Origin of the sequence: Buchnera aphidicola (Brachycaudus tragopogonis), assembly GCF_964059175.1 — a bacterium.
Classification (GTDB): Bacteria; Pseudomonadota; Gammaproteobacteria; order Enterobacterales; family Enterobacteriaceae; genus Buchnera; species Buchnera aphidicola_BM.
The window spans coordinates 230,687-288,357 of record NZ_OZ060418.1; the positions used below are offsets into that span (position 1 = coordinate 230,687).

Below are 57,671 nucleotides of genomic sequence, written 5' to 3' on the forward strand. Positions count from 1 at the left end.
TAAGATTGTTCCTCTCGTTTTAAATCATCTATGCAGATATTAAATAAATAATTTTTTAAATTAAATTCTTTTAATAGCATACGAGTATGAAAAATATTTTCTTGATGTACATTTACATCCACCATGTCATACATTGACTTAATATTATCAGACATAAAATTTTGAATAGAACTTATCTTATGATCAATGAAATGTTTAATACCATGAATGTCTCGAGTAAAACCCCTAACACGATATTCAATAGTGACGATATCAGATTCTAATTGATGTATAAGATAATTTAAGGCATTCAAAGGTGATATAATCCCGCATGTTGATACTTCAATATCAGCTCTAAAAGTACAAATGCCACTTTGAGGATGACTTTCTGGATATGTGTGTACGCATATATGACTTTTATCTAAATGAGCAAGAACGGAAGATGATACAATATTATTGTTTAAAACATTAATTTTATCTAAATTTATAGGTTCTTCACATACTAAAATAGTTACACTTGCTCCTTGAGGTTCATAGTCTTGATGAAATATGTTTAAAACATTAGCACCAATAATTGAACAAGTTTTTTTTAAAATTTTAGTTAATCGAATAGCATTATATTGTTCATCAATATAAGAAATATAACTATTGCGTGAATCATTAGTATTCGCATAGCAAATATCATAGATACAAAAACTTAGGCTCTTAGTTAAATTATTAAAGCCATATAATTTTAGTTTTTGCAATTTAATTACTCTCCTATAAAAGGATTTTAACTTTCATTTAATGCATTAAGAATATATTGAGGTAAATAAAAACTACTTATATGAATTTTAGCATTATAGTAATTAAAATCTAGTTTTGTAGATTTTATCCGTGATTGTAAATTAATCAAATTTCTTTTTTTATTTAATTCTATATTGTTAGTACCCCATGCAAAGATCATAATTCCACCATAATAAGTAGGAATGGCTGCATGGTAAAGTTTTGTATCATAAAAATATTTTTTTAATTTTTTATAAGTTGTAATAGTTTCATTTTTTTGGAGAAAAAAAACGCCATTTTGTGCTACAAAAATACCATTTTTATCAAGACAATTTTTACAATTGTAATAAAACTCTGAACGAAATAAATTTTTTCCACAACCTAAAGGATCTGTAGAATCCGATATTATAAGATCGAATTTTTCTTTCGTTTTTTTTGTAAAATTCAAACCATCATCAATAATTAATTTTAAACGAGAATCTTCATAAGCATTTTTATTATGATTTGGAAAATATTTTTTGCATAAATTAATAATATTAATATCAATTTCTACCATAGTAATATTTTTAATATCTTTATGTTTACATATTTCACGTAGGATACCTCCATCTCCTCCTCCTATGATTAGTACGTTTTTGATTGATCCATGAGAAAATATAGGAATATGAGTCATCATTTCATGGTATATAAATTCATCTTTTTCGGTTGTTTGAACAATATCGTCTATTGCCATAATTTTCCCGAAATTAGAATTTTCAAAAATAATTACTTTATGATATTCAGTTTTTGTTTCATATAATAATTTGTCAATTAAAAAATATTGTCCAAGATGGCAATACAGTTTTTCATGCCATATTTTTTTATTAGCCATGATTGTATTTATGTATCCTATAAAAATATAACGTTATAGAGTATTTTGGGATTAATAAAAAATTACGAGTATAGTGAAAAATAGATTTTTAGGTTTTTTTTTGCAAGAAGGAAAATGATTTTTATAGAAAAAAATTATTTTTTTAAAGTTAATTTAATATGTTCAATAATAAATTTATAATACATGTTCCAAAATATTATTACTTAAATACATTTTTTATTAGAAATACTATGAGTAAAATATTATTTATTGAATTATTTCCATAAAATTCTCTAAAATAATTTTCACAAATTCAGCAGATCGTAATGATGCAATTGAAAGATTTTTTTTAAAATTTATAGTAGCATTATTGTCAGATAAATCAGATATAGATTTTACAACAATAAGAGGAATTGTAAATTTATGACAAACTTGAGCTATTGCAGTTGATTCCATATCAACAGCTATTGCAGAAGGAAAATTATTTTTTATTAACATATTTTTTCTAATAAATGAATCTCCACTAACAATAAGTCCCATCATAATATTTAAGTGATCTATAGTAGTGTTTTGTTTTTTAAAAGAATTAAACATTATTTTATTAATTAAAAATTTTTTTGGATATTGAGGTATCTGTCCTATTTTATAACCAAAGTTTGTTAAATCTACATCGTAATAACATGTTTCTTTAGGAATAATTATGTCTCCTATTTTTAGTGATGAAGTTAAACTTCCAGCAGAACCACTATTAATTATAACGTCAGGATTACATAAATGAATAAGATTCATAGTAGATATACTAGCACAAACTTTTCCAATACCTGATTGTATTAAAAAAATTTTATTGTTTGTTGATGTTCCTTCGTAAATAGTATAATTTTTAACGTTTTTTGGTGTAAATGAATGTATTATTTTTTTTAGCATTTCAACTTCTTTTTTTACTGCACCTATTATTCCAATTTTCATTTTATACAATTTATATTTAATTTTAATAAAGTTATAGAATATTATTAATATATCTAATTATTTTTTTAAATGCTAAATGATGAACCGCATCCACATGTATTTTTTGCATTTGGATTAGAAATTATAAACTTAGAGCCTTCTAAATTTTCTAAATAGTCTATTTTTCCTCCATATAAATATTGTAAGCTAATAGGATCAACAATCAATGAAATATCTGATTTATTGATTATAATATCATCTTTATTTATTTTTTCATCAAAAATAAATTGATATTGAAAACCGCTGCATCCACCACCATTGATATAAATTCTTAGTTTTAAATTATTATTTTTTTTAATTGTTATTAAATCTTTTATTCTTTGAGCTGCTTTGTCAGTAAAATCGAGATAATTATTATATTTTTTTTTCATTATTTATATTCTCAAAATTTTTTTTTAAGCATAAATTTTTTCATTTTAATATTATCATAAATAAATATTTTTTAAATATTTTATGTATTTTTTTATTTTTTATAAAAAAACAGTTCCATGCGCCGATAGATAATCTAGTCTTTATTGGCGCAGGTTATTAAAACAATGACATTATCAACTAATATTTAATATAATATTTTTTAATCTATTATTCATTTTAAAAAATTAATCTGATTTTTTACGAAGAAAAGATGGAATGTCTAAATATTCTGTTTCTTGGTTTTTTTTATTTTCTGTATTTATTATTTCTTTTTTTGTGATTTTTTTTTCTATTTTTGTTGGAGATATATTTAAATATTGATAGCGATAGTCCATTAATACTTCTCTAGATGATTTATTTTTTATTTGATTAATATCTCCTAACTGTTTTTCGATGCCAATACCTGTAGCTACGACTGTTACTCGTAAAGTATCATTCATATCAGGATCTAAAGAGGTTCCTATTACAACTGTAGCATTGTCAGAAGAAAAAGATCTAATAGTATTTCCAACTGTTTCAAATTCATCTAATTTTAAGTCAAAACCAGCTGTAATATTAACTAGTACACCACGTGCACCAGATAAATCTATATCTTCTAATAAAGGGCTAGATATAGCTATTTCCGAGGCTTCTTCTGCACGATTTTCTCCAGAAGCTATTCCAGTCCCCATCATAGCATATCCCATTTCTACCATTACAGTACGTACATCAGCGAAGTCTACGTTCATTAAACCAGGCCGTGTAATTAATTCAGCAATACCTTGTACTGCTCCTTTTAAAACATTGTTAGCAGCACTAAAAGCATCAAGTAAAGATATTCCCCGACTAAGAACTTTTAATAATTTATCATTTGGAATAGTAATTAAAGAATCTACATATTTTGATAATTCAATAATTCCTTGCTCAGCAACAATCATTCTTTTTTTACCTTCAAAATTAAAAGGTTTTGTTACTACTGCTACAGTTAAAATACCTAATTCTTTTGCGATTTCTGCCACTACAGGAGCTGCTCCAGTTCCTGTTCCTCCGCCCATTCCAGCTGCTATAAAAACCATATCGGAACCATCTAGTGCAGATTTTAAAAGTTCTTTATCTTCTTCTGCAGAAGTCCGTCCGATTTCTGGATTTGCCCCAGCACCCAATCCTTTAGTGATATTATTACCTATTTGTATAGTTTGTTCTACTTCTACTTTTCTTAAAGCTTGTGCATCAGTGTTAATAGCAAAAAACTCCACACCTTCAATATGCTCCTTAATCATATGTTCTACTGCATTTCCACCGCCACCTCCAACACCAATTACTTTTATTATTGCGTTATTACTTAATTCTGCAGGTTCAAACATAATTTATTTCCATTATCTATCTTTGTTTTATAAAATTTTAAGCATAGTTTTTTTAAAATTCTTTTTGAAACCAGTTATTAATTTTTTGAAACCATGTCTCAATGAAAGAAATTTCTTTTTTTTTCTTGTCAATATTAATATAAAATTCTTTACTATAATGCAATAAACCAATTACTGTTGAATAATTTGGTTCCGTGATATTTTCTATTAATCCTGAAATATTTAAAGGTGTAGCAATTCGTACTTTTTTTTGGAATACTTTTTGTGCGCAGTCAGTTAAAAATGAAATTTTTGATCCTCCTCCTGTGAGCACTATACCACTCAATAATTCATATTTTTCTCCATTTTTATAAAGTTTTTTTTGTACATGTAAAATTTTATTTTTTACTAAAGATAACAATTCAACATATCTTGATTCAATTACTTCTATTAATGCATCTTGTTGTAAATTGTTTTGAAAGTTTCCATTTATATTAGAACAATCAATGTTTTTTGATGAACCTAACGGTGGTTTTATTACAGAACCATATTGAATTTTCATGTTTTCTGCATCAGAATAAGAAGTACTAAAAGCATATGAAATATCGCTAGTTACAATGTTACCTGCATATGGGATGACTTGACTATGTTCTATAGCGTCGTTAATATAAATAGTAAAATCTATTGTACCTCCTCCTATATCAATCATACATACGCCGAGCTGACGTTCATCTTTAGTTAAGACAGCTTTACTAGAAGCGAGACCTGAAAAAATCACTTGATCAACTTTTACATCACATTTTTCTACAGCTTTAACTATATTTTTAGCCATATTTTTATGGCAAGTAATCAGATGAGCCTTTACTTGCATACGTACTCCAGATAAACCTATAGGATTTTTTATTCCAGATTGTTGATCAATTGAATATTCTTTTGGAATGACATGTAATATATGATGTTCATTAAGAATTTTAACAGATTTTGCAATGTGTATTACATTTTCTAAATCTTCTTTTGTAACTTCATCTTCAGAGATTGGAACTATTCCTATTTCGTTTTGACAGTGAATATATTTATTAGATAAAGATAAATATACAGAAGTAATTTGACAATCTGCCATAGTTTCAGCTTTATGTATAGATTCTTGTATACAAGTAACTACTGTATCTAAATTATTTATACGTCCTTTATTTATTCCTTTAGAAGAGCAAGTGCCAAATCCGATAATTTTAATTGTATTATCTATCAATATTTCTCCTACTACAGTTACTACTTTAGTAGTACCAATTTCTAATCCCACTACTAATTTTCTATCCTGTGATATAATCATTATTCTTTAGCCTGTACTGTATTACTTTAGTTATTACTTTTTAATAAAATATCATTTTTTATTTTTTTTTATTTATGATCTGATAATAAAATTTTATAAAAAATATATTTTTCTTGTTTTTATATACAATAGGGTAAAAAATATTATGTAAAATAAATTAAATACTTGTTTCTAAAATTAATAATACTAATTCATCAAATGATATCCCAACTTCTTGCGCAGATATAGGTAATAAACTACGTTTAGTCATACCAGGTATAGTATTTACCTCTAACAGCCAAAATTTATTTTCTTGATCTAATATTACATCAATTCTTCCACATCCAGTACATCCTAGTATTTTCCATGCAGATATTACTATTTTTTTTAATTCTTTTTCTTGTGTTATGTTTAATCCACTTGGACAAAAATATTGAGTTGAAGAAGATTTATATTTAGCATTATAATCATAAAAATAATGTTTTGTTGATATACGAATAGACGGTAGTACCTGATTATTAAGAATAGAAACAGTATATTCTTTTCCCTCTATAAATTTTTCAATTAAAATATTATCGTCGTATTTGAATGCTTTTTGAATAGCAGAATCTATTTCTTCAATAGATGAGACTAATGTAATACCTATACTAGATCCTTGACTGTTTGGTTTTACTAAAATAGGTAAACCTAATTCTAATATTTTTTGTCTTTCAGAAAAGTATAAAGATGCTTTATTTTTTTTTGTTATATAAATATCAGGTACGGTTAAAAGATCAATAGACTTCCATAATAATTTAGTTCTAAATTTATCTATAGAGATAGATGAAGCCATAATTCCACTTCCTGTGTAAGGTATTTTTAAATATTCAAGAACTCCTTGAATGCTACCATCTTCACCACCTTTTCCGTGTAGCGCAATGTATGCTTTATCAAATGTTTCTTTTTTTAGTTGAATAATAGAGTAAGATTGTAAATCAATAGGATATGCCTGAAATCCAGATTTTAGTAAACTTTTAAGCACAGCTCGTCCTGATTTAATAGATATTTCTCTTTCAGAAGATGTTCCTCCTAACAAAACTGCTATTTTTTTATTCATTTTATCACTTTATATTATTTTTTTTTGAATCAATATTTTATGTATTATTTGATCTATATTTCCTGCTCCTTGTATCAAAATAATATCATTTCCATTTAATCTAGAAATCAAGACATCTAATATTAAGTTATTATCAGAAATTAAAGTAGCATGAATGTTTCCTTTTTTTTGTACATCCTGACATAGTGAAAAACTATCTGCTCCAGGAATGCATGTTTCATTTACAGAATATACATTTAATATTAAAAGAGTATCAACTTGAGATAAAACATTAACAAAATCATAATATAAATTATATGTTCGTGTGTATCGGTGGGGTTGAAATATCATTATTAAATTTTTATTTGGCCAACTGAGCCTAATTGTTTTAATAGTTTCATATAATTCTGTAGGATGATGTCCATAATCATTTATCAACATAGCATTAACATTTTGTTTAATATTGTTTTTAACAGAAAATAAACCCAAATATTCAAATCTTCTGCAAGTACCTTGAAAATTTTTTAATGATAAAATTATATCAGATTTTTTTATACCTTCAGAAATGGCAAGAGCGACAGCAGCGGCTGAATTTAATGCATTGTGTCTACCAGGAATATTTAATGTTATATTTAATTCTATGTTATTTTTGATAATTAATGTAAAATATCCAATAAAAGCATCCTGTTGATAGCGAAAAACACGAATGTCTGCGTTCTTATTAAATCCATAAGTTATTACTTTACATTTAATATGCGGTAAAATTTCACAAATATTATGATCATCTATACATACTATAGCCGTTCCATGCAATGGAATTTTTTTTAAAAATTTTAAAAATGTTTTTTTTAGTTTTTTAAAATTATTCTTATAGTGATCCATATGATCAGATTCAATATTAGTTACAATACCTATCATAGGATTTAGATAGAGAAAAGAAGCGTCACTTTCATCTGCTTCTACAATAAAGTAACGAGAAGATCCAAGTTGCGCATAAGAGTTTATAGATTTTATCAAACCTCCATTGATAACAGTAGGACTTAATCCACTATTTTTATATATATCTAAAATCATGGAAGTAGTAGTGGTTTTTCCATGTGTTCCAGAAATAGCTATTCCAAATTTAAATTTCATTAGTATTTGAAGCATTTCAGCTCTTAATAATACAGGAATATTATTTTTTTTAGCAGCAATTAGTTCTTTATTATTTTCTTCTATAGCACTAGATTTTATTATAAAATCTATATTTTTTATATTTTTTTCAGAATGTTGAAAATATATTATTGCCCCCAACTTCTTTAATTTTGTTGTAATGGAGCTTTTTAATAAGTCAGAACCACTAATTTTATATCCTAATTTTAATAAAATTAAAGCAATTCCTACCATTCCTATACCACCAATACCAATTAGATAAATATTTTTATTTTTTTTTTATTAGGAATAAAAAAATTAATTTTTTTTATTTGTTCTCGATTCATAGTGTTTTCTTTTAAGTTTAATATTTATTTTTTTTTAAATATAGTTTTTATTTTTTATTAACAATATTATTAATGATTTTAAAAATTTTTGATGTAGAATTACGAATACCTAGATCATAGGCTTTTTCAGCCATTATTAACAGTATATGTCTGTTCAATGAATTAATAATATTTACTATTAATTCACTATTAAAGTTTAATTGATCGATTATTTTTGCTGCACCAATGTTTTTTAAATTTTGTGCATTTTGATGCTGCTGTCTATCTTTATGTGGATAAGGTATAAAAATAGCACCTAATCCTACTACAGAAATTTCACTAACAGTTAAAGCTCCAGAACGACAAATAATTATGTCAGCCCATTCGTATGCAGAGGCTATGTTGTTAATGAAACAAGTAATATTTTGTTCTTTTAATCCAAATTCGTCATATCTTTTTTGTGTTTTTTCTAAATTGTTATGTCCTACTTGATGCCAAATAATAATTTTTTTTTTTAACGAAAATAATACTTTGGGTAAAACATGATTTAATATTGAAGATCCTTGACTGCCTCCAATAACTAGTACTCTTAGAGGACCTTTTCTATTTTTAAAGCGAATTTTAGGCGAAGGAATATTAATAATACTTTTAGATACTGGATTACCTACTACTATTCCATTCTTTAAAACATTAGGAAAAGCTTGCATATTTTTTGTAGATATTTTTGAAAGCCAATGATTTGTAATACCTGCTATTTGATTTTGTTCATGTATAACAAGTGGAATATTAGAGTTCCAGGCAGCTATTCCTCCGGGTCCGGATACATATCCTCCCATTCCTAATATAATATCTGGAGACCAATTTTTTATTATTTTTTTTACTTTATAATAAGATCGTAGTATATAAATTGGTGAATAGATTAAATTTTTTAAACTAGAGTTACGTAGCCCTTTAATTTTTATAAAATGTATTTTAATGCCATATTTAGGAACAATGTTAGACTCTATATTATTTTCTGTTCCTATCCAATTGATAGACCATCCTTTTTTTAGTAAACAAGTTGCTATAGCTAATCCTGGAAAAACATGACCACCGCTTCCACCTGCCATAATTATTATTTTTTTAGAAATCATTTCGATCTCCTAGGAAATGCTTGTGATTGTTTTAATCTTTCTTCAAAATCTATTCTTAATAGAAAAAATATAGCTATATAGTTAACAACTAAACTGGAACCACCATAACTAATTAATGGTAAAGTAAGTCCCTTAGTAGGTAAAATACCAGTAACAGCACCAATATTAATTAATGTCTGAAAACTAAACCAGATACCAATAAAGCATGCTAAAAACCCTGAAAATGTTTGTTTTTTTTCTAAAGATTTTTTTCCAATATACATTGCGCGAAAAGATATAGAAAAAATTATTAGTAATATTATAAAAGCACCAACATAACCTAGTTCTTCAGCTATAATAGAAAATATAAAATCACTATGTGCATCAGGTAAATAATCTAATTTTTGTATTGAATTTCCTAAACCTTGCCCTAAAAAATTACCACGTCCCAATGCCATTAAAGATTGTGTTAACTGATAGCCATCTCCAAATGGATCTTTCCAAGGATTCCAAAAAGACAAGATTCTTTTTATTCTATAGGGTTCTAATAAAATTAGAAAAATTATTATTAATGTACTAATGGAGATAATTACTAAAAATTGTCCTATTTTTGCACCAGAAAGAAATAAAACTAATAAAGTAGTAAAAAACAAAACGACAACAGTTCCTAAATCAGGTTCTGCTAGTAGCAAAATTGATTCTATTATAATAATACTCATAGGTTTAAAAAAACCCCAAAAATTATTACGTACTTCATTAGATTTTCGTGCTAAATAACTAGATATATAACAAAAAGAAGAGATTTTACATATTTCTGAAGGTTGTACATGTAATAAACCTATTTTTATCCATCTATAAGAACCGTGTATTGAATGGCCTATGAGTAATACTACAACAAGTAATGCAATCGAAATAATCAGTATAATATTACTGTTGTTTTTCCAAAAAACAATTGGTGTACGTAAAAAAATAAAAGATAAAAAAAATATTAAAAAAAAATAAAATATTTCTCTTTTTACAAAAAAAAATGGATCATGATATAAACTTTGACCTACAGGAATGGACGAAGAAATAACCATTACTAATCCAATAGAAGATAAACTTAAACTTAACCATAATAATATACGATCATATAATAAAATATGATTAATTTGTGTACTAGGTTTTTCTTCAATATTTTTTTTTTCTAAGTTTGTCAAGTTATATCCTTTATTAATTTTATAAAAAAATTGCCTCGTTCTTCAAAGTTGGAAAATTGATCTAAACTGCTGCATCCAGGAGATAAAAGAACTGTATCACCTGATATTACTTTTTTTGATATTAATATTATTGCTTGTTGTAAAGTTTCTATAACAACAGATTTTTTTTTACATATTCGTGAAAGATAAAAACGATCTTGTCCGAAACAATAGATTTTTATTTTCATTTTGTTAAAATAATCTTTTAATATATAAAAATCTGCAAATTTTCTATCTCCTCCTAGTAACAAATGTATTGTTCCTTTAGATGTAATCGAATCTAAAGCAACTTTAGTACTATTTACATTTGTAGATTTAGAATCATTAATCCAACATATTCCTTTATTATTATTTATTATTTGAAATCGATGAGGTAAAGTAGAAAATTTTTTAAGAGTGTCTATGATTGAATTTATAGGAAATTGCATTGCATTACAAATAGCTAAAGAAACTAACGCGTTATTGTAATTATGATAGCCATGTAAAAAAGTTTCAGACATATTAAGAATTTTTTTGTTTCTATAGTATAAAAAAGCATTATTTTTATCAAAATTAATTTGATATTGGCTTTTTTTTGATTCTAAATTTATCCATTTTTGCGAATGATTAATATAATCTTTTACATTTTGATAAGAGTTAATTATGCAAATTTCTGCTTTATCATAAATAGATAATTTAATTTTTTTATACTGTTCAAATCCCTTTGGATATCGATTAATATGATCTTCGCTAATGTTAAGAACTACAGCTATTTTTGATTTTAAAGTAAATGTATTTTCTAGTTGAAAACTAGATATTTCTATTATGTATAAATCGGCCTTTTGATTAAGCATGTCTAAAACGGGAAAACCAATATTGCCACCTAAACAAGCTTTATAACCTGCATTTTTTGCAATTTTTGTAACCATTGTTGCTACCGTACTTTTTCCATTAGTTCCTGTAATAGAAATAATTGGAAGTAGCGCTTCTCTAGAAAATAATTCTATATCACTAATAATTTCAACTCCTAACAGTCTAGCTTTAATTAAAATAGGTTTAAAAGAAGAAATTCCTGGACTAATTATTATTAAATCTGATTCTAAAATCCATTTTGGTTCTAAAATTCCAATTTTATATTTAATTATTTTAGGTATTTTATGTAAATAAAGAGGAGAGGTAGATTCATCAATAATTTTTGGTATTATTCCTTTTTTTAAAAAAAAATTAATACATGATATTCCTGTTAAACCCATACCTAAAATTAATATTTTTTTTCTAGAATAATTATGTAACATTAACGTACCTTTAAAGAAATAAGGCTAATTAAAAGTAATATAAGTGCAGCAATCCAAAATCGTACAATAATCACAGGTTCAGGTAATCCTTTTATTTCATAATGGTGATGAATTGGTGACATTTTAAAAATTCTTTTTTTTCTAATTTTAAATGATAAAATTTGTAAAATAACTGATATTGTTTCAAAAACAAAGATGCCTCCCATGATGATTAATAATAATTCTTGATGTAAGAGTATTGCTATTGTTCCTAAACATCCACCTAATGACAACGATCCAACGTCTCCCATAAATATTTTAGCTGGATAACTATTAAACCATAAAAAACCTAATCCTGATCCAATAATTGATGAACATAATATTACTAATTCACTGGAATATTTTATATAAGAAACATTTAAACAACTAGAGCTGCTTATGTTTTCACTGAAAAAAGATATTAATAAAAAACCACATGTTAAGAAAATCACAGGCATAATAGCTAAACCATCTAATCCATCTGTTAAATTAACTGCGTTGCTAGTTCCTACAATCGCTAAATAAGATAGAAATATATATATATAATTTATTTCAAAAGTTTTATTTTTGTAAAAAGGAATAATTAATTCAGTATAAAAAATATTTTTATTATTACTTTGTATTATAAAAATAAGACTTAATGCAAAGACAGATAATAAAAAATATTTTGATATTAAACTTAATCCCTTAGAATTTTTATATTTTATTTTTTTATAATCGTCTATAAAACCGATACAACCATATCCTAGTAAAATACTAATAACATACCAAACATATATATTATATAGATCACAGTACATTATAGTTGAAATTATTATAGAAGTGATAATAAATAATCCACCCATAGTAGGTGTTTTTTTTTTTAAATAATGAGTTTTTGGTCCGTTTGTACGTATTATTTGATAATTTTGTATTTTTTTCATATAATATATAAAATATGATCCAAAATATAAATTAATACAAAAAGAAGTTAGTAAACTCAATATTGCACGATATGGAAGATATGTGATAAAATTCAAATAAGAATTAAAGTATTTATAAAATAATATTAACATTTTTTTTGTTTTCTCTGATTAGATATTCTACTATTTTTTCCATTTTAGTATTACGAGAACCTTTTACTAATATTGAAATTTTATTTTTTTCTAAAAAAATCTTCATTAAATAATTATTTAATTTTTTTTTATCACAAAAATGTTGTCCATTGTGAAAAATTTGACTGATCTTATTACTCATACTACCAATGCTAAAAATTTTATGAATTTTAGACAAATTAGCAATATTACCAATCATTTTGTGGTATAAAATACTTTTCTCTCCTAATTCAGCCATATCTCCAGTGACTAATATTTTATAGCCTGGCATTTCTTCTAATACTTTTATTGCTGTAATCATAGACGAAACGTTTGCATTATAAGTATCATTAATTAAAATTTTATTGGTTTTTAATCGAATAATTTCTAATCGTCCTGGTAAAATAGGGGTTTTTAACAGTCCATTTTTTATTTTTTTTAAAGGTATTTTAAGAGAAAATGAAAGAGCACTAGCTGCTAATGCATTGGATACGTTTTGATAACCTAGAAGAGGCAAAGAAATATTTGTTTTACCACATGGTGTATGCATTGTAAAAGATGTACCATATGTATTAATTTTAATATTGCTAGAAAAAAAATTGCTATATTTTTTTTTTTTTATAGAGAAATATAAAATATTTTTTTTTTGTATGTTTTTTTTCCATTGTGATAAATGATGACTATCTAAATTAATTATTACTGTGCCATTTGACTTAATACCGGAAAATATTTCTGATTTTGCTTTAGAGACTCCTAATAATGATTTAAATCCTGTCAAATGAGCATGATAAATGTTATTAATTAAGATAACTTCTGGTTGACTCATATTACTAGTATAAGAAATTTCGCCAGGTTGACTAGCACCTAATTCAATTACACCATATTTATGTTTTTTGGTTAACTGTAATAATGTTAGAGGTACACCAATATGATTATTTAAATTATCAATGGTTGATACTGTATTTCCTTTTGTCCTTAATATTGATGCTGTCATTTCCTTTACTGAAGTTTTTCCACAAGAACCAGTAATAGCTAATATTTTAGGGTTTGTTATTTTACGTACATAAGAAGCAATTAGTCCTAAAGAAATAGAAGTATTTTTAACTAAAATATAAGAAACGTTGCAAGATTCTATATTTTTTTGGCTGATAATTGCAGAACAACCTTTTTTAATGGCATCTTTTATAAAGATATGAGCATCGAACTTGTGTCCTATTAAAGCAATAAAGAGACAACCTGGGATAATTTTTTTAGTATCAATAATAATTGTATCTATTACTAAATCTATTCCATATAATTGTCCATTAGTAATAGTGGCAATTTTTTTTAAGGACAAAGAAATCATATCTTTTTTTCCAATAAGTGTAAGACTATTATTTTATCTGAATAGTTAATGTTTTTATTTTTAATAATTTGTTGCTCTTCATGACCTTTTCCAGCTATAAAAATGATATGATCAGATTTTGATTGAAAAAAAGCATAAGATATTGCATCTTGTCTATTTTTGATAATTAATATTTTTTTTTTTCTTTGCAACCTTTTAAAATATCATTAATAATATTAATTTCTTTTTCATTGCGTGGGTTATCGTTAGTAATAATAACTTTATCTGCCATTCTTTCCGCAATAGATCCCATAATAGAACGTTTTTGTAGATCTCTTTCACCTCCACATCCAAATATACACCATATATATTTTTGATAATGTAAACGAATTTCTGTAAGTGTCTGATTTAATGCGTCAGGAGTATGAGCATAATCAATAATAAATGTAGGTCTTTTAGGGGTATTAAAAATTTGCATTCGACCATCAATCGGTTTTATTTTATCAGATGTACTTATTAAATCAGATAAATTATAATTTAATTCAAGCAGACAAGCTAATGATAACAAAAGATTAATAACATTAAATCTTCCGATTAACGAAGATAACAACTTTCCTGTTCCCCAACTAGATTCGAATTTAATATGAAGAAAATTATTAGAGAATTGAATATCAGTAGCATTAATCCATTTCGTGGAATATTTTTTTTGCGTAGAGTCGTTAATAGTAACTGCTATTGTATAGTAATTAAATAGTTTTTTTAGCCATTTTTTACCATATTTGTCATCAGCATTTAAAATAATTTTTTTTACTTTATGTGTGCTAAATAACAACCATTTTGCTTTTTCATATTGTTCCATATTTTCATGATAATCTAAGTGATCTTGTGTTAAATTAGTAAATATTCCAATATAAAAAGGGACAGCTTTTACGCGATTTTGTATTAAACCATGGGAAGACACTTCCATAGTAACTATTTTAGTTTTTTTTTCTAATACTTTTTTTAAAAAGGATTGAATAAAAATAGGTGCAGAAGTTGTATTTTTTGTTTTCTGTAAAGAATTATAAAAACCATTTCCTAAGGTACCCATTGTAGCAATATTATCACCTAAAATTTTACTCCATTGATTAATTAATTGTGTTACAGTAGTTTTTCCATTAGTGCCAGTGATACCTACTATTTTTAATTTTTTTCCTGGCTCTTTATAAAAACGACTAGCTAATATTGATATATTTTCAGATAGTTGAAAAAAATACACTATAAGAACATTATTAATATATTTAAATATTCCATGAATTTCTATTTGATTGGTTTCGTATAAAATAGCCGCTACTTGTTTAGTAATAGCTTCAAAAATAAAATTGCGTCCATCTTTTTTTTTTCCTGGAATAGCTATAAATAAATCTCCTTTATTTAATATTCTACTATCTATTTTTAAATTTAAAATTTTTTTTCTTGGGATGTTTTTTATCCATGGTGATAATAAATATTTTAAGCAATTGTTATTCATTGAGCACCTTTTAATGCAATAAGTATCAAATTTTTTACTTAGATATATTATCTGGTTTTATATTCATTTTTTTTAATGTTGACTGCATTATACTACTAAAAACTGGAGCGGAGACTGCACCTCCATAGTATTTTTTTCCTTGAGGATTATCTATTATAATGATTAAAGAAAATTTTGGATTACTAGCTGGTGCAATACCCGCAGTATAAGCTATATATTTTTTAATATAGTATCCATGAATACCAACTTTTTTTACAGTACCTGTTTTGACTGCAACACGATATCCTTTAACGGCTGCTTGTATACCACCACCTCCAGGTTTAGCGACACTTTCCATCATGTTAATTACATTTTTTACATATTTTTCAGGAAAAATTCTTTTTCCTTGTATTGGGGTATTAACTTTAATAATTGAAAGAGGACGATATATACCATAACTTCCGATAGTTGCATATAATCGAGCTAATTGTAGAGGAGTAATCATTAATCCATATCCAAATGAAAAAGTGGCTTTATCTAAATTAGACCAATTTTTTTTTCGAGGAAACAAGCCATTTTTTTCTCCAATTAATCCTAGTTTTGTTGGTTTTCCTAATCCGAATTTAATATAGCTATTAACTAATTTTGAAATTGGCATAGATAATGCAAGTCTTGATACTCCTACATTACTTGATTTTTGTAATATTCCAGTTATGCTTAATTGATCATGATATGAAACATCTTTTATTTTATGTTTTGTAATTAAATAAGGTTTTGTATTAATAATTGAATGTATATTTATAATTCCAAGTCTTAATGCTTCCATAATTACTATTGGTTTTACTGTTGAACCAGGTTCAAACATATCTGTAATTGCTCTATTTCTAATATTTTTTTTAATAATATATTGTGTATTGTTAGGATTATATGCTGGACTAGTTGCCATCGCTAATACTTCTCCAGTTTGAACATCAATTAAAATTGCGGTTCCCGAATCCGCTTTGTTTTTTTGCACTGCTTGTTGTAATTTATGATAGACAATGTTTTGTAGATTTTTATCGATACTAAGTGTTAAATTATTAGAAGCAGATCTATTGATTAAAGATGTGTTTTCAATAATGTGTCCATTTTTGTCTTTTCTTATCTTTCTTTTACCAGGTTTACCTGTTAATAGTTCGTTAAAACTTTTTTCTACACCTTCGATTCCTACTCCATCTATATCAGTGATTCCTATCAGTTGAGAAGAAACTTTTCCTGAAGGATAATATCTTTTTGATTTTTCTATTAAAAAAATTCCAGGTAATTTTAATTGTTTAATATATTGTCCAATTTCAGGAGTAATTTGACGTGCTAAATAAATGAATTTCGATTTTTTGTGATAATTGATATGAAAAATTATTTTTTTTAAAGGTATGGAAATTGCTTCTGATAAGGCTTTCCATCGTGGATTATTTGTAATATTTTTTTGATTGGTAATTATTGTAGGATCTGCACAAACTGCATTAACTAGAACAGTAACAGCAAGAGGATATCCCGATCGGTCATTAATAATTCCTCTTGTACTAAGTAAAGACTGTATTCTTAACGTTCTAAGATCTCCTTCATATATAAGTTTATCAGGATTGATTACTTGTAAAAAAAATATTCGTAATACTAAAATAAATAAAGATAATAAAATAAAACTACATAATACAAAAAAACGCCAATTTATATAAATATTTTTTTTTTCTTTAAAAAAGTTGTTCTTTTTTATTCTGTACATTTTTTAGATAACATCCATTAATTTCTATTTATTTGGTTAAATAAAATTTTTTAATAATAGATTATTATTTCGTGCTTTTAATAAATAGAAAATATTTTTTAAATTGTGGAATTAATAGATAAAGAATTCTTTTCAATAATTAAATTTCTCCATTCATCATTTTTTTTTTTTTTCGATAATAAGATATTCTTCTTGAGCAATTAATAGACGAGTTTCATAAACTGTAACAACAACACAACTAGCAGATAGAGTGATAATCATTAATAAAATTAGATGAATTTTGCCATGTAAAAGAAAATCTTTTTTAATTATTTTAGGTAAATCATAACGTTTGATTTTCATATTTATCCTTGTAATTCTGCTATGCGTAATATAGAGCTTCGAGCTCTAGGGTTATTTTTTATCTCATTTTGAGTAGGCAATACACGATCAATAATTTTTAATTTACATATTTTTAAGGTTTGTATTTGCTTTTCTGTAATAGCCATTCCATAGGGTACTATTGCTTTTGTGCTATGTTTTATCATAAATCTTTTAACTATTCTATCTTCTAGAGAATGAAAGCTAATAATTGATAATCTTCCCCCAGGTTTTAATATTTTTAATGTATCTTCTAAAACTTTTTTAATTTCTTCCAATTCTTGATTAATATAAATTCGAATCGCTTGAAAACTTCTTCGTGCTGGATGTTTTTTAAATTGATTTCTTATTGGTGTAGCTTTTTTTATAATATCAACTAATTCTAAAGTACTTGTTATTTTTTTGATTTTATTATTATTTTTAATTGCACTAGCTATTTTTTTTGAAAAACGTTCTTCTCCAAAATTTTTTAAAACAGAAGAAATTTCATTAACATTGCTTTTAAACAGCCAATCTGCAGCAGAAATTCCACAATTAGGATTCATACGCATATCTAAAGGACCATCATTTTTAAACGAAAAGCCTCTATTACAATCGTCAATTTGAAATGAAGACACTCCTAAATCAAATATAATTCCATTTACTTTTCCTATTATTTTTTTATTTTTCGCATAATTAAATAATTGAGAAAAATTTTCATTAATAATGCTGAAACGAGAATCTTGAATATTATTACCTATACGAACTGAATTGGGATCTCTATCAATAGAATACAGTTTTCCATTTTTTCCTAATCGTTTCAAAATTTCATTTGAATGCCCACCAAATCCAAATGTCGCATCAATATAAATGCCACTTTTTTCTATTTGTAAAGAGTCAATTAATTCTTTTTTCATTACTGGAATATGTTTGAGTTTATAGTTCATAATAGAATATATATGATATAAAATAAGAAGATAAGATTCATGGTCATTTTTATTAAAAATGGCCATGTTTTTTGAACGTTTTTATAAAAAATTATTAAGATAAATTTAAATTTTTTTGAATATTTTTATTACATATTCAAAAAATTTGTAATAAAAATGTTTTAGTAGATACATTTGATTAATATATTTTTTTTAAATATTTTATGGATTTTAATAATCTTAAATGTTTTAAATTATAATATTTTTTTTATCCGCGAGAAATGCCAACAATTCCAGAACGAGTCACTTCAATAACTTCTGACATATTACGTATTATTTTTAAAAAAGAGTCTAATTTTTTTGTTTTACCAGATAGTTGAAGTATATATGATGTAGATGTAATATCTACAATTTGTCCTCGGAATACTTCTGTAATATGTTTGACATCATCTTTTTTATAGTTATTTATTTGAACTTTTAATAACATAATTTCGCGTTCTATATAAGAAGATTGACCAATTTGTGCTACTCTTAACACATCTATTAATTTGTGTAGTTGTTTTTCAATTTGTTCAATTGCTTTTTCGTCTCCTACAGTTTGTATAGTCATTTTCGACAAAGTAGGATCCTCAGTTGGTGCTAGTGTAATAGTTTCTATATTATATCCTCTTTGTGAAAAGAGTCCTATTACTCGTGATAATGCACCTGATTCATTTTCTAATAAAATAGATAAAATTCTTCGCATATTTTTAGGAGACCTCTTTTGTCCTTAACCACATTTCATTCATGCCACCACCTTGAATTTGCATGGGATAAACATGCTCAGAATTATCTATATCAATATCCACAAAAACTAAATTACCATTAGATAATTTATTCAATGCTAGTGTTAATTTTTCTTCTAGTTCAAAAGGATGATTTATTTTCACGCCAATATGTCCGTAAGACTCAGATAATTTTACAAAGTCTGGAAGTGAATCCATATAAGAATGAGAGTGTCGTCCAGAATAAATCATGTCTTGCCATTGTTTAACCATACCTAAAGAAGAATTATTAAGATTTAATATTAACACTGCTAAATTGTATTGTCGTGCTGTAGATAGTTCTTGAATATTCATTTGAATACTACCGTCTCCAGTAACGCAAATAACAGTTTCTTTAGGTAAAGCTAATTTAACACCTAGTGCTGCAGGTAACCCAAATCCCATTGTACCTAATCCGCCTGAATTAATCCAACGTCTAGGTTGATTAAATTGATAATATAATGCAGTGAACATCTGATGTTGTCCAACATCAGAAGTAATATACGCTGTACCTTTTGTTAATTTAAAGAGTGTTTTAATAACTGTCTGAGGTTTAATTTTTTTACTTTTTTTATTATATCTTAAACTTTTAACTTGTTTCCATTCTTCAATATTGTTCCACCAATCTTTTAAACATGGAATTTTTTTTTCTTTGTTTAGCAATTCTATCATTTTTTGCAAAATATGTTTTGCATCTCCAACAATTGGTATATTTGCCGAAACAGTTTTAGAAATAGAAGTGGGATCGACATCAATATGTAAAATAACAGCGTGTGGACAATATTTATTCAAGTTATTAGTTGTTCGATCGTCAAATCTTACACCAATAGCGAAAATTACATCTGCATGATGCATTGTCATATTGGCTTCATAGGTTCCATGCATGCCTAACATAGAAATATTTTGAGGATGATTGCCTGGAAATGCTCCTAATCCCATTAAAGAAGTGGTAACAGGACAATTTATTTTTTCTGCAAATATACGTAATTCTTGGCTACTTTCCGAGCTAATAATTCCTCCACCGGCATAAATAACTGGTTTTTTAGCTTTTAATAATGTATTAAGAGCTTTTTTAATTTGTCCTTTATGGCCTTTGGTTGTTGGATTATATGAACGTATATAAACATTTTCTGGCCATTGATAAGAGCGTTTATTATCTTTTTTTAAAATGTCTTTTGGTAAATCAATTACTACTGGTCCTGGGCGTCCACTTGATGCTAACCAAAAAGCTTTTTTAAAAACAACGGGTATATCTTCAGTTTTTTTGACTAAAAAACTATGTTTTACTATTGGACGGGAAATACCAATCATATCACATTCTTGAAAAGCATCATAACCAATTAAGGAAGAAGCAACTTGACCAGATATTACAACCATGGGAATAGAATCCATATATGCTGTTGCGATACCAGTAATAGCATTAGTTGCTCCTGGTCCAGAAGTAACTAAAACTACTCCTGTTTTTCCTGTAGAACGAGCATATCCATCAGCCATATGAGTCGCTGCTTGTTCATGCCTTACTAAAATATGTTCGACTCCACCAATAGTTTTTAGAGCATCATATATGTCTAGTACTGCACCACCAGGATATCCAAATATATGCTGTATTCCCTGATTAATTAATGATTGAACAACCATTTCAGCGCCTGATAATATTTCCATTTTTCCTCCAGGATACTAGTTTATTTGTTTGGATGTTCTAGTTTTGTAATTTATTATTTTATCCTGTAGTTGATCTTGATAAAATTAAGCATTATTTAATGTATTTTTTTAAAATTTTTTTAAATTATTATAAACTTATTAAAAATAAATAAACAATTAATGACAATATTTATTATTACAAAAATATCAGATTTTATCAAATAGAACATATTAAATATAATATGTATTATTATTTTTTTTTTAAATATTTTTTAATAATTTTTTTATTAATGTATTAAAAATCTTTGAAATTTAGGAGAAGTCCATGTTGAAAACACATTATTTTTTTCAGTAATAAGGCAAACAGCTAATTTTTCTTTTAAAGCTAATTTTTTAGCTTCTTTAAATCCTAATATTAATAGTCCTGTATCCCAACTATCTGCTTCTAAAGCTGTTGAAGAAATTACACTAACTGATACTAAGTTATGAGTAATAGGTTGTCCAGTATTAGCATCAATTAAATGCGAAATACGACGTCCTTGAAGATAATAGTAATTACGATAAGTGCCTGCTGTACTAATTGAACAGTTTGTTAAATGCACAAGCAAATGGATTGACTGTTTTTGATCTATTGGTTTTTGAATAGCAATAATTTTAGGTTTTTTTTCATATTTTCCTGATTTGACTAAAACTGTGCCACCAACTGAGATAATATAATTTTTGATGCCATTTTGTTTTAGCATATATGATATATGATCTGTAGCAAAACCCTCTCCAAAAGTAGAAAGGTTGATTTCTATATCATCTACATCTTTTGTTAGATAAATACCAAAATAGTTCTTAATAATTTTTAGGTGTTGACTACCTAATAAATGAATATTTTTTTTTATTTTTTCCGAAGAAGGAAAATGATTTGGTTTTTTTTTTATACCAAATCCCCATATATCAATTAATCGACTAATGGTAATATCTAATTTTCCATGAGTTTTTTTATTAATCTTAAATGCTGATAAGATAAGGTGATAAAAATTTTTATTAATAATTTGAAGTTGATTTTTTTTTAGTTTGTTAAATTTAGATACTAGAGAATCTTTTTCCCAAGAAGATAGCATCTTTTCATCTTGAAACAAGCATTTTTTTATTAAATTTTTGATATATATTTTATTTTTTAAATTAGGAATTTTTACTTGCCAGTATGTTCCCATAGTTTTACCTGTGAAGATTGTAACTATTTCTTTTTCATCTAAATATTTATTATGAAAGTTATTTAATATATATATTATAGAAATAACAATTTTACAAATAATGTTGGAATACATAACTAATATATTTCTCCTGATTGATAAAAAATATTTGAATCATAAAACAAAAATATTTTAAATGTAGATATATTTATAGTCTATTTCTTAGATTTCACTGCTGATTTAAAATTTTTTTCTAATATAAACAAGAAATGGAGTTAAAAGACGATGAAGTGTATAATAAAAAAAATAGTATTGTAATAATCACGTATTATAATAATAGTTTTATTTACAGATTAGATTGTAATTATGAGAAAGAAATAATGAAAAGAACAGCTATATTATTAAGTGAAGCAATGTTAGTTTTAACGATATTACTAAATCTTGGAATGTCTTGCAGTGATGTTACTCCAATTAACAATAAAAATTTTTTTAGAGAATCAGCTCCTAGTCTAGCACCAATGCTAGAAAAAGTTATGCCTGCAGTAATTAGTATTAATATTGAAGGGAGCACCGTGGTGCGTACTTCTCGATTGCCTAATCAATTTCAACCATTTTTTGGTGACAATTCTCCTTTTTGTCAAGGTAATTCACCATTTAGAAATTCTCCTTTTTGTCGTTCAAATCCAAATTCTGACGACACAAATGAAAAATTTCGCGCACTAGGTTCAGGTGTTATCATTAATGCTGATAAAGGTTATGCAGTAACTAACAATCATGTTGTAGAACATGCAAATAAGATTCAGGCACAACTCAGTGATGGACGAAGATATGAAGCTGAAATAATTGGAAAAGATCCACGTTCTGATATTGCTTTAATAAAATTAAAAAATGCAAACAATTTATGTGCAATAAAGATTGCTGATTCTGATTCTTTGCGAGTAGGAGATTATACTGTAGCTATTGGTAATCCATATGGTCTTGGAGAAACTGTTACCTCAGGTATTATTTCTGCTTTAGGGAGAAGTGGATTAAACATTGAGCATTATGAAAATTTTATTCAAACTGATGCGGCAATTAATCGAGGTAATTCTGGTGGGGCGTTAGTGAATCTAAATGGTGAACTAATAGGTATTAACACTGCTATTTTAGCTCCAGATGGTGGAAATATTGGAATAGGATTTGCAATTCCTGGAAATATGGTGAAAAACCTAACTGCACAAATGGTTCAATTTGGACAAGTAAGAAGAGGAGAATTAGGTATAATAGGTATGGAGTTAAATTCAGATTTAGCTCAAATTATGAAAATAAACGCACAAAAAGGTGCATTTGTAAGTCAAGTTTTACCTAATTCTTCTGCATTTGAAGCTGGAATAAGAGCTGGTGACATTATTGTGTCTTTAAATAAAAAACCTATTAATAGTTTTTCAGCTTTACGTGCTGAAGTCAGTTCTTTACCAGTGAGTACTAAAATGGAATTAGGAATATTTCGAGAAGGAAAAATTCAACATGTTATTGTTGAATTAAAAAATTCCTTAAAACATAATTTAAATGCAGAAAATCACTATGCAGGAATTGAGGGTGTGGATTTAAGTAATTATACATTGAATGGTAAACAAGGTATAAAAGTAGAAAATGTAAAAATGAATACTTTAGGATCAAAAATTGGTTTTAAAAAAGATGATATTATTATAGGAATTAATCAAAAATTAGTAATTAATATAGAAGAATTAAAAAAGATTTTAGATACTAAACCTAAAATACTGGTTTTTAGTGTTAAAAGAGGAAATAACAATATATATTTGGTTAGTGAATAATTGTTTTTATTTTTTTTATATAGTCCCGCCCGAAAAATACGGGCGGATTTTTTATTCTTTTATGATATACTTCTTAATAATTGATTAATTTCTACTTTTCCTAATGTTTTCGAATCTACTTGTTTTACAATAATTGCAGCATAAAGATTGTATTTTCCATTTTTTGCCGGTAAACTTCCAGATACTACTACAGAATTAGCTGGAACTTTTCCGTATGAAATTTCACCAGTTTCTCGATTATATATTTTAGTACTTTGACCAATAAAAACACCCATAGAAATTACGGATCCTTCTTCAACAATAACTCCTTCAACTATTTCTGAACGTGCACCAATAAAACAATTATCTTCAATAATAGTAGGGTTATTTTGTAAAGGTTCTAGTACACCTCCTATACCAACTCCACCAGATAAATGTACATTTTTACCAATTTGAGCACAAGAACCTACAGTTGCCCAAGTATCAACCATAGTTCCCTGATCAATATATGCACCAATATTGACATAAGAAGGCATAACCACTGTGTTAGAATTAATAAATGAACCATATCTTATTGTAGCTGGTGGCACTATTCGAATTTTTTCTTTTTGAAATTTTTTTTCATCATATTTTTCATATTTTAATGGAATTTTATCGTAGTAATTGGTATAATTTCCTGACATAAGATTATTTTTTTTTAAATAAATATATAATAAAACTGCTTTTTTTAACCATTCATGTGTAATCCATCTACTATCTTTTTTTTCTGCAATTCTAATATTTCCATTATTTAATAATTCAATGATATCTTCAATAGCTTTAAGTACATCTTGATTAATATTATTAATATTTATTTCATTTTTTTTTGCATAAGCTTCTTCAACAATTTTTTTTAATAATTCCATTTTTTTTAATTTAACCTAATTGTTTTGATGAATAAAAATATTTTTTAAATATATGATTTTAATAAAAAATTTATTTTTTATTAACTAGTTTTGGCGAAATTTTTTCGTTTTTCTGATATGTTAAAATATCGCATCCATATTCTGTTACTAATATAGTATGTTCATATTGTGCTGATAAAGAACGATCTTTGGTTTTTACAGTCCATCCATCTTTCATGCACTTGACTTGAGGACTTCCAGCATTAATCATTGGTTCAATAGTAAAAATCATTCCTTTTTTTAAAATAATGTTATTTTCTTTGTTTTTGTAGTGTAAAACATGCGGCTCTTCATGAAAATTACGTCCAATTCCATGTCCACAATATTCTTTTACAACAGAAAAATCATTTTCTTCAACGTAATTTTGAATAGTTTCTCCAATTGTATATAAAGGTATACCTGGTTGAACTATTTTTAAAGCTCTATAAAGACTTTCTTGAGCTACTTTACATAAACGTTGAGATAAAATGCTTTTCTTCCCTATAAAAAACATTTTTGAAGTATCACCATGATAGTTATTTTTAATGATTGTAATATCAACATTAATAATATCTCCTTCTTGTAAAATTTGTTTTTTATTGGGAATTCCATGACATACTACATCGTTTACAGAAGTGCAAATTGATTTTGGAAATCCATGATATCCTAGACATGCTGAGAGTGCTTTTTTCTCATGCACAATAAAATCATGACAAATTTGATTGATATCTTCTGTACTCATATTAGGTTTAATATATTTTTCGATCATTTCTAGAACTTCAGCTGCTAATCTGCCAGATGTTCTCATTTTTTTTATTTCTGAATCTGTTTTGATACAATTCATAATATTTTAGCCGTTTTTTTATATCAATTTGTCAAATTTAATATATATTTAAATTATACTTAAAAATACATTTTTTTTAAATTTAATTGTTCATTTTGTATAAAATATAAAATATATCAATTATTATTAATATTTGTAACAAAAAAGTATGATATATATATATTTTATACAGTGAAAAAATATATAAAAAAATAATATATTGATCTTTATTTTTATTTAATATAATACTTATATATTATTTAATATTTTTAGACATTTAAACTTACAAGTTCTTTTTATAAAATTAAGAGGTGGTTATGGAAATAGTATCAATGCGAGATATGTTAAAAGCAGGAGTTCATTTTGGTCATCAAACACGATATTGGAATCCTAAAATGAAGCCTTTTATTTTTGGCACTCGTAATAGAGTTCATATTATTAATTTAGAAAAAACTCTTCCTATGTTTCAGTTTGCTCTGAATGAATTGAAAAAAATTGCTTATAGAAAAGGTAGAATACTGTTTGTTGGAACAAAGAGAGCCGCTAGTAAAGGCATAAAAGAAGTTGCCATTAATTGTGATCAGTTTTATGTTAATCATCGTTGGTTAGGTGGAATGCTAACTAATTGGAAGACTGTACGACAGTCTATAAAACGCTTAAAAGATTTAGAAATAGAATCTAAAGATGGTACTTTTTCTAAGCTGACTAAAAAAGAAGCTTTAATAAGATCACGAGAATTATCTAAATTAGAGAATAGTTTAGGTGGTATTAAAAATATGGGAGGATTACCTGATTGTTTATTTGTTATTGATGCTTCTCATGAGCATATTGCGATAAGAGAAGCTAACAATTTAGGTATTCCTGTTTTTTCTATAGTGGATACTAATTCTAATCCTGATGGTGTAGATTATTTGATACCTGGTAATGACGATGCTATTAGATCAGTGAATTTGTATTTGAAATTAGTATCACTCAGTATTTTAAAAACAAATAGTCAAGTTTCATCAGAAGCTGTTTTAATAAATTCTAAAGAAAGTATAGATTTATAATAAATCATCATGATTCTTGTCTTTGTAAAATAAAAAACTATATTATTAACATAATAGTCTTTCTTAAAAAAAGGGAAATTAATGACCATTAATATTATTACTGCTAGTCTAATTAAAACACTGAGATCTCGTACAGGAGCAGGTTTTTTAGAATGTAAACGAGCATTACTTGAAGAAAATGGCGATATAGAATTATCAATTGATAATTTGCGAAAATCGGGAAAAATGCATGCTGAAAAAAAAATAAAAAATACTACAAATCAAGGTATGATTTTTTCAAAAATAAAAAATAATATTGGTGTTATGCTCGAACTAAATTGTGAAACTGATTTTGTTTCTAAAGATGAATTATTTATATCATTAGGAAAAGATATTATCTTAACAACATTAAAAAATGAAATAAAAGATATAAATGAATTAAAAAACATTTTTGAAGAAAAAAGAATAGATTTAGTTTCGAAAGTAAGGGAAAATATTAATATACGTCGTTTCCATTTTATGCAAGGTGAAAATATTGTTTCATATGTTCATGGTAATAGAATTGGCGTATTAGTTGATGCTAATTTTTTTAATGCAATTATACTAAAAAATATTGCTATGCATATCGCTGCAAGTAAACCAAAATATGTGCATCCCAAACATGTATCTGATTCTGTTTTTAAACGTGAATATGAAATCCAATTAGCATTAGCAAAAAATCTAAATAAACCTTCTGTTGTATTAAATAAAATTTTAGAAGGAAGAATGAATAAATTTATTAATAATATTTCTCTTACAGGTCAAAATTTTATTATAGATTCTACTAAAACAGTAGGAGATATACTAAAAGAGCATAATGGATATATTAAATCATTTATTAGATTTGAATTAGGAGAAGTTATTTTTTAAAAAATTCTTTAAGTTTTAAAAATGTTTCAATTATTTTTTTAAAGATAGAAAATTTTATTTGATATTTTGATGTTAATGCAAAAATATATTTAGGTTGAGAAATATGTCTACGAATGAAAAATTTATATATCGACGTATTTTATTGAAAATAAGTGGGGAAGTATTACAAGGAATTAATAAATTTGGTATTGATATAGAATCTTTAAAAAGAATTGCAAAAGAAATTAAATCTATAGTACAGATTGGTGTTCAAGTCGGATTAGTTATTGGAAGTGGTAATTTATTCCGAGGTGCTCGATTGTCTAAAATGGGTTTAAATCGTGTAGCTTCTGATCATATTGGCATATTATCAACAGTCATTAATAGTTTAGCAATGAGAGATACCATCAAGTCTGTTTCTTCTATTAAAACTTGCTTGATGTCTGCAATACCATTAAATGGTATTTGCGAAATATATAGTTATGAACGAGCAATGAGTTTATTATCTAATAGATGTATAATTATTTTTGCCGCTGGTACCGGGAATCCTTTTTTTACAACTGATTCAGCTGCTTGTTTGCGTGGAATTGAAACAGAATCTGATATTATATTAAAAGGCACTAAAGTTAATGGAGTATATTCAACAGATCCAAAAAAAGATTCTAATGCTATTCTTTATAAAAAACTAAGTTATAAAGACGTTTTAAAAAAAGAACTTAAGGTAATGGATTTAGCTGCTTTTACGCTTGCCAGAGATTATGAGTTACCAATTCGAGTTTTTAATATTAACAAACCTGGATCTTTATATCGTATTGTTATAGGAAATGATGAAGGAACACTTATTACTAAATAAAGGATTAAATTAAAATATTTAATCTATAAAGTAATTTTATACTAAATTTAGCTATATATTGTATAGGTGATTATGTGATTAATGAAATAAATATAAAGAGTCATGCACGAATGGAAGCATGTATTCAAACATTTCAAAGTAATGTAAACAATATTAGAACTGGTCGAGCATCACCAACTTTGTTGAATAGTATTTATATTGAATATTTTGGTTCTAAAACTTCTTTACGTCAAGTTTCTAATATAGTAGTTGAAGATGCACATACTCTAAAAATTAATGTTTTTGATAGTTCTATTACATCTTTAATTAGAAAAGCTATTATAAATTCAAATTTAGATTTAAATCCTGTTGTACATGGTAAAGATATATTGATACCCATACCATCATTAACAGAAGAAAGAAGGACAAAATTAGTTAAAATAATTCGCAATGATGCAGAAAACAGTCGTATTTGTATTCGTAACATTCGTAGAGATTCTAATGATAAAGTTAAGAGACTTCTAAAAGATAAAATTATCAGTGAAGATGAAGAACGTAATTCACAAGTAAAAATACAAACAATGACAGATCATTACATAAAAAAAATAGAATCTATTGTATTAAAAAAAGAAAAAGAACTAATGAAGTTTTAAAAAATTTTGTTTTGTAATATATATTCATTTTATATTCAAAACGAATGATTTTTTTATAATAAGAATATTTATGAAAAAAATAACCATTTTAGGATCAACTGGTTCTATCGGTATTCACGCATTATCTATTGTTCAAAAACATCCGAATTTATTTAAGGTCATCGCATTAGTGGCTGATAAAAATACTACTACTATGCTTAAGCAGTGTGAGTTATTTTCTCCTAATTGGGTAGCAATGAATGATGAAAAATCTGCTAATATATTAAGAGAAAAATTAAAAAAAAGAAAAATAAAAACTCAAGTTGTATCTGGGCAAAAAAGTATTTGTGAATTAGCTGCATTACCAGAAACTGATCAAGTAATAGCAGCTATTGTTGGAATGGCAGGTTTATTACCTATATTATCTGCTATACATGCTGGAAAAACCATATTATTAGCTAATAAAGAATCTTTAATTACATCTGGTTATTTATTCATGAAAGCATTGTCTTCTAGTGGAGCTAAAATTTTTCCCATTGATAGTGAACATAATGCTATTTTTCAACTTTTACCTTTAAATATGCAAAAAAATATAGGTTTGGCCAATTTTAAAGAAAATGGTGTGAAAAACATTATTTTAACTGCTTCTGGAGGACCTTTTTACAATTTTTCTTCGCATGATTTATCTAATGTAACTCCTATACAAGCGTGTACTCATCCGAACTGGTCTATGGGAAAAAAAATATCTGTAGATTCTGCAACGATGATGAATAAGGGTTTAGAATATGTTGAAGCTAGATGGTTGTTTAACGCTTTAGAATCAGAAATTAAAATTTTAATTCATCCTGAATCAATAATTCATTCTATGGTTCAGTATTCTGATGGAGCGTTATTGGCACAATTATCAGTTCCTGATATAAGAATTGCTATTTCTTATTCTATGTCTTGGCCTAATCGTATTGATTCAGGAGTAGATGTTTTAAATTTTTCGAAAATAAAAAAATTATCTTTTTTTGAGCCTAATTTAATTAAATTTCCATGTTTAAAGTTAGCTATTGATGCTTTTAATCAAGGTCAAGCTGCTATGACTGTATTAAATGCTGCTAATGAAATTGCTGTATCTGCTTTTCTTAAATCTAAAATTTCTTTTAATAAAATTTTTGAAGTAAATGTGGAAACGTTAACGTCTTCTTGTTTTTCAGAACCCGAATCAATTGAAGATGTTTTAGAAATTGATAGAATATCAAGAATATTAGCCAAAAAAATAGTTTTATCATTAGCATTTTAAAGATATATGATTAAATCATGTTATTTATTATATTTAGAGTTTATAATATAATTCTATTTTCAAAGAGAACTGTATACGTATTATGTCTTATCACTCTTCATTGAATTATAAAAAAATTGAAGAAAAAAATCTTCATCACGTAGCAATTATTATGGATGGTAACGGACGCTGGGCTAAAAAAAAAGGTAAAATGCGTATTATAGGTCACAAACAAGGTTTTAAAGCAGTAAAAGAAGCAGTTAAATTTGCTATTTTAAATAATTTAAAAGTATTAACATTATATGCTTTTAGCAGTGAAAATTGGAGCCGTCCATTATTTGAAATAAAATATTTAATAAAATTGTTTTCGTTTGCATTAGAAAGTGAAATTGCAAATTTAAAAAAATATAACATTCGATTAAAGATTATTGGAGACATAACATATTTTGATAAAAAATTACAAAATGATATTAATACAGTAGAAAAAATTACTTTTCAAAACAAGGGTTTAATTTTAAATATAGCTCTTAATTATGGTGGACGATGGGATATAATTCAAAGCGTAAAAAAAATTGTTGATCAAGTTCAAAAAGGATTTTTAAATATAGAACAAATTAGAGAGCATACTCTTTCTCAATTTTTATCTACTAGTGAACTTCTTCCCGTAGATTTAGTTATTAGAACTGGAGGAGAGAAAAGAATTAGTAATTTTTTGTTATGGCAAATAGCTTATTCTGAATTATATTTTACTGATGTTCTGTGGCCTGATTTTAATCGATATGTTTTTCAAGATGCTGTAGATTTTTTTATATCTCGTGAACGTCGTTTTGGTGGATTAAAAAAATATTAGAAATAATATTTCTAAAATAAATAAAATGTAAATACATATTAAAAATTATTTTTTAAATTATTAGTTAATTGTATTTGACTTTATAATTTCTTCTAAACTGTCATAATTTTAAAAAAAATTTTACAAAAGATGAAATATATTGCAGGAAAAATAGTGATAATGTTCATAAAAAAATTTTTTATCTCTTTTTTAATTTTTTTTAGTATTTCTGTTTATGCACAAAATACCTGGACAGTACAGGATATTAAATTTCAAGGATTAAAAAATGTTTCAAAAAATGAAACATTAAAAAATGTTTTTTTTAGTATTGGAAGTAAAATCTCTCAATATGATATAAAAAATAGTATTAACGCTTTATTTAAAACTGGACGATTTGAAGACATTAAAGTGATTTATTCAGGCACAACTATTACCTTTGATCTTAAAGAGAGACCGATTATTTCTAAAGTTATTATATCTGGCAACAAGATTATTACGAATTCTATATTAGAAAAATATTTAGAAAAATTGAATATTAAAAAAGATGGTGTGCTAAATCCTTTTATAATGAAAAATTTTATTAAAACAATAGAAGATTTTTATCATGATATTGGAAGATACAAAGCACGTATTAAAATATTAAAAATTTTTTCAAAAGAAAATACTGTTGATTTAAAAATACTTATTGATGAAGGTGTTTTAACAAAAATTAATAGTATTAAAATAATAGGCAATAAAGATTTTTCCGAAGAAAAAATCATGTCATTATTTAAATTAAAAGATCACCACACTTGGTGGAATTTTTTAGATAAAAACACTTATTCTCCTCAAGAGTTTCAGAATGATTTAGATCGTCTTAGTAATTTTTATTTAAATCAGGGGTATTTTTATTTTAATATAGATGATAAAGAAGTAAAATTTCTTCAAGATAAAGATTATGTAGATATTAATCTTAATATATTTGAAGGTAAAAAATATAAAATTGATAATTTTTTTATAAATGGTAATTTATTTGAATATCAAAAAAGCATTAAAAATATAATTAATATTAATCATAATGAGTTATATAATAAAGAAAAAATTAATTTTATTTTAAAAAAAATTTCAATGTTTTTATCTGAACACGGATATATTAATGCTAAAATTTTAGTAGATCCAAAAATTAATCATAATAAGAAAATAATAACATTAAATTTTAATATAGATATTAAAAACCGTTATTTTGTAAAAAGAATTAATTTTAAAGGAAATTATTTTACTCAAGATAAGGTTTTACGTCGTGAAATTAAGCAAATAGAAGGCGAATACTTTAATTCTAAATTAATAGATTCTAGTAAAGATTCATTAGAAAAAACAAAATATTTTAGTGAGGTTCAAGTAATAAAAAATATACTATCTGATAATTCTAATCAAGTTGATGTTACTTATATAGTAAAAGAAAAACCTACTGGATCTATAAATTTTGGTTTAGGATACGGAATGGATAACGGAATAAGCTTTAATACTTCTTTTTCTCAAGAAAACATATTTGGTTCCGGAAATTCTTTAAAAGTTAGTGCTATTAAAAACAATAATCAAAAATATACTGATTTATCAATTAGCTATCCGTATTTAATGACTAATCATACAGATTTAAATACTAGATTTTTTTATAATGATTTTAAATATAATTTTAATAGTATTTCAAATTTAAAAAAAAATACTTATGGTTTCGAAAGTAATTTAGGATTTTTAATTAATGATAATAATCGAGTAAATTTTGGATTAGGATACAGTCATAATGGTATTTTTAATACAAAAAATCAAGTAATAGATTATAAAATAAAAGAGAAAACAAATTTTGATATAAATTTTGTAGAAGATAGTTTAGTTAATGATTTTACTTTAAATTATTCTTGGATTTATGACAGTTTAAAATATTTTTATTTTCCTTTTTCTGGAAATCAAACATATATAAGCGGAAAAAATACTATTCCTGGTTCTGATAATAGTTTTTATAAAATAGTACTAGATAGCGAGCAATATATTCCATTAGAAAAAACAAACAATTTTATATTTTTAAGTCACATTCATATGGGTATAGGAAATAGTTTTAAACAAGAACAATTACCTTTTTACGAAAATTTTTATGCTAATAGTGCAAATAATATTCGTGGATTTCGTACTAACACTATTGGTCCTAAAAAAAATTATTCTAACTCTGATTTAGAGAACTGTATTGGATATCAAAATAATAATTTATGTGAATCTATTGATTCTATTGGTGGAAATACTACTGCAATAGTAAATTTAGAGTTGATTACACCTATTCCATTTATTCAATATGAACAATATTCTCAATTTCTTCGATCTGCTTTTTTTATAGATGTTGGCAATATTTGGAATACGACATCAAATGATATATCGAGTTTAAATTCACTAAAATTTCTAAAAAATAATGCTTTAAATAATATTTATGCATCATTTGGTCTTTCATTACAATGGTTTTCTCCCATTGGTCCATTAGTTTTTTCTTATGCACTTCCTATTCAAAAAAATAAAAACCATCAATTAGAAGCATTTCAATTTAATTTTGGTAAAAATTGGTAATTATTAAACAGCTTTATAAAAAAATATTTTTTTCTGTGAAGAAAAACAATTAGTATATTTTTCTAGGTAAAAAAATATAACACTTATACGTGTAAAAATATTTAGAATAAGGTTAGAATTTTGAATGTTATGAATCAAACTTTAAATATTGAAGAAATTTTAAAAATTTTACCGCATCGCTATCCTTTTTTACTTGTTGATAAGATTATAAGTTTTAAAAATTTTAAATATTTGCGCGCAGTAAAAAATTGTACATTTAATGAACCATACTTCCAAGGTCATTTTATTAAAAAACCTATTTTTCCAGGTGTATTAATTATAGAAGCTATGGCACAAGCTTCTGGTATTTTAATATATAATAGTACAGGTGAACTGAATATCAATAAATTATATTATTTTGTAGGTGTAGATAATACTCGATTTAAAAAAAATGCCATTCCTGGTGATCAAATATTTATAGAGGTAATTTTTTTGAAACAATATAAAAATATTTTAAAATTTAAAAATATTGCTATGGTTGATGATAATATTATCTGTAAATCTACAATTATTTTTGCTAAGAAATATTTTGTGTAATTTAAACATATATTTATATAAATTTCGGGAAGTTTATGAATGAAGCAAAATTTTTTCACCTGAATGTGCATAGTGATTACTCTATTATTGATGGATTGTCTAAACCTGAAGATTTAGTTAAAAAAGCAGTATCTTTAGGGATGTCTGCTCTTGCAATAACAGATTACAACAATTTATATGGTGTAATTAAATTTTATAATACTGCTCATGAATTGGGTTTAAAACCAATTATTGGAGTTACAGTAAAGTTTTTTTCTAATCTACTTAATAATGAGTTAACAAAATTAACTTTGTTAGCTTCTAATGAAGAAGGGTATAAAAATTTAATCCTGTTAATTTCTAAAGCATATCAAAAGGGATATACTAATAATTATGATGTAACTATTGAAAAAAAATGGTTATTAGAAATAAATAAAGGATTAATTTTACTTTCGGGTGGTTGTCAAGGTGAACTTGGAAAAGTTTTACTTCGTGGTGAATTATCTTTAATATCTACTTGTTTATCTTTTTATCAGAAAAACTTTACCAATTCTTATTATTTAGAATTATTTCGCACAAATAGAAAAAATGAAGAGAAATATTTAAATTTAGCAGTAGATTTATCTTTTTCAAAAAATATTCCAGTTGTTGCTACCAATGATGTTTGTTTTTTAAATAAAGAAGATTTTAAAGTTCATAAAATTAGAATTGCTATTAACGAAGGTGAAATACTACAAGAATCAAAAATTCAAAATAATTATAGTAATCAACAGTTTTTAAAAAGTGAACAAGAAATGTGTCAACTTTTTCATGATATTCCAGAAGCTCTTGTTAATAGTGTAGAAATTGTAAAACGCTGTAATGTTTTTATATATTCTGGTAAATATTTTTTACCACAATTTCCTACTGGAAAAATAAGTGTTGAAAATTATTTAATAGTACAAGCATATAAAGGTATGGAAGAGCGTTTAAGTTTATATAATTTGAATAATAAAAAATATTCAATTGTTTATGATCAATATAAAAATCGTTTGGATATGGAACTTGATGTAATTAATAAAATGGGTTTTCCTGGATATTTTTTAATTGTTATGGAATTTATACAATGGGCAAAAGATAATGGTATACCAGTAGGTCCGGGACGTGGCTCTGGTGCAGGTTCTCTTGTAGCTTATGTATTAAATATTACAGAAGTAGATCCTTTATTTTTTAATCTTTTATTCGAACGTTTTTTGAATCCAGAACGTATTTCATTACCTGATTTTGACATTGATTTTTGTATGGAAAAACGGGATAAAGTAATTGATCATGTTGCAGATATATATGGAAGAAATGCAGTGGCGCAGATTATCACTTTTGGAACAATGACTGCTAAAGCTGTTATTAGAGATGTTGGGCGGGTTTTAGGTTACCCATATGGATTTATTAATAAATTATCTAAATTAGTACCTTTAGATCCTGGAATAACATTAAAACAAGCTTTTTCTAAAGAATCAGAATTATATTATCTTTATAATAACAATGAAGATGTGAAAATTTTGATTGATGTTGCTAAAAAACTAGAAGGCACAAATAGGAATGTAGGTAAACATGCAGGAGGTGTAGTTATTTCACCTACTAAAATTACTGATTTTTGCCCGCTATATTGTGATGAACATGGAGCTAATCCAGTTACTCAATTCGATAAAAACGATATAGAATATATAGGATTAGTTAAATTTGATTTTCTTGGTTTGCGTACATTAACTATTATTAATTATGCAGTAGAAATGATTAATTTACAATTACGATTGAATAAAGAAAAAAAAATCAATATTAATTCTATTCCTCTCGATGATAGTAAATGTTTTAATGTATTGAAAAAATCTGAAACTATTGCTATATTTCAATTAGAATCTTATGGTATGAAGGATCTAATTAAACGATTACAACCTGATTGTTTTGAAGATATCATTGCTTTAGTAGCACTTTTTAGACCGGGTCCCTTGCAATCTGGCATGGTTGATAATTTTATTAATAGAAAGCACGGACGTGAAAAAATTTCATATCCTGACCATAAGTGGCAGCATGTATTATTAAAACCGATATTAGAATCAACGTATGGTATTATTCTATATCAAGAACAGGTAATGCAAATAGCGCAAGTTTTAGCAGGTTATACTCTAGGGCATGCAGATATTTTAAGACGTGCAATGAGTAAAAAAAACTTAAAAGATATGGTAAAACAACGAGCTATATTTGAGATAGGAGCTTTAAAAAATGGTATTAATAGAAAATTAGCAATTAAAATTTTTGACTTGTTAGAAAAATTTGCAGGATATGGATTTAATAAATCTCATTCTGTAGCTTATGCTTTAGTTTCTTATCAAACGTTATGGTTAAAAACGCATTATCCTGCTGAATTTATGGCTGCGGCTATGACATCTGATATAGATAATACAGAAAAAATTGTTATTTTAGTTAATGAAACTCTTCGTATGGGAGTCAAAATAATACCTCCAAATATAAATTTTAGTAAATATGAATTTTATGTTGATGAAAAAAGAAATGTAGTTTATGGATTAGGAGCGATTAAAGGAATAGGAGAAAATTCAGTACAATATCTTGTGAAAGAACGAAAGAAAAATGGAATTTTTATAGATTTATTTGATCTTTGTATGCGTATTGATTCTAATAAGATAACACATAGAGTATTAGAAAAATTAATAATGTCTGGAAGTTGTGATTGTTTTAATAAACCTCGAAATTATTTGCTTAAATCAATTGATGATGCTATAAAAGCATCAAAAGAATCAGTTAAGATTAGATATTTTAAACAAGACAGTCTTTTCGGTTTATTTAAAGATGAATTACAACAAGTAAAAAAAAATAATTTTATTAATTTAACATATTCTGAAAAAAATGAATTAGACAATGAATATCAAGTATTAGGATTTTATTTAACAGGTCATCCTATTGATCAGTATGCAATAGAATTAAAACATTATGTTAACAACATTACTTTATCAAAATTAAAAAATATAGAAAAAAATGAAAAAATTTTAGTAGCAGGGGTTGTAGTTTCTATTAAAATAAAAATAACGAAAAATAAAAATCGTATAGCTATTTTAACATTAGATGATAATACTAGTCGTTTAGAAGTGATAATTTTTAAAGATTTATTGAAATTACATGAATCTTTATTAAAATTAAATAAAATATTAATAATAGAAGGAGTTTTAAATATTAGTTTTATTAATAAAAGCATTAAAATGACTGCTTCTAACATTATGAATTTAAATATGGCACGAAAAAAGTATATAAAAAAATTAATAATTATGTTAAAAGAGGAAAAAACAGATATTTTATTTTTAAAAAAACTATATAAGTGTTTAGAAAAACAACCTAAAGGTAATATTCCTATTTGTATTGCTTATTGTAAAAAAAATATTTGCTTAAATTTAAAATTAAATAATAAATGGTTTATCAGTATTACTGATAATTTTTTAAACGAATTAAAAAAAATAGTAGGATTAAAAAAAATACTACTAAAATAGTATTTGTACCATGATCTATTTTATTTAAAAACAATTAATTTTTAATTTAAAAATTAAATATATAATAACTATATTGTGTAATATAACTCGCAAAAATATTAGTTAGTATAAAAATACTGCGAGTTATTTTTTTATAGTTTTTTCAAAACATTTTTTATGTTATAAGTATAGTATTTAAAGAAGTTAAAATTTATTTATAAATTTTGTATTTTGATGTATTAATTTTTGTAACTATAAAATTAATTATTTCTTGAATGCTAATCAAAATAGTTTTTTTACTTTTCCGTTCTCGATATTCGACATTATTATTAATAATAGAACGTGTGCCAATTATAATTTGATGAGGAATACCAATTAAATCAATTTCGTTAAACATAATTCCCGGTTGTTCGTTTCGATCATCTAAGATAACATCTATTTCTTTTTTTTGTAGTTCTTGATATAAAAGATTTGCTATTTTTTGTACTTTATCGACATTATTCATATTTATAGGCATGATGACTACTTGAAAAGGTGCAATAGAAATTGGCCAAATAATACCATTTTTATCATGATTTTGTTCAATAACAGCTGCTACAATTCTAGTTATTCCTATACCATAACATCCCATGTGTAAATTTTTTTGACTTCCATTACTAACTGGAATGCATGTTTTCATTTTTTGAGAATATTTTTGACCTAGTTGAAATATATGTCCTAATTCGATACTTTTTTGAACGTTTAAATGTCCTTTTCCGTTAGGGTTTAAATCATGTTTTGTTACTTTTCGAATATCTTGAATAATTGGAAGAGGCAAATCTATTTTCCAATTTACGTTAATAAAAAATTTATTTTCAACGTTTGCACCAATAGAAAAATTTTCCATTGTATAAGTAGATATATCTGCAATAATAGGAATTTTTAATCCTAAAGGACCTAAAAATTTTTTTGTAACACCTATTAAAGAAAGTATTTCTGTATCATTAAGAAATACTAATGGTGTTTCAATAAAATCAATTTTTTGTGCTTTAAATATATTTAATTCATGATCTCCTCGTATTAATAATGCAGCTATTGGATGAATATAATTTTTTTTAGTCCGAACTAAAATAGTTTTAATTTGATTTTTTAAAGGAATATTTAATTGATTGGAAATCATAATAGATTTTTTAGTTACAATTTTTTTTATGGTATTCAGTGACAGATTTTTATTTTTTAAAAAATCTTTTGTTTCCATAGATTCGGCCATGTTCATGTTTGAAGCATATGATGAATCTTCAGAAAATACTATTTCGTCTTCTCCGTTATTAGATAAAGCTTGGAATTCGTGAGAAAGATTTCCTCCCATAGAACCTGAATCAGCTTTTACAATTCGAAAATTTAACTGTATTTTTTTGAATATATTTATATAACTATTGTAAAATTGATCATAAGTTTTTTCTAAGCATTGTTGGTTAATATGGAAAGAATAAGCGTCTTTCATAGTAAATTCACGTGTTCTAATAATCCCAAAACGCGGTCGAATTTCATCTCTAAATTTCGTTTGTATTTGATATAAAATTAATGGTAATTTTTTATATGAATGAATTTCAGTTTTAATAAAGCTAGTTACCAGTTCTTCGTTAGTTGGTCCTAAAATAAATTTATTTTTTCGACGGTCATAAAAATTGAATAATTCTTCTCCATATATTTTTACTCGCCCACTTTCTTGCCATAAAGATTCAGGTTGCATAATAGGCATTGATATTTCTAATGCGCCTATTTTTTTCATCTCTTCGTGAATAATATTTTGTATTTTTTTTAGTACTCTGATTCCAGTAGGAAGCCAAACATATAAACCTGAAGATATTTTTCTAATCATACCACTTCTTAGCATAAGTTGATGACTGATTATTTTTGCATCATAAGGTACTTCTTTTAAAGTTGATAATAGATATTGACTTGTACGCATATATTGATATCTCAAAAAATAAAAAATTTCTTTTTAAATGAAAAATATTACTACATTATATAATAAAATATTATATTAAATAATATATTTAAATATTCGATTTTAATATAACTACTATTAGTATAGTGATTTTTTTTATTGAGATTAAAAAATGTTTTAATATATATAATTATATTATTTTAAAAGAAATTAAATATAAAAATTTTAGTATTATTTTTTTAAATAGAAATTTTCTCTTGAAAATGTTAAAAAAATTAACTTGTTTTTTTTATAATAGAGAGGTTTAATAAATTTTTTATAGACAAATCGTGGTTAACAGTATTTAAAATGAATCATAATATGAATGAAGAAAAAACAGAAAATCCTACTGAATATCGTATTAAAAAGTTTCGTAAAAAAGGAAAAACAAGATATTCTCGTGAATTAAGTTCCTTATTAGTTCTGTTAGTTGGGTTTATAAGTTTATGGTGCTATAGAGATTCGATTGTTGTTCTTTTTAGTAAAATAATGTTTCATAGTTTTTCTTTTAATAAAAATGTTATAAATGATAATAATATTTTTTTAGAAATATTATTTTTTTTTAAAAATATATTATTTATTTTTTTTCCATTTTTAATATTTTTATTTACTATAATTATAGTTCCTGCAATTAGTTTAAGTGGTATAAAATTAAATTTTAAATCGTTAGAATTTAATTTAAAAAAATTAAATTTATTTAACGGGTTGAAAAGAATATTTTCTTTTCAAATAATAATAGAATTTTTTAAAATAGTATTAAAGTTATTGATTGTTAGTTGTATATCTTTTTTTTATTTATATGTTTCTTTTACTGAAATATTATTTTTAGTTCATGAATATTCTATATCTTCATTATTACATGGATGCCATATAATTGCTACGTGTTGTATTTTAGTTATATTAGGTTTGATTCCTATTGTTTTCTTTGATATTTTTTTTCAACAATTTAATTACTATAAAAAATTAAAAATGACTTATCAGGAAATAAAAGATGAATTAAGAGAAAAAGAAGGAAATCCAAGTATTAAAATAAGAATTCGTCAAGAAATGAAAGCAGCTATACGTAGAAGAATGATTTCAGATATCCCTAAAGCTGACGTAATTATAACTAATCCGATACATTATTCAATTGCTCTTAAATACGATGAGAAAAATATGAATGCACCTAAAGTTATAGCTAAAGGAATAGGTGAAATAGCTATTAAAATACAAAAATTAGCTTTAGAAAATAATATCTCTATTATTGCTGCGCCATCATTGGCTCGTGCATTATATCGTTATTCTGAAATAGGACAATATATTCCAGGAGCTCTTTATCAAGCGGTTGCAGAAGTTTTAGCATGGGTTTGGAAAGTACGTAAATGGAAAAAAGAAGGTGGTCTTTTTCCTGAAAAACCTAAAAATATACTGGTTCCGTCCGAATTTACTTTTACAGGAGAACATAAACAATAATGATTAATTTTTCTTATTTTTCTCGCATTTTGAAAATTTTTAAAACGACTCAATGGCAAATACTTGCAGGTCCAATACTTATTTTAATGATTTTATCGATGATGGTTTTGCCATTAGCTCCTTTTGTTTTAGATGTTTTTTTTACTTTTAATATTGCTTTATCAATAGTAATTTTACTTGTTTCTATGTTTACTCGTCATACTTTAGAATTTACTGCTTTTCCAACAATTTTGCTTTTTTCAACATTATTGCGTTTAGCATTAAATGTAGCTTCTACTCGTGTTATTTTTTTAAATGGTCATAGTGGAGCTAATGCAGCAGGACGAGTAATTGAATCTTTCGGTCATTTTTTAGTAGGTGGAAATTTTGCTATTGGAATAGTTGTATTTATCATTTTAGTTATTATTAATTTTATCGTTATTACAAAAGGAGCTAGCCGAATAGCAGAAGTAGGTGCAAGATTTATATTAGATGCTATGCCAGGAAAACAAATGGCAATTGATGCTGATTTAAATGCAGGTTTAATTGGAGAAGAACAAGCAAAAAAACGTCGTATAAAAATCACGCAAGAAGCTGATTTTTATGGTTCTATGGATGGTGCTAGTAAATTTGTACGAGGTGATGCAATTGCTGGAATTTTAATAATGATTCTTAATATATTTGGAGGTTTAATTATTGGTTTAATACAGCATCATATGCCTTTAAATAAAGCTGCAGAAGTTTATACATTATTGACTATTGGAGACGGTTTAGTTGCTCAAATTCCAGCTTTAGTTATTTCTACTGCAGCAGGTGTAATTGTGACGCGAGTCAGTACTAATCAAAATGTTGGTGAACAAATGATTAGTCAACTTTTCTATAATCCTCAAGTAATTTTATTAAGTGCTATAGTATTGGGTGTTCTTGGATTAGTTCCTGGTATGCCAAACATTATATTTTTGATTTTTACTATTTTATTATTTGTTCTTTCTTGGTGGTTATATGAAAAAAAACATGTTTTAGAAAATGATTTTTCTAAATCTGATAAAAAATATCAATTGATACAAGATTCTATTTCAGAAGCATCTTGGAATGATGTTACATTAGAAGATCCTATAAGAGTAGAAATAGGTTATAATTTAGCACCAATGATTGATGCAAATAAAAAAGATAATTTATTAGACAAAATTCGTATAGTTCGTAAAAAAATTACTCAAGAAATTGGATTTTTACCTCCATTAGTACGTATAAAAAACAATATTCATTTATTAGAAAATAATTATCGTATTTTAATTAAAGGTGTAGAAGTAGGTCAAGGAACATGTTTTTATGATAAATTTATGGCTATTCATTCAGGTAGAGAAACAGAACCTTTGCCTTTTGATAAAGTATATGAACCTACTTTTGGTCTATCAGGTTATTGGGTCGATAAAGAATTCAAAAATAAGGCTCAAGAAAAAGGTTATTCTGTTATAGAATCTAGCACGGTTATTTCTACACATTTAAATTTTTTAATTACTAATAATATTAATGAATTGTTCGGTCGTCAAGAAGCTCAAAAATTACTTGAACATGTTGCTATAGAAATGCCAAAATTAACCGAAGATTTAATTCCAAATATAATTAATTTAACAGTTTTACATAAAGTTCTTAAAAATTTATTATTAGAAAATGTTCCAATACGCGATATGAGAACTATTTTAGAAACATTATCAGAATATGCAGATTCTCAAAAAGATCCCAATGAATTAACGAGTATTGTTCGTATTGCATTGAGTAAGATTATTGTACAAAAATTATTTTATAAGAAAAATATTATCGAAGTAATAGGATTAGAATCTAATTTAGAAAAATTATTATTAAATGGTTTAAAAGGAGAAACGAATTCTATAGAACCAACGTTATGTGAAACTTTACTAATAAAAACAAAAGAAGCTATTACACAACAATTATCAATAAAAGCTCCTCTTGTATTATTAGTTAGTCATCCTCTTCGACATTTTTTATCTAAATTTTTACGACAGAGTTTTCCAGAATTAACTGTTTTATCTCAATTTGAGATTTCCGATATAAAAAAAATAAAAATGAGTAGTATAATTGGAAATTAATTTATTTATTTTTTTAAATGCAGGTTGGTGTGGTTGTAAGTAGTACATTTTTCAGTACTACATTATTTCCTCACCTTGCTGGTTTTTTCGTGTTAAAGAAATAAATAGTATAAATATTTTTTTTACATTTTTTTTACTATTTTAATACCTAACATATTAAGTCCTTTTTTCAATGTTTTTGCTGTTAAAATAGATAATTTAAGTCTACTTTTACAAATTTTTATTTTTTTAGCAAAAAGTATAGAACAATTTTCATAAAAACTAGAAAAATATGTTGCAAGTTGATAAAGATATTTGCACATAATATGAGGGGTTCCTTTTTTAGAAATCAACAGAACAATTTCTTCAAATTCTAATATTTTTATAGCTAGATGAATTTCACTTTCTTTTTGTAAAATGACTTTTTCTTTTAATTTTTTGATAGGGATGTTAGATTTTTCTATTATAGAAATAATTCTTGTATAAGCATATTGTATATAAGGAGCTGTATTACCTTCAAAACTAAGCATTTTATCCCAATCAAATATATAATTAGTATTTCTACTCTTAGATAAATCAGCATATTTTACTGCACTGATTCCTATAACTTCGGCTAAATGAATAAGTTTTTTTTTGTGTAGATATCGTTTTTTATTTTTAATTAAATGGATGGCTCGTTCTGTTGCTTCATTAAGAAGTTGAGAAAGTTTTATAGTATTTCCATCACGAGTTTTAAATGGACGTTTATTTTTTGATAACATCATGCCAAATACATGATGTTCTAATAATAAGTTTTCTGGTATATAGTTAGCTTTTTTAGCTATAGTCCATGCTTGTATCAGATGTTGATTTTGACGAGAATCAGTATAATATATAATACGATCGGCATGTAGTATTTGATATCTATATTTAAAACAAGCAATATCAGTAGTAGAATATAAAAATCCTTTGTCTTTTTTTTGAATAACAACTCCCATGGATTGTCCTAACCTATTTTTAAATTCTTTTAAAAAAACAATTATAGAACCATTTTTTTCAATTGCTATTTTTTTGTTTTTTAAGTCTTCAATTATGCTAGGAAGCATTTTGTTATAAAAACTTTCTCCTATAGTGTCATCTGGTCTCAATGTGACGTTAAGTCTTGTATATATTTTTTGATTTTCAACCATGGTAATAGAAACTAATTTTTTCCAAATTTTATGACAACGTTGATCTCCGTTTTGCAATTTGACTACATATTCTCTAGATTTTTTTGCAAATAATTGATCTGAATCATATTTTTTTTTTGCTTTACAGTAAAATTTTTCTATTTTTTCTAGTGAAAAATAATTGTCTTGTAATGCAGTTATTGATTTTTTATTTTCTAAATATGCAATTAACATACCAAATTGTGTTCCCCAGTCACCAATATGATTTGCTCTAATTACATTATGTCCTAAAAAATGCAATATTCTTGCCGTGACATCACCAATTATTGTTGATCTTAAATGTCCAATATGCATTTCTTTTGCAATGTTTGGAGAAGAGTAATCTATTACAATATTTTTTGGTTTGATGCGCTTTATACCAAGACGAGGTGAGGTAAAAATATTTTCTAATTCTGTGGATAACCAATCGTTTTTAATAAAAAAATTAATAAATCCTGGTTGAGAAAATGTTATCTTTTGATATATATATTTTTTTTTGATACCACCAATAATGATTTCAGACAATTTGCATGGTTCTAATTTTAATATACTAGCTATTTTTATCAGATTATTGAGTTGATAATGACCTAACTGTACTCTTTTATTTAATATGATAATAGGATTGTAGTTTTTTATAGGATTTATTTGTGATAGAATATTTTCTATGTCTTTTTTTATTATGTTTTTTAAATTCATTTTTAAAACCTTTTTAATAATATATCAAAATATTATATATTATGAATAATAACTTATAACTCTGTATTATATTTTTTTTGGTTGTTTAATAAATATTATTTTTTAAACTTGTGTATAAAATTTATAACTTATACTTTTATCAATAGTATAAAACTACTTAATAAAAATATTTTATAAAAAAGAGTTGACAAGAGAAACAAAAAAATGTAACCTTTATTTTAAAGTTTTAAATATAAAAATTGCTCTTTAAAAAAATATTAGATAATCTGTGTGGGCACAGACAATTAAGTACAAAAATTATTTTTTGTTATTTGATAATCTCTTAAAGAATTTATTTTCTTTAAGAAAAGCTTTTTCAATTGAAGAGTTTGATCATGGCTCAGATTGAACGCTGGCGGCAAGCCTAACACATGCAAGTCGAGCGGCAGCGAAAGAAAGCTTGCTTTCTTGTCGGCGAGCGGCAAACGGGTGAGTAATATCTGGGGATCTGCCCAAAAGAGGGGGATAACTACTAGAAATGGTAGCTAATACCGCATAATGTTGAAAAACCAAAGTGGGGGACCTTTTTGGCCTCATGCTTTTGGATGAACCCAGACGAGATTAGCTTGTTGGTAAGGTAATGGCTTACCAAGGCAACGATCTCTAGCTGGTCTGAGAGGATAACCAGCCACACTGGAACTGAGACACGGTCCAGACTCCTACGGGAGGCAGCAGTGGGGAATATTGCACAATGGGCGAAAGCCTGATGCAGCTATGCCGCGTGTATGAAGAAGGCCTTAGGGTTGTAAAGTACTTTCAGCAGGGAGGAAAGAAATAAAACTAATAATTTTATTTTGTGACGTTACCTGCAGAAGAAGCACCGGCTAACTCCGTGCCAGCAGCCGCGGTAATACGGAGGGTGCAAGCGTTAATCAGAATTACTGGGCGTAAAGAGCGCGTAGGTGGTTTTTTAAGTCAGATGTGAAATCCCTAGGCTCAACCTAGGAACTGCATTTGAAACTGAAAATGCTAGAGTCTCGTAGAGGGAGGTAGAATTCTAGGTGTAGCGGTGAAATGCGTAGATATCTGGAGGAATACCTGTGGCGAAAGCGGCCTCCTAAACGAATACTGACACTGAGGCGCGAAAGCGTGGGGAGCAAACAGGATTAGATACCCTGGTAGTCCATGCCGTAAACGATGTCGACTTGGAGGTTGTTTCCAAGAGAAGTGACTTCCGAAGCTAACGCATTAAGTCGACCGCCTGGGGAGTACGGCCGCAAGGCTAAAACTCAAATGAATTGACGGGGGCCCGCACAAGCGGTGGAGCATGTGGTTTAATTCGATGCAACGCGAAAAACCTTACCTGGTCTTGACATCCACAGAATTTTTTAGAAATAAAAAAGTGCCTTCGGGAACTGTGAGACAGGTGCTGCATGGCTGTCGTCAGCTCGTGTTGTGAAATGTTGGGTTAAGTCCCGCAACGAGCGCAACCCTTATCCCCTGTTGCCAGCGGTTAGGCCGGGAACTCAGAGGAGACTGCCGGTTATAAACCGGAGGAAGGTGGGGACGACGTCAAGTCATCATGGCCCTTACGACCAGGGCTACACACGTGCTACAATGGTTTATACAAAGAGAAGCAAATCTGCAAAGACAAGCAAACCTCATAAAGTAAATCGTAGTCCGGACTGGAGTCTGCAACTCGACTCCACGAAGTCGGAATCGCTAGTAATCGTGGATCAGAATGCCACGGTGAATACGTTCCCGGGCCTTGTACACACCGCCCGTCACACCATGGGAGTGGGTTGCAAAAGAAGCAGGTATCCTAACCCCTTAAAAGGAAGGCGCCTACCACTTTGTGATTCATGACTGGGGTGAAGTCGTAACAAGGTAACCGTAGGGGAACCTGCGGTTGGATCACCTCCTTAAAAATATATACTTTATTTGAAAGTGCCCACACAAATTATCTAATAAAAAATTAGAAGGCTTGTAGCTCAGATGGTTAGAGCGCACCCCTGATAAGGGTGAGGTCGGTGGTTCAATTCCACTCAGGCCTACCATAAAAAATCATCTGGGGCTATAGCTCAGCTGGGAGAGCGCCTGCCTTGCACGCAGGAGGTCAGCGGTTCAATCCCGCTTAGCTCCAACAAAACAATCTTTCTCTAATCTTAACTTCATAAAAACTTCAAAATTAGTACAATTCATTTTTAATCCAAAATATTTTTTTAAAAATGTATCATTTGTTCTTAAAAACAAATTAATTTTTTTTTCAAAAATAATATAAGAAGGTAAACTTGATTTACCTGAATCTATTATTTTTTTTATTTTTTTATAATAAACTTGAATTTTCTTGTCTTCTGGAAAAATAAATGTAGAAAAATATAAATTAGATAAAGTATATTCATGAGAACAACATAACATAGTGAAATCAGGAAAAAAAGAAATAAAATTTATCGAATTAAACATGTTTAAATAATCATCTTTATACACACGACCACAACCACCTGAAAAAAGAGTATCTCCGCAAAAAAGATATGGTTTACTGTAATACGAAATATGACCTGGAGTGTGACCAGGAGTAAAATAAACATAGAATTTTCTATTTAATAAAAAAATTTCATCACCACCAGATACAGGATTATTACAACCATTTTTTATTGTTTCTTTAGGTCCAAATACAGTTATATTAGGATAATATTGAACAATTTTTTTTACACCTCCTACATGATCAATATGATTATGAGTTAGTAAAATAGCCGTAGGAAACCATTTATTTTCCTGTATTTTTTGTATTACTTCTTTAGATGAACCAGGATCTATAATTATGCAAAATTTATTTTGATTACAAAGAATCCAAACATAGTTAGTATCTAATATAGGTATTTTTTTTAGAATTATCATATTTTTTTTATATATAAATTTAATTTTTTATCAATCAAAAAAATATTTATAATTTACTATTCTCGTAGTAAATATCTTTAATTGAAGGATTTCGAGCAGATTGACGTGCTATCATATCACATCTTTCATTTTCTTTATGACCTATATGCGCTTTAATCCAAAACCAAGTAACTATATGATTTTTTAAGGCATCGTTTACGCGCAACCATAAATCTATATTTTTTATAAGTTTTTTTTTATTATTTTTCCATTCCTTTTTTTTCCAAATGGGCATCCAATCAACAATTCCGTTTTTGACATACAAACTATCAGTTGTAATTTCTACTATACAAGATTGATTAAGAAATTCTAACCCTGAAATTACAGCCATTAATTCCATTCTATTATTAGTAGTTAAATAAAAACCTGAAGTTAATATTTTTTCATGTAATTTATAACGTAAAATTGTACTATAGCCTCCGGCACCAGGATTTCCTAAGCAAGAACCATCCGTAAACATTTTAACTATTTTTAACATGATAATAGAAATCTCACAATTATTTTAATTATTTTTAAAAATTATGATTAATAAAAAAAGAACAGTTATATTAGATACTGAAACAACTGGTATCAGTTCTATAGGTCTTCCTCATACGAATCATAGAATTATAGAAATTGGTGCTGTTGAAATGATTAACCGTCGTTTTACAGGAAATAATTTTCATGTTTATCTTAAACCTAATAGATCAATAGAATCTGGAGCATTAAAAGTACATGGTATCACAAATGATTTTTTATCGGATAAACCTATTTTTAAAGATATAGCTATTGAATTTTTTAATTATATTAAAAATTCTGAAATAGTTATTCATAATGCTTCATTTGATTTAGGATTTATAAATCAAGAATTTCAAATGTTAAATCAAAATATAAAAAAAATAGATGTTGTATGTTCTATAATTGATACATTAAAAATTGCTCGCACATTATTTCCTGGTAAAAAAAACACCTTAGATGCTCTTTGTACACGCTACAAAATAAATAAATCTCATAGAAATGTACATAGTGCTATTATTGATGCTAAACTTTTAGGTAAATTATATCTTTTAATGACTAGTCGTCAAGAATCTCTATTTTTTTATGATTCATTTAATAATGAAAAGTCATTTAAAAAATCAGATTGTTTGGTCAAATCAAAAAAATATTCTTTAAAAATATTATATGCTTCACAAGAAGAGTTGAAATTACACAAACAATATTTAGAGTATATAAAAAATAAAAATATATGTTAATAGAATTAACTTTTTAATAAATATATAAAAAAGATTATTGACTGATTTTTTAAAATATGTACAATAGGAAACATACTAACAAGGTGCGGTAGTTCAGTTGGTTAGAATACCGGCCTGTCACGCCGGGGGTCGCGGGTTCGAGTCCCGTCCGCACCGTAAAAATTTAACGTTATAATTATAAAAAATATATGTTTTTATCTAAAAACATAAATTTTTTTTAAAAAATCCAAATACTTAAGATTATGTATAAAAAAACAATTTGTTCTGAACTAAATTCTGCATTAAAAATATTACAAACTTTTTTAAAAGATAAAATACAAATATATAATATTCAAAAGTCTGCTATTTTAATTGCAGATGCATTCAAAAATGGTAAAAAAGTAATATCATGTGGTAATGGAGGATCAAATTGTGATGCAGTACATTTTGCAGAAGAGCTTACGAGTCTATATAGAGAAAAAAGATCTGGATATCCTGCAATATCCGTTTCAGATGCCAGCTATATTTCTGCAGTAGGAAATGATTTTGGATACGATCAAGTATTTTCTCGATATATTGAAAGTATTGGATACTCAGGTGATGTTTTACTAGCAATTTCTACTTCTGGAAATTCTTTAAATATCATAAAAGCAATCAAAACAGCTCATAAAAAAAATATAAAAGTTGTCGCTTTAACAGGCAACAATGGCGGTAGGATTCAAGGTTTATCCGATGTAGAAATTTGTATTCCTTACCATGGATATTCAGATCGAATACAAGAAATGCATATTAAAATTATTCATATATTAATATTAATTATTGAAAAAGAAATGCATATTTTAAAAAAATAATATTTTTCTTAAATAAAATTTACTTTACTCACAATCCTATAATAATTACAACTTATTTCCACTTTTCTAATAAATACTATTTTATAGTTTCGGAATTTTTATGAGTGAGAAATACATTGTCACCTGGGATATGCTTCAAATTCATACAAGAAAATTGGCTAATCGATTAATTAAAAAAAAATCTTGGAATGGAATAATTGCGGTAAGTCGAGGAGGTCTTGTTCCATCAGCTTTATTGGCAAGAGAGCTGGGAATTCGGTGTGTTGATACTGTATGTATTTCAAGTTATAATTATGATTACTTAAAGAAAAAAAGAAAAATAATTAAAAAAGCAGAAGGTAATGGAGAACAAATCATTGTAATTGATGATTTAGTCGATACTGGTGGAACTGCAAAAATTATTAGGAATTTATACCCCAAAGCATATTTTGTAACTATTTTTGCTAAACCTATGGGTCGTTTATTAGTAGATGATTACGTTATAGATATACCTCAAAATGTATGGATAGAACAACCGTGGGATATGTCAATATCTTACATTTCCCCTCTGGTTCAGACCTATAAAATCAGAAAAACATCTTAATTAAAAAAATAATGTTTTATTTATTAATAAAATTTTTATTTAATTAATTCAAAAAAAAATAAAAATGAGAAAATATTTTTTTATAAAATAAAAAAGTACTAAAAAGGATATTTTTATGATAAATAAAGATGAAGAAGTAAAAGATGAAAAAATAATAAAACAAGAGATAAATAAAAGTGAAAAATATGAAAATAATGAATTAATTAAGAAAAATTTAATTGAATCTTTAGAAAATAAGTTAAAAGAATCTGAAAAAGAAATATTTGAAAAAGAAGTAATTATTGAAAAAGAAATAATGACTGTCTTTAAGCGATCTTATAATGAAATTGAAAAATGTAGAAAATTTTCTTTGGAAAAATTACTTACAGATCTTCTTCCTATTTCAGACAGCATCGAACGTGCATTAGATTTAATAGACAATGATGAATTGAATAAAATTTTTATAGATATTAAAAATAAAATAATATCTGTTAATAATCTATTAAAGGAATTTTTTCTTTTATTTCATGTTAAGAAAATTAATACTTTAAATGTACCATTTGATCCATCTATTCATCAAGCCATGTCTATTCAGTACAGCAATGAAATAGAACCTAATCACATAGTAACAGTCATGCAACCTGGTTATATTCTTTATGAATGTCGTTTATTAAGACCAGCTATGGTTATAGTTTCTCATAAAAAAATATAAAAAAAAATACTTTTTTTTTTAGATTTAATAATATTTTTTTCAAAAAAAATTTTAATTATTAAATCTAAAACCAAAATTTTAGTTTTTGTGAAAAAATATTTTTTTTCGTCTTCTTTCTTTTGGATCAATTATTAAATTTCTATAAATTTCAATACGATCTCCATCTTGTGTAATCGTGTTTAAATGTACTAATTTGTTGTAAATTCCTACATTTATATTATGTAATGAAATATTTTTTACTATATGTAATATATTTGATGCTAGAATAACATTTTTTACAGTAGCACCTAATTGAACATTAATTTCATAAATATACTGTTTGTTTGGTAACGCATATACTACCGTATTTTGAATAATTTTCATGTTTTTTATTTTTAATAAATATTTCAACTTATTTTTACAATGAGTTTCATTATGTTACATAAAAAAAAGTCTCATATAGGATCATCAAAAATTGTTATTAATAAAAAAGTATATCATAATTATTTTATAGAAAAAGTATTTCAATCAGGTCTTGTTTTAGAAGGTTGGGAAGTAAAATCTCTTAGACAAGGTAAAGTAAATATTTCTGAAAGTTATATTGTAACTGATATGAATGAAATGTATCTTTATAATTCTCTGATTCAACCTTTACACGTATCCTCTAATAATAGTTTTTGCAATCCTACTAGAAAAAGAAAGTTATTATTACATAAAAATGAAATTAATTTTTTATCTACACAAAAAAAAAATATAGGATACACATTAATTTCATTATCTTTATTTTGGAAAAAATCTTGGTGTAAATTAGAATTTGGATTAGCAAAAGGTAAAAGTGTAAAAGATAAAAGAATAGATGTAAAAAATAAAGAATGGAAAAAAGAGAAATTAAAAATACTTAAAAAAACAAATATGAAAATATAAAAATATTCTATGATAGATAAAAAAGATAAAAAATGGATGAATGTTGCTTTAAAATATGCATGCTATGCTGAAAAAAAAGGTGAAGTTCCTATAGGTGCAGTATTAATTTTTGAAGAACGCATTATTGGAGTAGGATGGAATAGCTCTATTAGAAAAAATGACCCTACTGCGCATGCAGAAATTATGGCTTTACGCGCTGCAGGAAAAAAAACAAAAAATTACCGGTTGATTGAGAGTACACTATACGTTACCCTGCAACCATGTATTATGTGTTGCGGAGCGATTATAAATAGTCGTATTAAACGTTTGGTATTTGGTGCTCAATATAAAAAATCAGATAATAAGTGTTCTCTAAAAGATATTTTCTTAAATTCTGAAAAAGATTATAAATTAAGTATACACAAAAACGTTATGGAAAGTGAGTGTTCTAATATTTTAGTTGAATTTTTTCAAAAAAAAAGACGTTCTAGTTTAGAACATTAATATGTATTTAAGATTCTAAAATTACTAAAGCATATGCATATAATCTTTGATCAGATATACTTACATGTATAGATTTACATTTTATTTCTTTAGCTTTTCTTAACGATTTTTTTAAAAATCGTAATTTGGGTTTTCCAAATTTGTTATTATAAAATTCTAATTGATTGAATGTTATTCCGCAATTGATTCCTGTTCCTAATGCTTTAGATGCTGCCTCTTTACCTGCAAATTTTTTTGCTAAAAAATGAATTGGATTTTTGCTGATAATATATTTTTTCCATTCTATTTTAGATAAAATTCTTTTAGCAAATCGATTTCCATAATGAGAAAAAATATTTTTAATGCGTACAATTTCTATAATATCTGTTCCTATACCTATAATAGACATAATATAAAAAAACCTTTTCTTGAAATATTATTTTTTTTAAAATTAGTTAAATGTTTTCACTATTAACTAATTTTAAAAAATTAGTAAACATTGTAGAAAAATATATATTTTTTATCTAGAAATATTTTTTTTGACCCATAAAAGAAGATGAGTTTTCTTATGTAATTCTTTTTCTATATTATATCGTGATATCATACTAATTTTTTTTATTTTTTCTCCATTATTTCCAATAATAATTTTTTTTTGTCTTGTATATTTTATTAAAATCAATGCTTTTATATGTAATTGATCTTTTTTTATAGTTTTTAATTCTTCAATTTCCACTTTAACAATAGAAGGTAATTCGGCACCTAAAAATAATATTAATTGCTCTCGAATAATTTCAGATATTGTAAAAATTTGAGAGTTTGTTGTAATATAATTTTTGGGATAAAAATGAGAATTTTTTGGTAAATAATGTTTTATTATATCATGTAAAAACATCATATTTTCTGTTTTTTTTGCAGAAATAGGAATGATTTCTATAGCATCAGTTTTATTTTTAATAAAATCAATGAAAGGTAATAAAACATTTTTATTAAGAATTTTGTCAATTTTATTGATAATAATAATTATTGGTATTTTATTTTTCTTTATTTTATTAAAAACAATATTGTCTTTTTCTGTCCAAAAAATATGATCTATAACAAACATTATTAATGTTGAATTCTTTAAAATGTTAAAAAAAATATTTTCTTTATATGTAATTTCATGATTCTTTTCATTAAATATAAATCCAGGTGTATCTGTATAAATATATTGATAATGTTTTTTTGTTTGAATACCTGTAATATGATTTTGAGTTGTATTTTTTTTTCTTGATACAATAGAAATTTTTTTACCAATTATTTGATTTAATAATGTAGATTTTCCAACATTAGATTTTCCAATAATTGTTATCCAACCACAATGTTTCTGTTTTATATTCACTCTACACCTAGTTTTATTAATGCTTTTTGTGCTGCATCTTGTTCAGCTTTTCTTCTGCTGGAACCAGTACCAATTAAATATTCTGAAATAATGCTAACTTTGCAATGAATAGTGAATAATTGATTATGGGCTTCACCATATATTTCTACTATAAAATACATAGGTAAAGAAAGATGCTTTGATTGTAAATATTCTTGTAATCGTGTTTTAGGATCTTTTTGAGTGTCTCCAGGACTTATTTTTTCTAAACGTTTTTCATACCATTTTAATATTAATTCTTCTACTGTTTGAATATTACTATCTAAATAAATACTGCCAATCAATGCTTCTACAGTGTTTGCTAAAATAGATTCACGACGGAAACCTCCACTTTTTAATTCACCTTGTCCTAGTTTTAAATATTCTCCTAAATCAAATTCATATGCAATTTCTGCTAACGTATTGCCACGCACTAAAGTTGCTCTCATACGACTCATGTCGCCTTCATCAATATATGGAAAATGTTGATATAAAGCATTAGCAATTACAAAACTTAAAATAGAATCACCTAAAAATTCTAATCGTTCATTATGTTTACTACTTGCACTACGATGTGTTAATGCTTGTCTTAAAAGATCTTTATGAGTAAAAGTATATCCCAGTACTTTTTGTATTTTTTTTGTTACCATATAGTTCATGTTATACCAATGTCAATGATATTTTAATTGATTGTATATATAACAGGAAAAACAGAAAAAATTTGATAAAATTAAAGATATACGTCAATATATTATACTAATAACATTACGTTATGTTAATTTCTTTTAATATATATTGCCAATTCTATTTACACGTATACCAGTAGGCCATTCATTTTCATTTTTATCAAAGCTCATCCATATTTTAATAGCTTTTCCTACTAAATTTTGCTCAGGTACAAAGCCCCAATAACGACTATCTAAACTATTATCACGATTATCTCCCATCATGAAATATTTACCTTTAGGTACAATCCAAGTTAATTTCGGCATATTTTTTTGTTGATAGTAATTTTCATTTTTATTTTTAACACCATTTAATAGTAATATATTATGTTTAACGTTATTGATATCTTCTTCAACAATATTAAAATACAGAGAATTATATACTTCTTTTTCTTGTATGAAATTATTTTTATTTAAAAAATATATTTTTTGAAAAAAATTACTTTTTGTAGATTTAGAATATTTAATCATTATTTTTTTTTTACAGTGATGTGTATCAAGATAATGAGTACATATTTTTATATTTTTTTTGTTTGTATCATATTTAATCTTGTCTCCAGGTAATCCTATAACACGCTTAATGTAATCTACATTATAATCATTTGGATGTTTAAAAACTACAACATCACCACGTTTAGGTTGATTAGTTTTAATTAACGTTTTTTGCGTTATGGGTTCTTTAATTCCATATGAAAACTTTTCGACTAAAATAAAGTCACCTATTAAAAGAGTAGGCATCATAGATCCTGAAGGAATTTGAAAAGGTTCATAAATAAATGAACGTATAATCAATATTATTAAAAAAATTGGAAAAAATGATGCTAAAGATTCAAAAAAATATATTTTATTTTTTATGTGTAATACACTTTTTTTATTTAAGTTGTTATCTTTTAAGATTGTTTTTTTTAAAAAATATTTTTTAATACTTTTTATGCGATAAAAACACCAAAAAAATCCAGTAAAAAATGTACTAATTAATAAAAAAATAGTTAATGTATTAGCCATATAAATTGCCTTATATTAATTTTTATTAATATTTAAAATTGAAATAAATGCTTCTTTTGGCAAATTTACATTACCTATTTTTTTCATTCTTTTTTTTCCATCTTTTTGTTTTTGAAGTAATTTCTTTTTTCTACTAACGTCACCACCATAACATTTAGATAATACGTTTTTTCTGAGTTGTTTTATAGTTGCTCGTGCTACAATAGAATTGTTAATAGAAGCTTGAATGGCAATATCAAATTGATGTCGAGGTATTAATTCTTTCATTTTGTTAACTATTTCACGGGCACGATATTGTGCATTTTTGTAATAAGAAAGTATTGTTAATGCATCAACTTTTTCTGAATTAATTAAAATCTCTATTTTTTCTATTTTTACAGTCTGAAAATGTTTAAAATCATACTCTAGTGAAGCATATCCACTAGATATCGATTTTAATTCATCAAAAAAATTTAATACCACTTCATTCATTGGAATGTTATATTTTAATGATACTTGATGCGTATGATAAATCATGTTAGTTTGAAAACCTCTTTTTTCTACACATAATTTAATTACTGGACCAAGAAATTGAGGAGGTAATAAAATGTTGCATTCAACTATAGGTTCTCTGATTGTTTTTATCTTGTTTATACTAGGAAAATCAGAAGGACTATCTAAGTAAATAACTTTTCCATCATTAAGTTCAATTTCATAAATTACTGTGGGTGCAGTTGAAATTAAATCAATAGAATATTCTCTTTCTAGACGTGCTTGAATAATTTCCATATGTAATAAACCTAAAAATCCACATCTAAATCCAAATCCCAAGGCATTAGAATTTTCTGGTTCATAAAATAATGAAGAGTCATTTAAACTAAGTTTACCTAATGCATCTCTAAATGTTTCATATTGATCTGATTTTATAGGAAATAAACCAGCATATATTTGTGGTTTAACTTTTTTAAATCCAGTTAATCTATTTTTTGCTGGATTTTGTGCTGTTGTTAATGTATCGCCAACTGGAGCAGCAGTAATACTTTTAATACCACAAATAATCCAACCGACTTCTCCACATGTTAGTTTATTTTTATTTAATTTTTTAGGAGTAAAAATACCTATTTGATCAACACAATAATTTTTTCCAGTACTCATTACTTGAATTTTGTCTTTTTCAAATAAAGTTCCATTTTTAATTCTTATTAAAGATACTACACCTAGATAATTATCAAACCAAGAATCAATAATTAATGCTTGAAGAGGAGCATCTATTTTACCTTGTGGAGAAGGAATATGGGTTATAATGCTTTCTAAAAGTTTTTTTATACCAAAACCTGTTTTAGAAGAACATCTAATCGCATCATATGAAGATATTCCTATAATATCTTCAATTTCTTTGGCAACTTTTTCTGGATTTGCATTAGGTAAATCTATTTTATTTAGTACTGGAATTATTTCTAAATTCATTTCTAATGCAGTATAACAATTAGCTAAAGTTTGAGCTTCTACACCTTGGGTAGCGTCAACAACTAATAGTGCCCCTTCACAT

The 57,671-nt window shown here is 25.9% G+C and carries 50 protein-coding genes, 3 tRNA genes, 1 rRNA gene and 1 pseudogene (2 of these 55 running past the window's edge); 22 read left to right on the plus strand and 33 right to left on the minus strand.

Annotated elements, in window-relative coordinates:
• The 21 genes and pseudogenes from speD to AB4W64_RS01170 form a co-directional block, all read right to left on the minus strand.
• Positions 1–725, minus strand: partial view of an adenosylmethionine decarboxylase gene (gene speD, locus AB4W64_RS01070; RefSeq protein ID WP_367678210.1) — the 5' portion only. Its footprint begins 64 nt before the window's first position; only the first 725 of its 789 coding nucleotides appear in the window; its start codon is at positions 723–725; the stop codon falls past the left edge of the window.
• A gap of 26 nt (positions 726–751) precedes the next feature.
• The gene (gene speE, locus AB4W64_RS01075; RefSeq protein ID WP_367678211.1) at positions 752–1,615 is read right to left on the minus strand and encodes a polyamine aminopropyltransferase; all 864 of its coding nucleotides are present in this window, start codon (positions 1,613–1,615) and stop codon (positions 752–754) included.
• A gap of 246 nt (positions 1,616–1,861) precedes the next feature.
• Positions 1,862–2,560 carry a 5'-methylthioadenosine/adenosylhomocysteine nucleosidase gene (locus tag AB4W64_RS01080; RefSeq protein WP_367678212.1) on the minus strand — a complete coding sequence of 233 codons (699 nt, stop codon included), beginning with the start codon at positions 2,558–2,560 and terminating at the stop codon, positions 1,862–1,864.
• Positions 2,561–2,625: 65 nt separating this feature from the next.
• Positions 2,626–2,970 (minus strand): iron-sulfur cluster insertion protein ErpA, encoded by a 345-nt coding sequence (gene erpA, locus AB4W64_RS01085; protein WP_367678213.1) that lies wholly within the window; start codon positions 2,968–2,970, stop codon positions 2,626–2,628.
• 225 nt (positions 2,971–3,195) lie between these two features.
• On the minus strand, positions 3,196–4,353 hold the full coding sequence (gene ftsZ, locus AB4W64_RS01090; protein WP_367678214.1) for a cell division protein FtsZ: 1,158 nt from the start codon (positions 4,351–4,353) through the stop codon (positions 3,196–3,198).
• Positions 4,354–4,405: 52 nt separating this feature from the next.
• A complete protein-coding gene (gene ftsA / locus AB4W64_RS01095) occupies positions 4,406–5,662 on the minus strand; it encodes a cell division protein FtsA (RefSeq protein WP_367678215.1) in 1,257 nt (418 codons plus the stop codon).
• A 157-nt stretch (positions 5,663–5,819) separates the two neighbouring features.
• Positions 5,820–6,737 carry a D-alanine--D-alanine ligase gene (locus AB4W64_RS01100; RefSeq protein WP_367678216.1) on the minus strand — a complete coding sequence of 306 codons (918 nt, stop codon included), beginning with the start codon at positions 6,735–6,737 and terminating at the stop codon, positions 5,820–5,822.
• 9 nt (positions 6,738–6,746) lie between these two features.
• Positions 6,747–8,194: pseudogene (murC, locus tag AB4W64_RS01105) on the minus strand (UDP-N-acetylmuramate--L-alanine ligase).
• 47 nt (positions 8,195–8,241) lie between these two features.
• Positions 8,242–9,306 (minus strand): undecaprenyldiphospho-muramoylpentapeptide beta-N-acetylglucosaminyltransferase, encoded by a 1,065-nt coding sequence (gene murG, locus AB4W64_RS01110; RefSeq protein WP_367678217.1) that lies wholly within the window; start codon positions 9,304–9,306, stop codon positions 8,242–8,244.
• Entirely contained in the window at positions 9,303–10,484 is a 1,182-nt protein-coding gene (gene ftsW / locus AB4W64_RS01115; protein WP_367678218.1) for a cell division protein FtsW, read from the minus strand. The genes murG and ftsW overlap by 4 nt, the downstream gene beginning before the upstream one ends.
• Positions 10,481–11,797: a UDP-N-acetylmuramoyl-L-alanine--D-glutamate ligase gene (murD, locus tag AB4W64_RS01120; protein ID WP_367678219.1), complete on the minus strand. Its 1,317-nt coding sequence runs from the start codon at positions 11,795–11,797 to the stop codon at positions 10,481–10,483. The genes ftsW and murD overlap by 4 nt, the downstream gene beginning before the upstream one ends.
• Complete coding sequence (mraY, locus tag AB4W64_RS01125) at positions 11,797–12,870, minus strand: phospho-N-acetylmuramoyl-pentapeptide-transferase (protein ID WP_367678220.1); 1,074 nt, start codon at positions 12,868–12,870, stop codon at positions 11,797–11,799. Before mraY ends, murD begins: the two co-directional genes overlap by 1 nt.
• Positions 12,851–14,233: a UDP-N-acetylmuramoyl-tripeptide--D-alanyl-D-alanine ligase gene (gene murF / locus AB4W64_RS01130; RefSeq protein WP_367678221.1), complete on the minus strand. Its 1,383-nt coding sequence runs from the start codon at positions 14,231–14,233 to the stop codon at positions 12,851–12,853. The genes mraY and murF overlap by 20 nt, the downstream gene beginning before the upstream one ends.
• On the minus strand, positions 14,230–14,424 hold the full coding sequence (locus tag AB4W64_RS01135) for a hypothetical protein (protein WP_367678222.1): 195 nt from the start codon (positions 14,422–14,424) through the stop codon (positions 14,230–14,232). The genes murF and AB4W64_RS01135 overlap by 4 nt, the downstream gene beginning before the upstream one ends.
• Entirely contained in the window at positions 14,400–15,722 is a 1,323-nt protein-coding gene (locus AB4W64_RS01140; protein ID WP_367678223.1) for a UDP-N-acetylmuramoyl-L-alanyl-D-glutamate--2,6-diaminopimelate ligase, read from the minus strand. The genes AB4W64_RS01135 and AB4W64_RS01140 overlap by 25 nt, the downstream gene beginning before the upstream one ends.
• 34 nt (positions 15,723–15,756) lie before the next feature.
• A complete protein-coding gene (gene ftsI / locus AB4W64_RS01145) occupies positions 15,757–17,463 on the minus strand; it encodes a peptidoglycan glycosyltransferase FtsI (RefSeq protein WP_367678224.1) in 1,707 nt (568 codons plus the stop codon).
• A gap of 156 nt (positions 17,464–17,619) precedes the next feature.
• A complete protein-coding gene (locus tag AB4W64_RS01150; protein ID WP_367678225.1) occupies positions 17,620–17,805 on the minus strand; it encodes a cell division protein FtsL in 186 nt (61 codons plus the stop codon).
• A 2-nt stretch (positions 17,806–17,807) separates the two neighbouring features.
• Positions 17,808–18,749, minus strand: coding sequence for a 16S rRNA (cytosine(1402)-N(4))-methyltransferase RsmH (rsmH, locus tag AB4W64_RS01155; protein WP_367678291.1), 942 nt, complete (start codon positions 18,747–18,749; stop codon positions 17,808–17,810).
• 247 nt (positions 18,750–18,996) lie between these two features.
• On the minus strand, positions 18,997–19,473 hold the full coding sequence (gene ilvN, locus AB4W64_RS01160; RefSeq protein WP_367678226.1) for an acetolactate synthase small subunit: 477 nt from the start codon (positions 19,471–19,473) through the stop codon (positions 18,997–18,999).
• A 4-nt stretch (positions 19,474–19,477) separates the two neighbouring features.
• Positions 19,478–21,193, minus strand: a complete 1,716-nt coding sequence (gene ilvI, locus AB4W64_RS01165; protein WP_367678227.1) for an acetolactate synthase 3 large subunit — start codon at positions 21,191–21,193, stop codon at positions 19,478–19,480.
• Between the two features lie 266 nt (positions 21,194–21,459).
• Positions 21,460–22,491 carry an FAD:protein FMN transferase gene (locus AB4W64_RS01170; protein WP_367678228.1) on the minus strand — a complete coding sequence of 344 codons (1,032 nt, stop codon included), beginning with the start codon at positions 22,489–22,491 and terminating at the stop codon, positions 21,460–21,462.
• A 245-nt stretch (positions 22,492–22,736) separates the two neighbouring features.
• On the opposite strand from AB4W64_RS01170, the gene degP reads away from it, so the two are divergent.
• On the plus strand, positions 22,737–24,170 hold the full coding sequence (degP, locus tag AB4W64_RS01175; RefSeq protein WP_367678292.1) for a serine endoprotease DegP: 1,434 nt from the start codon (positions 22,737–22,739) through the stop codon (positions 24,168–24,170).
• A 59-nt stretch (positions 24,171–24,229) separates the two neighbouring features.
• Here degP and dapD read toward each other — a convergent pair whose 3' ends face one another.
• A complete protein-coding gene (gene dapD / locus AB4W64_RS01180) occupies positions 24,230–25,054 on the minus strand; it encodes a 2,3,4,5-tetrahydropyridine-2,6-dicarboxylate N-succinyltransferase (RefSeq protein WP_367678229.1) in 825 nt (274 codons plus the stop codon).
• A gap of 70 nt (positions 25,055–25,124) precedes the next feature.
• On the minus strand, positions 25,125–25,916 hold the full coding sequence (gene map / locus AB4W64_RS01185) for a type I methionyl aminopeptidase (RefSeq protein WP_367678230.1): 792 nt from the start codon (positions 25,914–25,916) through the stop codon (positions 25,125–25,127).
• Between the two features lie 296 nt (positions 25,917–26,212).
• Between map and rpsB the strand changes: the two genes are divergently transcribed.
• The 9 genes from rpsB (at position 26,213) to dnaE (ending at position 38,051) form a co-directional block, all read left to right on the plus strand.
• Positions 26,213–26,944, plus strand: coding sequence for a 30S ribosomal protein S2 (rpsB, locus tag AB4W64_RS01190; RefSeq protein ID WP_367678231.1), 732 nt, complete (start codon positions 26,213–26,215; stop codon positions 26,942–26,944).
• Positions 26,945–27,025: 81 nt separating this feature from the next.
• Positions 27,026–27,832, plus strand: a complete 807-nt coding sequence (tsf, locus tag AB4W64_RS01195; RefSeq protein ID WP_367678232.1) for a translation elongation factor Ts — start codon at positions 27,026–27,028, stop codon at positions 27,830–27,832.
• A 103-nt stretch (positions 27,833–27,935) separates the two neighbouring features.
• The gene (gene pyrH / locus AB4W64_RS01200; RefSeq protein ID WP_367678233.1) at positions 27,936–28,664 is read left to right on the plus strand and encodes a UMP kinase; all 729 of its coding nucleotides are present in this window, start codon (positions 27,936–27,938) and stop codon (positions 28,662–28,664) included.
• Between the two features lie 74 nt (positions 28,665–28,738).
• Positions 28,739–29,296: a ribosome recycling factor gene (frr, locus tag AB4W64_RS01205; RefSeq protein ID WP_367678234.1), complete on the plus strand. Its 558-nt coding sequence runs from the start codon at positions 28,739–28,741 to the stop codon at positions 29,294–29,296.
• A 70-nt stretch (positions 29,297–29,366) separates the two neighbouring features.
• The gene (ispC, locus tag AB4W64_RS01210; protein ID WP_367678235.1) at positions 29,367–30,563 is read left to right on the plus strand and encodes a 1-deoxy-D-xylulose-5-phosphate reductoisomerase; all 1,197 of its coding nucleotides are present in this window, start codon (positions 29,367–29,369) and stop codon (positions 30,561–30,563) included.
• 82 nt (positions 30,564–30,645) lie between these two features.
• Positions 30,646–31,392 carry a polyprenyl diphosphate synthase gene (gene uppS / locus AB4W64_RS01215; protein ID WP_367678236.1) on the plus strand — a complete coding sequence of 249 codons (747 nt, stop codon included), beginning with the start codon at positions 30,646–30,648 and terminating at the stop codon, positions 31,390–31,392.
• 159 nt (positions 31,393–31,551) lie between these two features.
• Complete coding sequence (gene bamA, locus AB4W64_RS01220; protein WP_367678237.1) at positions 31,552–33,960, plus strand: outer membrane protein assembly factor BamA; 2,409 nt, start codon at positions 31,552–31,554, stop codon at positions 33,958–33,960.
• A gap of 129 nt (positions 33,961–34,089) precedes the next feature.
• A complete protein-coding gene (fabZ, locus tag AB4W64_RS01225) occupies positions 34,090–34,536 on the plus strand; it encodes a 3-hydroxyacyl-ACP dehydratase FabZ (protein ID WP_367678238.1) in 447 nt (148 codons plus the stop codon).
• A gap of 35 nt (positions 34,537–34,571) precedes the next feature.
• A complete protein-coding gene (gene dnaE, locus AB4W64_RS01230) occupies positions 34,572–38,051 on the plus strand; it encodes a DNA polymerase III subunit alpha (protein WP_367678239.1) in 3,480 nt (1,159 codons plus the stop codon).
• Between the two features lie 190 nt (positions 38,052–38,241).
• Here the strand turns inward: dnaE and AB4W64_RS01235 are convergent, their stop codons facing one another.
• Complete coding sequence (locus tag AB4W64_RS01235) at positions 38,242–39,981, minus strand: proline--tRNA ligase (protein WP_367678240.1); 1,740 nt, start codon at positions 39,979–39,981, stop codon at positions 38,242–38,244.
• A gap of 327 nt (positions 39,982–40,308) precedes the next feature.
• Here AB4W64_RS01235 and flhB point away from each other — a divergent pair, with 327 nt between their 5' ends.
• Positions 40,309–41,451, plus strand: a complete 1,143-nt coding sequence (gene flhB, locus AB4W64_RS01240) for a flagellar biosynthesis protein FlhB (RefSeq protein ID WP_367678241.1) — start codon at positions 40,309–40,311, stop codon at positions 41,449–41,451.
• Positions 41,451–43,538, plus strand: a complete 2,088-nt coding sequence (flhA, locus tag AB4W64_RS01245) for a flagellar biosynthesis protein FlhA (RefSeq protein ID WP_367678242.1) — start codon at positions 41,451–41,453, stop codon at positions 43,536–43,538. The genes flhB and flhA overlap by 1 nt, the downstream gene beginning before the upstream one ends.
• Positions 43,539–43,660: 122 nt before the next feature.
• On the opposite strand, the gene argS is transcribed toward flhA, so the two are convergent.
• Positions 43,661–45,400, minus strand: coding sequence for an arginine--tRNA ligase (gene argS / locus AB4W64_RS01250; protein ID WP_367678243.1), 1,740 nt, complete (start codon positions 45,398–45,400; stop codon positions 43,661–43,663).
• Between the two features lie 356 nt (positions 45,401–45,756).
• On the opposite strand from argS, the gene AB4W64_RS01255 reads away from it, so the two are divergent.
• The 3 genes from AB4W64_RS01255 (at position 45,757) to AB4W64_RS01265 (ending at position 47,522) form a co-directional block, all read left to right on the plus strand.
• A 16S ribosomal RNA gene (locus AB4W64_RS01255) occupies positions 45,757–47,304 on the plus strand.
• Between the two features lie 55 nt (positions 47,305–47,359).
• Positions 47,360–47,436, plus strand: a tRNA-Ile gene (locus AB4W64_RS01260).
• A gap of 13 nt (positions 47,437–47,449) precedes the next feature.
• A tRNA-Ala gene (locus tag AB4W64_RS01265) sits at positions 47,450–47,522 on the plus strand.
• Here the strand turns inward: AB4W64_RS01265 and gloB are convergent.
• Together gloB and rnhA are read right to left on the minus strand one after the other, a co-directional pair.
• A complete protein-coding gene (gloB, locus tag AB4W64_RS01270) occupies positions 47,504–48,274 on the minus strand; it encodes a hydroxyacylglutathione hydrolase (protein ID WP_367678293.1) in 771 nt (256 codons plus the stop codon). The genes AB4W64_RS01265 and gloB overlap by 19 nt on opposite strands.
• A gap of 49 nt (positions 48,275–48,323) precedes the next feature.
• Positions 48,324–48,794, minus strand: a complete 471-nt coding sequence (gene rnhA, locus AB4W64_RS01275; protein WP_367678244.1) for a ribonuclease HI — start codon at positions 48,792–48,794, stop codon at positions 48,324–48,326.
• Positions 48,795–48,840: 46 nt separating this feature from the next.
• On the opposite strand from rnhA, the gene dnaQ reads away from it, so the two are divergent.
• The 5 genes from dnaQ to grpE all read left to right on the plus strand — a co-directional run bounded on the left by dnaQ (position 48,841) and on the right by grpE (position 51,652).
• Positions 48,841–49,548, plus strand: a complete 708-nt coding sequence (dnaQ, locus tag AB4W64_RS01280; RefSeq protein ID WP_367678294.1) for a DNA polymerase III subunit epsilon — start codon at positions 48,841–48,843, stop codon at positions 49,546–49,548.
• Between the two features lie 82 nt (positions 49,549–49,630).
• Positions 49,631–49,704, plus strand: a tRNA-Asp gene (locus AB4W64_RS01285).
• A gap of 86 nt (positions 49,705–49,790) precedes the next feature.
• Positions 49,791–50,378, plus strand: a complete 588-nt coding sequence (gene lpcA / locus AB4W64_RS01290; RefSeq protein ID WP_367678245.1) for a D-sedoheptulose 7-phosphate isomerase — start codon at positions 49,791–49,793, stop codon at positions 50,376–50,378.
• A 100-nt stretch (positions 50,379–50,478) separates the two neighbouring features.
• The gene (gene gpt, locus AB4W64_RS01295) at positions 50,479–50,961 is read left to right on the plus strand and encodes a xanthine phosphoribosyltransferase (protein ID WP_367678246.1); all 483 of its coding nucleotides are present in this window, start codon (positions 50,479–50,481) and stop codon (positions 50,959–50,961) included.
• A 115-nt stretch (positions 50,962–51,076) separates the two neighbouring features.
• Positions 51,077–51,652, plus strand: coding sequence for a nucleotide exchange factor GrpE (grpE, locus tag AB4W64_RS01300; protein WP_367678247.1), 576 nt, complete (start codon positions 51,077–51,079; stop codon positions 51,650–51,652).
• Between the two features lie 78 nt (positions 51,653–51,730).
• Here grpE and AB4W64_RS01305 read toward each other — a convergent pair whose 3' ends face one another.
• The gene (locus AB4W64_RS01305; RefSeq protein ID WP_367678248.1) at positions 51,731–52,015 is read right to left on the minus strand and encodes an RnfH family protein; all 285 of its coding nucleotides are present in this window, start codon (positions 52,013–52,015) and stop codon (positions 51,731–51,733) included.
• 51 nt (positions 52,016–52,066) lie between these two features.
• Between AB4W64_RS01305 and smpB the strand changes: the two genes are divergently transcribed.
• Positions 52,067–52,555 carry an SsrA-binding protein SmpB gene (gene smpB, locus AB4W64_RS01310; RefSeq protein WP_367678249.1) on the plus strand — a complete coding sequence of 163 codons (489 nt, stop codon included), beginning with the start codon at positions 52,067–52,069 and terminating at the stop codon, positions 52,553–52,555.
• 9 nt (positions 52,556–52,564) lie between these two features.
• Positions 52,565–53,038 (plus strand): tRNA adenosine(34) deaminase TadA, encoded by a 474-nt coding sequence (gene tadA / locus AB4W64_RS01315; protein WP_367678250.1) that lies wholly within the window; start codon positions 52,565–52,567, stop codon positions 53,036–53,038.
• Positions 53,039–53,045: 7 nt separating this feature from the next.
• Here the strand turns inward: tadA and acpS are convergent, their stop codons facing one another.
• The 5 genes from acpS to lepA form a co-directional block, all read right to left on the minus strand.
• The gene (gene acpS, locus AB4W64_RS01320; RefSeq protein ID WP_367678251.1) at positions 53,046–53,426 is read right to left on the minus strand and encodes a holo-ACP synthase; all 381 of its coding nucleotides are present in this window, start codon (positions 53,424–53,426) and stop codon (positions 53,046–53,048) included.
• Positions 53,427–53,537: 111 nt separating this feature from the next.
• On the minus strand, positions 53,538–54,395 hold the full coding sequence (gene era / locus AB4W64_RS01325; protein WP_367678252.1) for a GTPase Era: 858 nt from the start codon (positions 54,393–54,395) through the stop codon (positions 53,538–53,540).
• On the minus strand, positions 54,392–55,072 hold the full coding sequence (gene rnc, locus AB4W64_RS01330) for a ribonuclease III (protein WP_367678253.1): 681 nt from the start codon (positions 55,070–55,072) through the stop codon (positions 54,392–54,394). Before rnc ends, era begins: the two co-directional genes overlap by 4 nt.
• A 126-nt stretch (positions 55,073–55,198) precedes the next feature.
• Positions 55,199–56,143: a signal peptidase I gene (gene lepB, locus AB4W64_RS01335; protein WP_367678254.1), complete on the minus strand. Its 945-nt coding sequence runs from the start codon at positions 56,141–56,143 to the stop codon at positions 55,199–55,201.
• A 15-nt stretch (positions 56,144–56,158) separates the two neighbouring features.
• Positions 56,159–57,671, minus strand: partial view of a translation elongation factor 4 gene (gene lepA, locus AB4W64_RS01340; RefSeq protein WP_367678255.1) — the 3' portion only. It continues 281 nt past the right edge of the window; only the last 1,513 of its 1,794 coding nucleotides appear in the window; the start codon falls outside the window, past its right edge; it ends in the stop codon at positions 56,159–56,161.

Coding starts and splice junctions, on each gene's coding strand:
- ilvI (WP_367678227.1), bottom strand. CDS start 21,193: ATGGAAATATTATCAGGCGCTGAAATGGTTGTTCAATCATTAATTAAT.
- speE (WP_367678211.1), bottom strand. CDS start 1,615: ATGGCTAATAAAAAAATATGGCATGAAAAACTGTATTGCCATCTTGGA.
- AB4W64_RS01305 (WP_367678248.1), bottom strand. CDS start 52,015: ATGAAAATTATTCAAAATACGGTAGTATATGCGTTACCAAACAAACAG.
- fabZ (WP_367678238.1), top strand. CDS start 34,090: ATGAATCAAACTTTAAATATTGAAGAAATTTTAAAAATTTTACCGCAT.
- ftsI (WP_367678224.1), bottom strand. CDS start 17,463: ATGTACAGAATAAAAAAGAACAACTTTTTTAAAGAAAAAAAAAATATT.
- dapD (WP_367678229.1), bottom strand. CDS start 25,054: ATGGAATTATTAAAAAAAATTGTTGAAGAAGCTTATGCAAAAAAAAAT.
- bamA (WP_367678237.1), top strand. CDS start 31,552: ATGTTCATAAAAAAATTTTTTATCTCTTTTTTAATTTTTTTTAGTATT.
- acpS (WP_367678251.1), bottom strand. CDS start 53,426: ATGTCTATTATAGGTATAGGAACAGATATTATAGAAATTGTACGCATT.
- lepB (WP_367678254.1), bottom strand. CDS start 56,143: ATGGCTAATACATTAACTATTTTTTTATTAATTAGTACATTTTTTACT.
- murD (WP_367678219.1), bottom strand. CDS start 11,797: ATGTTACATAATTATTCTAGAAAAAAAATATTAATTTTAGGTATGGGT.
- erpA (WP_367678213.1), bottom strand. CDS start 2,970: ATGAAAAAAAAATATAATAATTATCTCGATTTTACTGACAAAGCAGCT.
- AB4W64_RS01235 (WP_367678240.1), bottom strand. CDS start 39,981: ATGCGTACAAGTCAATATCTATTATCAACTTTAAAAGAAGTACCTTAT.
- AB4W64_RS01170 (WP_367678228.1), bottom strand. CDS start 22,491: ATGTATTCCAACATTATTTGTAAAATTGTTATTTCTATAATATATATA.
- rsmH (WP_367678291.1), bottom strand. CDS start 18,749: ATGAACTATAAACTCAAACATATTCCAGTAATGAAAAAAGAATTAATT.
- ftsZ (WP_367678214.1), bottom strand. CDS start 4,353: ATGTTTGAACCTGCAGAATTAAGTAATAACGCAATAATAAAAGTAATT.
- AB4W64_RS01100 (WP_367678216.1), bottom strand. CDS start 6,737: ATGAATAAAAAAATAGCAGTTTTGTTAGGAGGAACATCTTCTGAAAGA.
- smpB (WP_367678249.1), top strand. CDS start 52,067: ATGTTACATAAAAAAAAGTCTCATATAGGATCATCAAAAATTGTTATT.
- mraY (WP_367678220.1), bottom strand. CDS start 12,870: ATGTTAATATTATTTTATAAATACTTTAATTCTTATTTGAATTTTATC.
- lpcA (WP_367678245.1), top strand. CDS start 49,791: ATGTATAAAAAAACAATTTGTTCTGAACTAAATTCTGCATTAAAAATA.
- flhB (WP_367678241.1), top strand. CDS start 40,309: ATGAATCATAATATGAATGAAGAAAAAACAGAAAATCCTACTGAATAT.
- argS (WP_367678243.1), bottom strand. CDS start 45,400: ATGAATTTAAAAAACATAATAAAAAAAGACATAGAAAATATTCTATCA.
- pyrH (WP_367678233.1), top strand. CDS start 27,936: ATGTCTACGAATGAAAAATTTATATATCGACGTATTTTATTGAAAATA.
- gpt (WP_367678246.1), top strand. CDS start 50,479: ATGAGTGAGAAATACATTGTCACCTGGGATATGCTTCAAATTCATACA.
- rpsB (WP_367678231.1), top strand. CDS start 26,213: ATGGAAATAGTATCAATGCGAGATATGTTAAAAGCAGGAGTTCATTTT.
- tsf (WP_367678232.1), top strand. CDS start 27,026: ATGACCATTAATATTATTACTGCTAGTCTAATTAAAACACTGAGATCT.
- AB4W64_RS01140 (WP_367678223.1), bottom strand. CDS start 15,722: ATGAATAACAATTGCTTAAAATATTTATTATCACCATGGATAAAAAAC.
- AB4W64_RS01080 (WP_367678212.1), bottom strand. CDS start 2,560: ATGAAAATTGGAATAATAGGTGCAGTAAAAAAAGAAGTTGAAATGCTA.
- uppS (WP_367678236.1), top strand. CDS start 30,646: ATGTCTTATCACTCTTCATTGAATTATAAAAAAATTGAAGAAAAAAAT.
- murF (WP_367678221.1), bottom strand. CDS start 14,233: ATGATTTCTTTGTCCTTAAAAAAAATTGCCACTATTACTAATGGACAA.
- tadA (WP_367678250.1), top strand. CDS start 52,565: ATGATAGATAAAAAAGATAAAAAATGGATGAATGTTGCTTTAAAATAT.
- ilvN (WP_367678226.1), bottom strand. CDS start 19,473: ATGCGAAGAATTTTATCTATTTTATTAGAAAATGAATCAGGTGCATTA.
- ftsA (WP_367678215.1), bottom strand. CDS start 5,662: ATGATTATATCACAGGATAGAAAATTAGTAGTGGGATTAGAAATTGGT.
- rnc (WP_367678253.1), bottom strand. CDS start 55,072: ATGAACTATATGGTAACAAAAAAAATACAAAAAGTACTGGGATATACT.
- map (WP_367678230.1), bottom strand. CDS start 25,916: ATGAATTGTATCAAAACAGATTCAGAAATAAAAAAAATGAGAACATCT.
- flhA (WP_367678242.1), top strand. CDS start 41,451: ATGATTAATTTTTCTTATTTTTCTCGCATTTTGAAAATTTTTAAAACG.
- grpE (WP_367678247.1), top strand. CDS start 51,077: ATGATAAATAAAGATGAAGAAGTAAAAGATGAAAAAATAATAAAACAA.
- degP (WP_367678292.1), top strand. CDS start 22,737: ATGAAAAGAACAGCTATATTATTAAGTGAAGCAATGTTAGTTTTAACG.
- rnhA (WP_367678244.1), bottom strand. CDS start 48,794: ATGTTAAAAATAGTTAAAATGTTTACGGATGGTTCTTGCTTAGGAAAT.
- dnaE (WP_367678239.1), top strand. CDS start 34,572: ATGAATGAAGCAAAATTTTTTCACCTGAATGTGCATAGTGATTACTCT.
- AB4W64_RS01150 (WP_367678225.1), bottom strand. CDS start 17,805: ATGAAAATCAAACGTTATGATTTACCTAAAATAATTAAAAAAGATTTT.
- ispC (WP_367678235.1), top strand. CDS start 29,367: ATGAAAAAAATAACCATTTTAGGATCAACTGGTTCTATCGGTATTCAC.
- murG (WP_367678217.1), bottom strand. CDS start 9,306: ATGATTTCTAAAAAAATAATAATTATGGCAGGTGGAAGCGGTGGTCAT.